Origin of the sequence: Streptomyces sp. DH10 (assembly GCF_029813805.1) — a bacterium.
GTDB lineage: Bacteria > Actinomycetota > Actinomycetes > Streptomycetales > Streptomycetaceae > Streptomyces > Streptomyces coeruleofuscus.
Window position 1 is genome coordinate 113,568 of sequence record NZ_JARVKU010000008.1, and the last position, 56,523, is coordinate 170,090.

The 56,523-nt window shown below is 71.2% G+C and carries 51 protein-coding genes, 3 tRNA genes and 3 pseudogenes (1 of these 57 cut by a window edge); 28 read left to right on the forward strand and 29 right to left on the reverse strand.

The window, feature by feature from the left end; all coding sequences use genetic code 11:
* Positions 1–12: 12 nt before the first annotated feature.
* On the forward strand, positions 13–489 hold the full coding sequence (locus QC385_RS18675) for a MarR family winged helix-turn-helix transcriptional regulator (RefSeq protein WP_279542450.1): 477 nt from the start codon (positions 13–15) through the stop codon (positions 487–489).
* A 192-nt stretch (positions 490–681) separates the two neighbouring features.
* Here QC385_RS18675 and QC385_RS18680 read toward each other — a convergent pair whose 3' ends face one another.
* From QC385_RS18680 to QC385_RS18710, 7 genes and pseudogenes are all read right to left on the reverse strand, one after another.
* Entirely contained in the window at positions 682–1,740 is a 1,059-nt protein-coding gene (locus QC385_RS18680; protein WP_279542451.1) for a hypothetical protein, read from the reverse strand.
* The gene (locus QC385_RS18685) at positions 1,737–2,024 is read right to left on the reverse strand and encodes a PadR family transcriptional regulator (protein ID WP_279542452.1); all 288 of its coding nucleotides are present in this window, start codon (positions 2,022–2,024) and stop codon (positions 1,737–1,739) included. Before QC385_RS18685 ends, QC385_RS18680 begins: the two co-directional genes overlap by 4 nt.
* A gap of 206 nt (positions 2,025–2,230) precedes the next feature.
* On the reverse strand, positions 2,231–2,557 hold the full coding sequence (locus QC385_RS18690) for a GYD domain-containing protein (RefSeq protein WP_279542453.1): 327 nt from the start codon (positions 2,555–2,557) through the stop codon (positions 2,231–2,233).
* 392 nt (positions 2,558–2,949) lie between these two features.
* Positions 2,950–3,528, reverse strand: a pseudogene (locus QC385_RS18695) (IS630 family transposase); the annotation flags it as partial.
* A gap of 265 nt (positions 3,529–3,793) precedes the next feature.
* Complete coding sequence (locus QC385_RS18700; protein WP_279542454.1) at positions 3,794–4,846, reverse strand: HTTM domain-containing protein; 1,053 nt, start codon at positions 4,844–4,846, stop codon at positions 3,794–3,796.
* 61 nt (positions 4,847–4,907) lie between these two features.
* Positions 4,908–5,492 (reverse strand): DUF5819 family protein, encoded by a 585-nt coding sequence (locus QC385_RS18705; RefSeq protein ID WP_336621305.1) that lies wholly within the window; start codon positions 5,490–5,492, stop codon positions 4,908–4,910.
* A 258-nt stretch (positions 5,493–5,750) separates the two neighbouring features.
* A complete protein-coding gene (locus QC385_RS18710; RefSeq protein WP_279542455.1) occupies positions 5,751–6,872 on the reverse strand; it encodes an ice-binding family protein in 1,122 nt (373 codons plus the stop codon).
* 611 nt (positions 6,873–7,483) lie between these two features.
* Here QC385_RS18710 and QC385_RS18715 point away from each other — a divergent pair.
* A complete protein-coding gene (locus QC385_RS18715; protein ID WP_264932373.1) occupies positions 7,484–8,017 on the forward strand; it encodes an NUDIX hydrolase in 534 nt (177 codons plus the stop codon).
* Here the strand turns inward: QC385_RS18715 and QC385_RS18720 are convergent.
* Positions 7,995–9,335 (reverse strand): hypothetical protein, encoded by a 1,341-nt coding sequence (locus QC385_RS18720; RefSeq protein ID WP_279542456.1) that lies wholly within the window; start codon positions 9,333–9,335, stop codon positions 7,995–7,997. The two genes, QC385_RS18715 and QC385_RS18720, sit on opposite strands and share 23 nt — an antisense overlap.
* A 113-nt stretch (positions 9,336–9,448) precedes the next feature.
* Here QC385_RS18720 and QC385_RS18725 point away from each other — a divergent pair, with 113 nt between their 5' ends.
* The 3 genes and pseudogenes from QC385_RS18725 to QC385_RS18735 all read left to right on the forward strand — a co-directional run bounded on the left by QC385_RS18725 (position 9,449) and on the right by QC385_RS18735 (position 11,247).
* A complete protein-coding gene (locus QC385_RS18725; protein ID WP_279542457.1) occupies positions 9,449–9,691 on the forward strand; it encodes a hypothetical protein in 243 nt (80 codons plus the stop codon).
* Between the two features lie 205 nt (positions 9,692–9,896).
* Positions 9,897–10,339, forward strand: a pseudogene (locus QC385_RS18730) (glycine-rich domain-containing protein).
* 71 nt (positions 10,340–10,410) lie between these two features.
* Complete coding sequence (locus QC385_RS18735) at positions 10,411–11,247, forward strand: protein kinase domain-containing protein (protein WP_279542458.1); 837 nt, start codon at positions 10,411–10,413, stop codon at positions 11,245–11,247.
* Positions 11,248–11,298: 51 nt separating this feature from the next.
* Here QC385_RS18735 and QC385_RS18740 read toward each other — a convergent pair whose 3' ends face one another.
* A complete protein-coding gene (locus QC385_RS18740; RefSeq protein ID WP_279542459.1) occupies positions 11,299–11,562 on the reverse strand; it encodes a GntR family transcriptional regulator in 264 nt (87 codons plus the stop codon).
* Between the two features lie 232 nt (positions 11,563–11,794).
* Between QC385_RS18740 and QC385_RS18745 the strand changes: the two genes are divergently transcribed.
* Complete coding sequence (locus QC385_RS18745; protein ID WP_279542460.1) at positions 11,795–12,004, forward strand: hypothetical protein; 210 nt, start codon at positions 11,795–11,797, stop codon at positions 12,002–12,004.
* Positions 12,004–12,282, forward strand: coding sequence for a hypothetical protein (locus tag QC385_RS18750; protein WP_279542461.1), 279 nt, complete (start codon positions 12,004–12,006; stop codon positions 12,280–12,282). The genes QC385_RS18745 and QC385_RS18750 overlap by 1 nt, the downstream gene beginning before the upstream one ends.
* Before the next feature lie 115 nt (positions 12,283–12,397).
* Here QC385_RS18750 and QC385_RS18755 read toward each other — a convergent pair.
* Positions 12,398–12,470: transfer RNA gene (locus tag QC385_RS18755), tRNA-Arg, on the reverse strand.
* A 198-nt stretch (positions 12,471–12,668) separates the two neighbouring features.
* Positions 12,669–12,759 (reverse strand) — tRNA-Ser (locus QC385_RS18760).
* Between the two features lie 379 nt (positions 12,760–13,138).
* Between QC385_RS18760 and QC385_RS18765 the strand changes: the two genes are divergently transcribed.
* Both QC385_RS18765 and QC385_RS18770 read left to right on the forward strand, forming a co-directional pair.
* Positions 13,139–13,618: an SSI family serine proteinase inhibitor gene (locus QC385_RS18765; RefSeq protein WP_443032941.1), complete on the forward strand. Its 480-nt coding sequence runs from the start codon at positions 13,139–13,141 to the stop codon at positions 13,616–13,618.
* A gap of 324 nt (positions 13,619–13,942) precedes the next feature.
* On the forward strand, positions 13,943–18,943 hold the full coding sequence (locus QC385_RS18770; RefSeq protein ID WP_279542463.1) for a PAS domain-containing protein: 5,001 nt from the start codon (positions 13,943–13,945) through the stop codon (positions 18,941–18,943).
* 106 nt (positions 18,944–19,049) lie between these two features.
* Here QC385_RS18770 and QC385_RS18775 read toward each other — a convergent pair whose 3' ends face one another.
* From QC385_RS18775 to QC385_RS18785, 3 genes and pseudogenes are all read right to left on the reverse strand, one after another.
* The gene (locus QC385_RS18775; RefSeq protein WP_279542464.1) at positions 19,050–19,880 is read right to left on the reverse strand and encodes an aminoglycoside 6-adenylyltransferase; all 831 of its coding nucleotides are present in this window, start codon (positions 19,878–19,880) and stop codon (positions 19,050–19,052) included.
* Between the two features lie 131 nt (positions 19,881–20,011).
* A pseudogene (locus QC385_RS18780) lies at positions 20,012–20,319 on the reverse strand (transposase); the annotation flags it as partial.
* Between the two features lie 17 nt (positions 20,320–20,336).
* Positions 20,337–20,915, reverse strand: coding sequence for a TetR family transcriptional regulator (locus QC385_RS18785; protein WP_279542465.1), 579 nt, complete (start codon positions 20,913–20,915; stop codon positions 20,337–20,339).
* Between the two features lie 130 nt (positions 20,916–21,045).
* Between QC385_RS18785 and QC385_RS18790 the strand changes: the two genes are divergently transcribed.
* On the forward strand, positions 21,046–22,257 hold the full coding sequence (locus QC385_RS18790) for an MFS transporter (protein ID WP_279542466.1): 1,212 nt from the start codon (positions 21,046–21,048) through the stop codon (positions 22,255–22,257).
* 28 nt (positions 22,258–22,285) lie between these two features.
* On the opposite strand, the gene QC385_RS18795 is transcribed toward QC385_RS18790, so the two are convergent.
* The 6 genes from QC385_RS18795 to QC385_RS18820 all read right to left on the reverse strand — a co-directional run bounded on the left by QC385_RS18795 (position 22,286) and on the right by QC385_RS18820 (position 27,741).
* Positions 22,286–23,962: a long-chain fatty acid--CoA ligase gene (locus QC385_RS18795; protein ID WP_279542467.1), complete on the reverse strand. Its 1,677-nt coding sequence runs from the start codon at positions 23,960–23,962 to the stop codon at positions 22,286–22,288.
* A 125-nt stretch (positions 23,963–24,087) separates the two neighbouring features.
* Complete coding sequence (locus tag QC385_RS18800; protein ID WP_279542468.1) at positions 24,088–24,648, reverse strand: SigE family RNA polymerase sigma factor; 561 nt, start codon at positions 24,646–24,648, stop codon at positions 24,088–24,090.
* Positions 24,649–24,780: 132 nt separating this feature from the next.
* Complete coding sequence (locus tag QC385_RS18805; protein ID WP_279542469.1) at positions 24,781–25,953, reverse strand: lipid-transfer protein; 1,173 nt, start codon at positions 25,951–25,953, stop codon at positions 24,781–24,783.
* Positions 25,950–26,333: a MaoC family dehydratase gene (locus tag QC385_RS18810; RefSeq protein ID WP_279542471.1), complete on the reverse strand. Its 384-nt coding sequence runs from the start codon at positions 26,331–26,333 to the stop codon at positions 25,950–25,952. The genes QC385_RS18805 and QC385_RS18810 overlap by 4 nt, the downstream gene beginning before the upstream one ends.
* A complete protein-coding gene (locus QC385_RS18815) occupies positions 26,330–27,253 on the reverse strand; it encodes a bifunctional MaoC family dehydratase N-terminal/OB-fold nucleic acid binding domain-containing protein (RefSeq protein ID WP_279542472.1) in 924 nt (307 codons plus the stop codon). Before QC385_RS18815 ends, QC385_RS18810 begins: the two co-directional genes overlap by 4 nt.
* Before the next feature lie 164 nt (positions 27,254–27,417).
* Positions 27,418–27,741, reverse strand: coding sequence for a hypothetical protein (locus QC385_RS18820; protein WP_279542473.1), 324 nt, complete (start codon positions 27,739–27,741; stop codon positions 27,418–27,420).
* Between the two features lie 372 nt (positions 27,742–28,113).
* Between QC385_RS18820 and QC385_RS18825 the strand changes: the two genes are divergently transcribed.
* The 5 genes from QC385_RS18825 (at position 28,114) to QC385_RS18845 (ending at position 30,981) form a co-directional block, all read left to right on the forward strand.
* A complete protein-coding gene (locus QC385_RS18825; RefSeq protein WP_279542475.1) occupies positions 28,114–28,980 on the forward strand; it encodes a bifunctional DNA primase/polymerase in 867 nt (288 codons plus the stop codon).
* A gap of 34 nt (positions 28,981–29,014) precedes the next feature.
* On the forward strand, positions 29,015–29,479 hold the full coding sequence (locus tag QC385_RS18830; RefSeq protein ID WP_279542476.1) for a hypothetical protein: 465 nt from the start codon (positions 29,015–29,017) through the stop codon (positions 29,477–29,479).
* Between the two features lie 9 nt (positions 29,480–29,488).
* Positions 29,489–30,013, forward strand: coding sequence for a DinB family protein (locus QC385_RS18835; protein ID WP_279542477.1), 525 nt, complete (start codon positions 29,489–29,491; stop codon positions 30,011–30,013).
* Between the two features lie 113 nt (positions 30,014–30,126).
* Positions 30,127–30,366, forward strand: coding sequence for a hypothetical protein (locus QC385_RS18840; protein ID WP_279542478.1), 240 nt, complete (start codon positions 30,127–30,129; stop codon positions 30,364–30,366).
* A gap of 27 nt (positions 30,367–30,393) precedes the next feature.
* The gene (locus QC385_RS18845) at positions 30,394–30,981 is read left to right on the forward strand and encodes a GNAT family N-acetyltransferase (protein WP_279542479.1); all 588 of its coding nucleotides are present in this window, start codon (positions 30,394–30,396) and stop codon (positions 30,979–30,981) included.
* 181 nt (positions 30,982–31,162) lie between these two features.
* Here QC385_RS18845 and QC385_RS18850 read toward each other — a convergent pair whose 3' ends face one another.
* The gene (locus QC385_RS18850) at positions 31,163–35,275 is read right to left on the reverse strand and encodes an nSTAND1 domain-containing NTPase (protein ID WP_279542480.1); all 4,113 of its coding nucleotides are present in this window, start codon (positions 35,273–35,275) and stop codon (positions 31,163–31,165) included.
* 379 nt (positions 35,276–35,654) lie between these two features.
* Here QC385_RS18850 and QC385_RS18855 point away from each other — a divergent pair, with 379 nt between their 5' ends.
* The 3 genes from QC385_RS18855 (at position 35,655) to QC385_RS18865 (ending at position 37,235) form a co-directional block, all read left to right on the forward strand.
* Positions 35,655–36,122 (forward strand): hypothetical protein, encoded by a 468-nt coding sequence (locus QC385_RS18855; protein WP_279542481.1) that lies wholly within the window; start codon positions 35,655–35,657, stop codon positions 36,120–36,122.
* Positions 36,123–36,236: 114 nt separating this feature from the next.
* On the forward strand, positions 36,237–36,464 hold the full coding sequence (locus QC385_RS18860; RefSeq protein WP_279542482.1) for a ferredoxin: 228 nt from the start codon (positions 36,237–36,239) through the stop codon (positions 36,462–36,464).
* 9 nt (positions 36,465–36,473) lie between these two features.
* On the forward strand, positions 36,474–37,235 hold the full coding sequence (locus tag QC385_RS18865; protein ID WP_279542483.1) for a PIG-L deacetylase family protein: 762 nt from the start codon (positions 36,474–36,476) through the stop codon (positions 37,233–37,235).
* 41 nt (positions 37,236–37,276) lie between these two features.
* Here QC385_RS18865 and QC385_RS18870 read toward each other — a convergent pair whose 3' ends face one another.
* The gene (locus tag QC385_RS18870) at positions 37,277–38,029 is read right to left on the reverse strand and encodes a glycosyltransferase family 2 protein (protein ID WP_279542484.1); all 753 of its coding nucleotides are present in this window, start codon (positions 38,027–38,029) and stop codon (positions 37,277–37,279) included.
* Positions 38,030–38,126: 97 nt separating this feature from the next.
* The gene (locus QC385_RS18875) at positions 38,127–38,747 is read right to left on the reverse strand and encodes a DsbA family protein (protein WP_279542485.1); all 621 of its coding nucleotides are present in this window, start codon (positions 38,745–38,747) and stop codon (positions 38,127–38,129) included.
* A 221-nt stretch (positions 38,748–38,968) separates the two neighbouring features.
* Here QC385_RS18875 and QC385_RS18880 point away from each other — a divergent pair, with 221 nt between their 5' ends.
* Positions 38,969–39,634, forward strand: a complete 666-nt coding sequence (locus QC385_RS18880; protein WP_443032942.1) for a GAF and ANTAR domain-containing protein — start codon at positions 38,969–38,971, stop codon at positions 39,632–39,634.
* Positions 39,635–39,937: 303 nt separating this feature from the next.
* Positions 39,938–40,528 (forward strand): ATP-binding protein, encoded by a 591-nt coding sequence (locus QC385_RS18885; RefSeq protein WP_279542487.1) that lies wholly within the window; start codon positions 39,938–39,940, stop codon positions 40,526–40,528.
* A gap of 3 nt (positions 40,529–40,531) precedes the next feature.
* On the opposite strand, the gene QC385_RS18890 is transcribed toward QC385_RS18885, so the two are convergent.
* From QC385_RS18890 to QC385_RS18900, 3 genes are all read right to left on the reverse strand, one after another.
* Positions 40,532–41,035, reverse strand: a complete 504-nt coding sequence (locus QC385_RS18890; RefSeq protein ID WP_279542620.1) for a GNAT family N-acetyltransferase — start codon at positions 41,033–41,035, stop codon at positions 40,532–40,534.
* A 170-nt stretch (positions 41,036–41,205) separates the two neighbouring features.
* Positions 41,206–41,292, reverse strand: a tRNA-Ser gene (locus QC385_RS18895).
* Positions 41,293–41,355: 63 nt separating this feature from the next.
* Positions 41,356–42,807, reverse strand: a complete 1,452-nt coding sequence (locus tag QC385_RS18900) for a S1C family serine protease (RefSeq protein WP_279542488.1) — start codon at positions 42,805–42,807, stop codon at positions 41,356–41,358.
* A 286-nt stretch (positions 42,808–43,093) separates the two neighbouring features.
* Here QC385_RS18900 and QC385_RS18905 point away from each other — a divergent pair, with 286 nt between their 5' ends.
* The 3 genes from QC385_RS18905 to QC385_RS18915 all read left to right on the forward strand — a co-directional run bounded on the left by QC385_RS18905 (position 43,094) and on the right by QC385_RS18915 (position 45,878).
* Positions 43,094–43,921 carry a glycerophosphodiester phosphodiesterase gene (locus tag QC385_RS18905; RefSeq protein WP_279542489.1) on the forward strand — a complete coding sequence of 276 codons (828 nt, stop codon included), beginning with the start codon at positions 43,094–43,096 and terminating at the stop codon, positions 43,919–43,921.
* Between the two features lie 191 nt (positions 43,922–44,112).
* Positions 44,113–44,751, forward strand: coding sequence for an ATP-binding protein (locus tag QC385_RS18910; RefSeq protein WP_279542490.1), 639 nt, complete (start codon positions 44,113–44,115; stop codon positions 44,749–44,751).
* Between the two features lie 161 nt (positions 44,752–44,912).
* Positions 44,913–45,878 carry a DUF5926 family protein gene (locus tag QC385_RS18915; RefSeq protein ID WP_279542491.1) on the forward strand — a complete coding sequence of 322 codons (966 nt, stop codon included), beginning with the start codon at positions 44,913–44,915 and terminating at the stop codon, positions 45,876–45,878.
* Between the two features lie 244 nt (positions 45,879–46,122).
* On the opposite strand, the gene QC385_RS18920 is transcribed toward QC385_RS18915, so the two are convergent.
* Together QC385_RS18920 and QC385_RS18925 are read right to left on the reverse strand one after the other, a co-directional pair.
* A complete protein-coding gene (locus QC385_RS18920; RefSeq protein ID WP_279542492.1) occupies positions 46,123–46,758 on the reverse strand; it encodes a hypothetical protein in 636 nt (211 codons plus the stop codon).
* A 55-nt stretch (positions 46,759–46,813) separates the two neighbouring features.
* Positions 46,814–47,479, reverse strand: a complete 666-nt coding sequence (locus QC385_RS18925; protein WP_279542493.1) for a bifunctional DNA primase/polymerase — start codon at positions 47,477–47,479, stop codon at positions 46,814–46,816.
* Between the two features lie 503 nt (positions 47,480–47,982).
* Here QC385_RS18925 and QC385_RS18930 point away from each other — a divergent pair.
* The 3 genes from QC385_RS18930 (at position 47,983) to QC385_RS18940 (ending at position 54,179) form a co-directional block, all read left to right on the forward strand.
* A complete protein-coding gene (locus QC385_RS18930) occupies positions 47,983–49,500 on the forward strand; it encodes a PP2C family protein-serine/threonine phosphatase (protein ID WP_279542494.1) in 1,518 nt (505 codons plus the stop codon).
* A gap of 76 nt (positions 49,501–49,576) precedes the next feature.
* Positions 49,577–51,043 (forward strand): aminopeptidase P family protein, encoded by a 1,467-nt coding sequence (locus QC385_RS18935; RefSeq protein ID WP_279542495.1) that lies wholly within the window; start codon positions 49,577–49,579, stop codon positions 51,041–51,043.
* A gap of 142 nt (positions 51,044–51,185) precedes the next feature.
* The gene (locus tag QC385_RS18940; protein WP_279542621.1) at positions 51,186–54,179 is read left to right on the forward strand and encodes a glycine--tRNA ligase; all 2,994 of its coding nucleotides are present in this window, start codon (positions 51,186–51,188) and stop codon (positions 54,177–54,179) included.
* A 114-nt stretch (positions 54,180–54,293) separates the two neighbouring features.
* Here QC385_RS18940 and QC385_RS18945 read toward each other — a convergent pair whose 3' ends face one another.
* Positions 54,294–54,764, reverse strand: a complete 471-nt coding sequence (locus QC385_RS18945; protein WP_059414681.1) for an ATP-binding protein — start codon at positions 54,762–54,764, stop codon at positions 54,294–54,296.
* Between the two features lie 225 nt (positions 54,765–54,989).
* Here QC385_RS18945 and QC385_RS18950 point away from each other — a divergent pair, with 225 nt between their 5' ends.
* Complete coding sequence (locus QC385_RS18950) at positions 54,990–55,805, forward strand: hypothetical protein (protein ID WP_279542496.1); 816 nt, start codon at positions 54,990–54,992, stop codon at positions 55,803–55,805.
* A gap of 137 nt (positions 55,806–55,942) precedes the next feature.
* Positions 55,943–56,523, forward strand: the 5' portion of a protein-coding gene (locus tag QC385_RS18955; protein ID WP_279542497.1) for a YcnI family copper-binding membrane protein. Its footprint extends 160 nt past the window's final position; the window shows 581 of its 741 coding nt (coding positions 1–581); the start codon lies at positions 55,943–55,945; its stop codon lies off the right edge, out of view.

Here is a 56,523-nt window from a genome sequence, read left to right on the forward strand (position 1 = left end):
AGGGATCTGGGAATGCAAGCCAAGCCGCGTCCGGCCGCCACGCCGGAGCAGGCACTGTCGGCGATGGACCACCTCATCGCGACCCACTTGGTCGGACAGCACGAGATCGCCCAACAGGTGGGCCTGAGTGTGACCGACCTCACCTGCTTCGCCTACGTCATCGAGGCCGGCGAGAACCTGCCCACGGCCGGCGACCTGGCGGCCCGCGTCCACGTCACCACGGGTGCGGTCACCGGCATCCTCAACCGCCTGGAACGCGCCGGCTACATCACCCGCCGCCCCGACCCGACCGACCGCCGCCGCATCCGCGTAGCCGCCCAGCCGGACGCGGTCGCCCGCGTCCGAGAGGTCTACGAGCCGTACTACGCCCGCCTCACGGATCTCTTCGCGGACTACTCCCCCGACGAGATCGCGGTCCTGAACGACTGGTTCACCCGCGCGAGCGCACTGGCGGCGAACTACTTGGAGGAGCACTGCCGCACGGACTGAAAGCCGCACGGCCCGGCGGACCCGGAGGCCGTGGCGGCCGAGCGAGAACGACTGACCGGCGGCTCTTCCGACGCCCGGGCGGCGGCCACCGCACTAAGTGGACCCTGCCCCGCTTGACCGTCGAGCTGGGCCGCTCGGTATGTGGCCCCCAGTGAGGCACGTCGAGCACCTGCGCCTCGAGGCTCGACGGACTCAGGTCCGGTCGGAGGCCGGGGCACGGTCCTTCCGGTCGCCTGCGGAGGACGACCGGCTCCACATCCGTGCCGCGTACCAGACCCAGTAGGCGACCACTGCCGCGTAGAACCAGAACCACAGGGACGACGGATCCGGGTCACGCAGCTTGTCGGCGAAGAGCAGCCCGAGGAGGAGCGCCAGCGCGGTCACGCCGTACAGCTTGCGCCGGGCCAGCCGCTGCTCCCTGCGCGGGCCTTCGGCCAGACGCATCGCGTACACCTCGGCGCGGCCGAAGGCGTTCTCGGCACTGTCGCCCGACGCAGCCAGATGGTGACGCGCCTCCTGCACATGGGCACGTGCCTCGACGGCGGGCATGGCGTGGCGTCCGCGCAACAGGCCCTCCACATGCGACAGCCAGCGCTCGTCACTGCCCTGAAGCCTCGGGGTGAGCCAGCGGTCGACGGTGGTGTCGGGCAGCAGCACGGCCGCGGCGGTCAAGGCGCCGCCTGCCGCTGCCAGCAAGGGGACAGGGAAAGAGAAGAGCGGTTCGCCGGGCAATACGTCGGCAGCGGCGGCGCCGACCACCACCGTGATGACCGCCACCGTGCCGAAGGCCCATGCGCCGACGATCCGCCCCGCGCTCCACGCAGCGAAGACGACGGCTGCCAGGACGGCGGCGAGGACCACAGTCGCGAATCCCGTGATCGACGACCAACTGGCCTGCGCCCAGAGGCCGTCGCGGATCCACTGCAGAACGGCGACGAGGAGCCCCACAGCGCCCAGCGTCGCAAGGGACGAGGTGAGACGCTCGCCCGGCGTCATACCGCGTGTGTCGACCCGCGCGCGGCACTCTTCTCCGATGCGTTCTCCGGCCACGGATCGCGCGTACTCCGCAGGGGGGCCGAAGAGGTCGCGTGCCGTACCGCCAGTCTCGGTCACGGCGTCATGGGCCTCCGCCAGTATCTGGTGGACCAGGTCGACGGGAGCCTGCTGATCGAGTATGAGACGCAGTTCGACGACCGCCGCCCACTTCTCGTCGTCCTCACACGGCCAGTTGAGGTTCTCCGTGGTGGTCATGACTCTCCCCCTGTGCGCTCTCCGAGAAGCGAGGCGATCGTTCTGTTGAGGTCGCGCCAAGCGGCGCTCTCCCGCCTCAGTCGCTCCCGCCCCTCCTCGGTGATGCGGTAGTACTTCCGTCCGGGACCGCCTTCGCCGGCACCCCACTCGACCTCCACCGCGCCCTCTTCCTGAAGTCGCGTCAGGGCGGGATACAGGGTCGCGGGCTTCACGCTCTCCAGGCCCGCGTCACTGAGGCGGCTCAGAAGTGCGTACCCGTAGTTCTTCTCTTCCGCGTCCAGCACCCCCAGCAAGCAGAGTGGCAACACCGCTCGCGTCCACGACGTGTTCCCCGGCACCGGTCGCCCCCTGGCATTTCGCCTTCACCAACTATTCCATTATCCATAATAGTTGCGCGTGCGTAAGTCTCCCTGGAAGCGACCATGGAGCGATCAGGGCGCGACCGCGAACCAGGGGCGTGTGGACGTGCTGCCGCACCTGCTCCGGACCGCTACGCCCCAGGAGCCCGGTACCGGATCTGCTCGGCTGCCCGCAGGGCCTCCATCGTTTCGTCGACGGTGAGGAGAACCGTTGTCTCGAGCGAACTCAGCGCGCCGCCTCCGCTGATCGCCAGGGCGACCGCGGCCATGGACACGTTGTCCGGGGCCTCCCACAGGGTGTAACCGTCGTGCGTGCCGAAGGCGTACCAGAAGCCGTGGAGCTTCCCGCCGACGGACTCGATGTACGACCGAGCGGCCTCGGCCCGGTCCTCCGGGCGGCCGATCAGCCTCGCCCAGGTCTCCGGGGTGTAGCTGAACTTCGACAGGTAGAGCGGCATCGTGTCTCCCTTTCGTCCCAGCAAGGGATGCCCCCACGGGGCGGGAAGGACCCGGCGTCGACCCGCGCGTCCCCCGAACGGCCGGGGACGATGTGCGCCCATCGAGTCGGGAAACGCCAGAGGCCCCGGAGTGATCCGGGGCCTCTGGTCTGTGTGCACTCGGCAGGATTCGAACCTGCAACCTTCTGATCCGTAGGATCGGGCAGGGCGTCCTGCTGGATGACGACAGCCTCTGATGCCGATCGCCCAGGTCAGCGGTCGCGAGCGAGCGTGTGCCGTCGTTGCCGTCAGAGCTGCCGTCAAGTTGATGCTCTACGACACCGCCAAGTGTCCGCCCAGGTCGCAGCAGAGCCGCTCGCACCGACCCCACCTGAGTGATAGCTGACACCCAACTAATGACCTGAGTCGGAGATTCGTCGGCAGTAGGCGGCTACTTTGTCGAGGATCTCGTCGGCGGTCTTCGTCCAGATGAACGGCCTGGGGTGCTCGTTCCAGTCGGCGAGCCAGGAACGGATGTCGCGTTCGAGGGCCTGGACGGAGCGGTGGACACCGCGCTTGCGCTTCTTCTGCGTGAGCTCGGCGAACCACCGCTCCACCAGGTTCAGCCAGGACGAACTCGTCGGCGTGAAGTGCAGATGGAAACGCGGATGCGCCACCAGCCACTGCTTGACGGCGGGCGTCTTGTGGGTGACGTAGTTGTCCACGATCAGGTGCACATCGAGCTCGGCGGGCACCTCCTTGTCCAGCTTGGCCAGGAACTTCTTGAACTCCACGGCCCGATGCCTGCGGTGCAGAGAGCCGATCACTCTGCCGGTGGCGACCTCCAGGGCCGCGAACAGAGTGGTGGTGCCGGCCCTGACGTAGTCGTGACTGCGACGCTCGGGAACCCCGGGCATCATCGCCAACACCGGCTGGGACCGGTCCAGGGCCTGGATCTGAGACTTCTCGTCCACGCATAGGACGAGGGCCTGGGTTGCGGCTTGTCGCCGACCGCGAGGTTCTTTGGATCAGCCCTGTCGCGGCAAGGTCTACGGTGGACCGCGTGCCCTGTCCGCCGTGCTGATGTGCGGACGGAAGCGCCGGTGGTGGCTCGGGGTTGTTCTTCGGCTGCGGCCTGTCAACTTGCTGGCCCGTGGCCTCTACCAGGCTGCCGCAAAGAACCGCCATCGCCTGCCGGGCGGCACAGCCACCTGCTCTCTCCCGGCCCACATGCGTGGGAAACCGGACCGCCAACCCCTACTTCAGCGAGGGCTGCGGCGGTACCACTGCGGGTGTTGTCCCGATCATGGCTTCGGCTCCTATGCCACTTGTGCGCTGGAAGGCACGCCGCCCCAGCCGTCCGAGAGCGCGGTAGAAGCGGTCTGGCAGGAACGCGGCATCTGCAACGATCATCGCGCCGGAGAAAAGTGGCAGCCCCATGAACAACGCGATATTCACGTGCATGCCGAACAGCAGAAGCAGGACCGGGTATTTCATCCTGCTGAACAGGGTGAACGGAAAGGCGACCTGCACCAGCACCGTCAGGTAGGCGACGACGGCGATCAGCACATGATGGCCAGCGATCATCTGGGACAGTTCCGGCCAGGGCCGGAACAGGTCGATGCTCAGGACGTAGTGAAGGGCGGTGCCATCGCCCCACTTCGCACCCTGCACCTTGTACAGGCCCGCGCATCCGTAGAGGAAGCAGACCTGAGCGGCGATGACGAACATGCCGCAGTTGTGCAGCACGGTGGTCAGGATGACGCGGGAGTCGCCGAGATGGTGCCGGAGGTCGCAACTCCGCGGGCCTGCGGTCCTACCCGCCGACGCCTGGCGCCGGGTCCTGCGGGCGTCGAGGGACCAGCGCCGGCCGCACGCGGTGAAGACGAGGTAGACAGCCATGAGGACCATGAGGTTGTCTCCGCCGTCGGCCATGTAGATCGCCCTGGCATGGAACGACACCACCACCACCGCGAACAGCACGGACACCACTCGCGTCCGGCAGCCCAGCAGGAACAGCGCACACGTCACCAGGGCCATGGCGTAGCAGGCCTCGAAGTACATGTGGCTGTCGGACAGGGTGAGGAGGCTGGCCCATCCGCTCTGGTCGAACATCTGCCTGGCCAGCGCGGGCGTCCACGGTGCATCCGGGCCCCACATGTCGTGCCGGTGGGGAAACTCGCGGAGCAGGAAGACGAGGTAGAGCAGCCCGTACCCGATGCGCATCACCGCCGCCGCGTACAGGGACACCGGCCGCTCGGTCAGGAGCGCGACGAGCACCTGGGCCCCGTCGAACACACGCTGCGACATGCGAACGGCTGCTCGTTCGGTTACCCGAGCGGACGCCGTGGGCGCTGCAACCGGTCGCTGTTCAGTCCGTTCCATGAGAGGCCACCTTCCACCAGGGCAGATACCGCGTTTGGGCCCGCGTCGATGCCGTGGTCGCCGGAGGATTTCCACCCACTGCGCCGGGCGCGGCGACGGGCCGTGAGATCACCCGCAACTGGATGGAGTCAAAGGCGCCGCCTTGTTTCGCGGCGACGCGTTCCGCCGCGATGTTGCGCAGATACTTCTCAATCATCAGAGCCCGCTCCGAATGCGGCCGGTTGTCGCTGCCGTGCGTTTTTAGATACACATTCCATGCCTGACGCAGCATGTTCTGTGCCGTATGGCTCGGAAAGACATTGTGCTTGACGGCAGCATCGTCCGCAGCGGTCAGATCGATCCAGCCACTCACCTGTGTGGTGCCGTCCGGCCCCGTCTGGCTGACCCTCGCAGAAATCTGCCGGTTGGCCGACTGAGGGTTCGGGGCGAATAGCCGCCAGTTCTGCTCAAAAAAGGGCCGGACCCACGCATTGACCTGTCGGCTGTACGCCTGCGAGATGACGTTCGGAGGCGCCACGTACAGAAACACCAGGAATACATGGACCAGAGTCACCGCCAGGCACAGGGCCACCGCGATTCCCGTTACGGCGCTCAGTGGGCGGGGCGGCCCCAAATCCCCCCGGGAGTCAGCCGGTCCCCCGTCACCATTCTGTGCTGCCGATTCAGCGCTGGTCTGTCGCGCGTACTTCACGTATTTCGAATCAGCACCTCTCAGCACGGCCCCACCCGGTCTTTCCCTACCTGACTGCTCACACCCGCTGCTCCTGCTTCCGCATGCGGCACGCGACGGAAGCCCATGACGATCCGCCGCGCGCCGCCCGTCTAACATTCAGTGCTGGAAGGGCACCTCAGGCACATTGGGCAGCCCGTACTCGCCCGACTCCTTGTCATGAGCGGGCTTTCCCGGCTTGCCACCGTGACCGGGCTTTCCCGGCTTGCCACCGTGACCGGGCTTTCCCGGCTTGCCACCGTGACCGGGCTTTCCCGGCTTGTGGCAGTCACAGTCGTGTCCGCCCGTCGCAGCATCACCCGTCGCAGCATCGCCCGTCGCAGCATCGCCCGTCGCAGCATCACCGGTGGCAGCGTCACCCGTCGCAGCATCGCCCGTCGCAGCATCACCGGTGGCAGCGTCACCCGTCGCAGCATCGCCCGTCGCAGCATCACCGGTGGCAGCGTCACCCGTCGCAGCATCACCGGTGGTCGTGGTGGTGGTGTCGTCACACTCCGGCCTGGTGATCACGTTGTTGTCCAGCGTCACGGCCCCGTTGCGGGCCAGCACCCGGCCCTCGACGGTCGCCCCACTGTTGACAGTGATCGAGGTGAGCGCCATAAGGGTGCCCACGAAGTTGGAGCCCGATCCGAGCGTGGCCGATTCGTCGGTTACCCAGAACACGTTGCACGCCTGGGCGCCGTTCTGAAGGACGATGTTGCTCCCAGACGCCGTCGTCAGGCCGGCCGGAACCTTGAACACCCAGACGGCGTCGGGGTTGCCCCCGGCATCCAGCGTCCAGGTACCGTTTACCAGCAGACCGGACTCGACGGCGTAGGTGCCCGGAATCAGTGTGGGCGTCACGGGTGCTGCGGAAAGGTTGAATTCCGTGGGCTGGCCGAAGGCGTCGTCGTACGCCGTACCAAGGGCGGCCTGCGCTCCTGCCGCCTCCGCGCCCGCGAAAATCGTCCCGTCGACCACCGTCCCGGGCGGGAATCCGGTGATGGCCGTTCCCGGAGATACACCGACGTCTCCGGTGACCACAGAAGGTCCTGTGTTGGTGACCGTGGAACCGGCCAGTACCGCGTAGCTTTCCGCCTCACCCAGATCCACGAATGTCGCTGCATCTGCTCGCATAGGCGTCACGGCCACAACGGCGGCAGCGACTAGCAGAGTGAGTACCCCCGCGATCCAGGCCATCAATGTGCGCCGTTGTGGCACATCGGGGATGTTGAGTGTCATCGAGTTTCCAACTCCTATGGGGGGCTCCGGCGTTCCGTGTCGAAAGAACCGCCTCTTCTGTCGGCGGAATATTACGCAGGCGCCTGCCACCGGTGACGATTCACTCGGGCGGTGTCGCAGGAATCAATCAATATGCATCAAGCAACGTACGATGAATGTTGAGCCGAATGACTGCCCCTGTCCGTGCAGCAACCCGCCGCGGAGCTGTCAATCGTCCGCATCAGCCACCTCTTTCAGCGTGACGACTGATCGGGAGACGGTCATGGGTTGTGCAACGCACAAGGCTCCCGTGCCTTTGGACGAGCGCTCATCCCAGCAGCACTGAGCGAGAGCTGGCGACACGGGTATCCACCTGACAAGCGGCAGGCGCTGGCAGCTCTCCTGGCCAGGTCAGCCAGGCAACCTCCTGTAGATCACCTCAGCTTCTCAAGCTGAGGTCTCGGTGAAATTCCCTGCAGTCGCTCGTGGTCTCGTCCGCCTGACGCTCAGTCCGAGCCGGAGCGGGGCCCTCAGCGGCGTATCTCGTCAGGGTGACGCGAAAACAGGGGGAACATGTACGCGCCCCCAGATCGGTCTGAGATCCTGGAGGCCGATCGAGAGGGGCCGCAGGTATGGAGTGGAAGACCCACGGTGAGCGACAGGTCTATACCAATAAGTGGGTGAATCTGTGTCTGGTCGACGTCCAGCAACCTGACGGGCGCAGGTGGGAGTACCACGTCGTCCGCCTCCGGCACCTGGCCGTTGCCGCCGTGGTCAACGAGCGTCAAGAGGTCTTGATGATGTGGCGGCACCGCTTCATCACGGACTCATGGGCCTGGGAGCTGCCCATGGGTCTGGTCGAGGACGGCGAGACCCCGGAGGAAGCAGCGGCCCGCGAAGTCCTGGAAGAGACCGGCTGGCGCCCCGGCCCGATCAAGCCTCTGATCTATGCCGAGCCGGCGAACGGGATCACCGACTCGCAACACCACGTCTTCCGCATCGACGGCGCCACGTACGCCGGTCCGCCCACGGAGAAAAACGAGTCCGACCGCATCGAGTGGATCCCCCTCTCAGAGGTGCGCGGGATGATAGACCGCCGCGAGGTCGTGAGCAGCGGATCTCTCGTCGGGCTGCTCTACCTGCTCATGGACGAAGCGATCCGCTGACCGGCGGGAGGAGTTCCCGTAGCCGTGCCTCGAAGGCAAGGGCTACGGGCTCCTGCCTGTGTGGGGCCAACTGGTCGTAGAACTCCCTGAGGTGCCCTGACACACGCTCGGAGGCAACCGCCGACGCGGGCTCAAGAGCTTGCGTGGCGGTGTGGCACGCCTGGTCAAGCTTGCCCTGGTCCAGCTGCTTACGGGCCAGCCAGAACGAGTGGAACGCGCGGCCTCGCTGGTTGGTGTGGTGCTCCCGCCGCAGGGCGTCAGCGATCAAGGGTTCGGCAGTCGCCGCTTCGCCCAGTCGGCCATGGGCGATGCCCGTGTCCACGATGAGCTTCGGCTCATCGAAGTAGGTCACCCATGAGGGGTCCGGATCGCTCGCCCCGATCTGCTCGAATTGGCTGTGTGCTTCCCCGATCGCCCGGTGCGTGTCATTACGGTTGCCGAGAGTGGCGTGGGCGAAGGCTTCCCGCATGGCCAGCATCGACATGACGCGCGGCGTGCTGCCAAGTGCTGATCGAGCCTGGTCTTGGGCGGCGGTCACGAGTGCCAATGAGTCCGCGGGCTTGTCCTGGTAGGTCGCCTGCAAGCTCATGCAGGCAAGGACGTTGGCCATGAACTGCCGGTCGTCGATCTCCTTCGCCAGTTGCAGGGCCTCGGTGAAGTACGCGCGAGCCTGGTTGTACTGGCGGGCGTCGAAGTAGGTCCAGCCTGTCAGGCGTGCCAGCTCGGCCGCGATGCCGTACAGGCCGTTCTGGATCGACGGCGGTCGGCTCTCCTTCAAGAGTCCGACGACATAGCGGAGCTGGCCGACGATGGCGGGCCGCAGTGCTTCGCCACCGTGCTGGTCGTCTCGTCGCCAGTAGTCCTCGATGGATGAGCGGAAGGCTTCAAGCGTTGCCGCGTTCAGGCTCGTTCGAGTGGCGAGTGCCAAGATGCTGTCCACATCGGGACCTGGCAGAGACGCGGGGGCAGGCTGCTCGGCTTCCGGTATCTGGGGTACCTCGCGCTCGTCGACCACCAGGGCCTGGGGCGTCTCCCACGCTCGGCGGGCAAGCCCGAGCATGTCTCCTGGGATGCGCAAACCGTCTGAGATTCGCTCGATGACATCCATGTGCTGCAAGTGGCGGCGGCCTGCGATGACTTCGCCCACTCGGCTCGGTGTCAGGTCACAACGCCGGGCGATCATCGAGGGGTAGATGCCCGCCCTGACCTTCACCAGCCGGAAGACTCTGGCGAAGTCCCGGACTCGACACGCATCGCTCATCTCGGGATCGGTGAGCAGCCTGGCCGGCAGTTCCTGCGGCCGGTCCGGGTCGGGCATCGGCAAGCTCCCACACTGCGAGGGCTACGCAACGTCGCTGGTTCTCTACTTCCCGCGATGTTACCCAAGTTGGGTAATCAGCCTGACCTTTCAGCGGCGGCCCTCCGATCGCGATGCTCCTATGCATGGCGAGCAACCAGCAGACCAGACCAGGCATCGGTGAACTGGCGAAGGACACCGCCAAGGGACGTATCGGCATCGTCATGGGTGAGCTCGGCGGCCGAGTGCAGATACGGCCCATCGGCGGCGGCCGGGAGTGGGACGCCATGCCGGACAAGGTGGTGCAGCCAAGTGCTCGGGAGGAATTGAGCGCCCGCCTGGCCGTCAAGAACGGCAACAGCAGGGACGGCCTGTGATGCGCGCCATCGGCCGATACGCGGGAGTCCTCTTCATCATCATGATCAGCGGGTCGTGCGGCCTGGTGATCGGCCTGGCTCTCGCTGTCGGCCAGTAGACCGGCCGCCCCGGACGGGTGCTCTTTCCCCGGTTCCCCCACCCCCGTTCGGGGCGGCCTCCCAACTCCGTAGGTGCCACGCTCCACTACCCAGAAGGAGTACTCGCATGACGGCAACGGCGAACGATCAGAGGTCCGGCCGCGCGGTGGCTGGCGAGGAGCTGTTCCAGAGCCTCGCCCACTTCGTGGTCGTCCACAACGGGCAGTCACCCGAGCGTGCCGAGCGGATCGCGGACCAGGCGGTCGCCTTCGTGGTCACCGCAGCCACCGCGATCGTCCCCATGGTCCCGTCGGACGACGTGGACTTGGGCCTTCACGCGCTCATCCTGCACACGAAGGAGTACGCCGAGCTGTGCGAGCGGTACGCGGGCCGCTTCCTGCACCACAACCCGAAGCCCGGTGGCGGGGCCCGCGACCCGGAGCAGGTCGCCGCTTCGGCACGCGCCATGAAGACGGCGGGCTTCATGGTCTTCGATGCCTGTGGACCGTGGACGGCACGAACCTTGCCCAGTGCGACTCCGACTGCGGCCGCCCGTACGGCCAGGCGTAGCAACACGACAGCAGCGGCGCGGCCGGCCTCGACTCGTGGTCGGCCGCGTTCGCCCGGAAGGAGAACAGACGTTGTCCGGCTCACCCTCTGAACTGCCGATCGTGGTGCTCGACGCCCTCATGCCCACGTCTCAGCGCCTGGTACTGAACCGCCAGGGCTCCATGGTCTGGGAGGTGCAGAGCCATCGGGGTCACTACGCCGTCAAGGTCGGCTATCCGATCGAGGCTACGGCTGACTGGCCCGCCCAGCCCTGGACCGCCCTCGCGCCCGCACGCGAGGGTGCCGTGCTGCATCGCCTCGGATTCGACGACTTCGCGTACGGAGAGTGGGAGCACGGGACGTGGAACTTTCAGCCGTGGCATGAAGGGCCGGACCTGTACCGCCTGTGGGAGCTCTGCCGTAACGAAGGCTCGTCCGTCGCCCCGCACGCCAGCGTGGCGCTGCGCTGTGTCGAGGCGCTGGCCGAACTGCACGCCAAAGGCTGGGCCCACGGCGACGTACAGCCCGCCCACTTCATCGTCGGGCCGGAGCGGACGCACCTCATCGATCTGGCTCTAGCCCGAGGTGGGCACGTCCCCGAGGGGTACGACTTCCCGTTCCGCGGCTGCCTCGTCCACTACGAAGCACCGGAGATCGCGCGCAGCGTGCTCGCCACGGGGGAAGCCGAGCCCACGCCGGAAGCCGACATCTACGCCCTCGGCGCATCCTTGCTCATCTCGGCCACTGGCTGGCGTGCCGTCGAGTACCCAGACGACGCTCCACGTCCCGTCCAGAGAGAGGCCGTGGCCAACGGCAGACGCCGCCCCGTGAAGGTGCCTGGTGAGATTGGCGAACTGATCGACGCCATGCTCAGCCATGCACCCGACGACAGGCCCACCATTTACGAAGTGGCCAAAGCTCTTGGCTAACCCGCAAGCGCCGGTTCGTCCGCACCGCAGGGATCGGCTCGGTCTCCGTGTCTACGCTTCTCTCTCTACGTCGGCCTCCACAGGCCGCTCTGCGACAAACGAGCCCAGGCCAACCTCGGCTCGGATGAGTCCCTGCGCCTTGAGATGGGCGAGCGCCTTCTGTGCCGTCGAGCTGGCGATGCCGAACTCGGCAGACAACTCGACGACGGAGGGGACACGAGCACCGACCAGGTACTCGCCGTCAGCGATGCGGGTGGCGATGGTTGCGGCGACCTGGCGCCAGACAGGACGGGTGCGGTCAAGCTCGGGGCTCATGCGGTGGACGCTAAAACTCTGCGGTAGACCGCGCGACCGCAGTAGACTGCGGTATACCGCGCTAGCGAAGGACCCCCGCGACGGATGCCGCCGTCCGGGGGCGCGGCCACCAGCCAAACCGATCGGAGCTGATGACGTGACCGACCTTATCCGCCTCCTCACCGCCTGGGCTTCCCTCCTGCTGAAGAGAGGGCGCGGTGCGGACATGCCCTCCAAGCCTCCCACTTCGGTCTTGCCCACCGACGTCCCCCGGGCCTCCGGGCCACCGCTGCCGCGCAGTCCGTATGTGCTGGACGACAGTCCGCTCGACGCCACCACAGTGAGGTCGGTGCGTCCGTACGTGACTGCCCACGAGCGACGCCGACGCGACCTGGCAACCACCGCCCTGGGCCAGGACACGACCGCCGGCCCGTACTGGATCCACGGGCTGGAGGCGGCCTGATGTCGAACGACCTTCGTCTGCTCCCTTGGGTCGGCGGTGAAGGCAAGCGTTGCTACCTGATCACCGACGACCGTGGCGGACCGGTGTCCCGGCTGGCCGATGTCACGGAGTCGATCCAGCTCGGCATGGGGAACGAACTTCTCGCGCACTCGCACAACATGTTGTTGGACACCCCGCCCGGAGAGCTCCGCTTCCTCGCCGAGCGCCTGACCGAAGCGCTGGCAGACGCACTCCGTATCGCTGAGAGCCGGGGGATGCGGCTGAAGGATCTGAACTAGCCGGCGAAGCGAGGGGCACCAGCGAACCAGGGTGCCCCTCGCCGTGCGTGTCCCTGGCTGCTGTACAGCCCAAAACGCCAGGAGCCCCGAATCTCTCCGGGGCTCCTGATCAGTGTGCACTCGGCAGGATTCGAACCTGCAACCTTCTGATCCGTAGTCAGATGCTCTATCCGTTAAGCTACGAGTGCTTGTTCTGTTTTTTCGCCGCTCTCGGGCCTTCCGCCTCGCTCGCGGCGACAGGAAGAACATTACATGACCGCCGCCGCCATGTGAAATCCGTTTGCCGTACCCATTGTGACCTGCGGAAACGGCCTCTGGGGCGTATCGGTGGCCGGGCCGGAGACAGCGAAGCCCCGGTCGGGTGACCGGGGCTTCGTGATCAGGTGCGGAGGCGGAGGGATTTGAACCCTCGATGGGCTTTAAGACCCAAACCGCATTAGCAGTGCGGCGCCATAGACCGGACTAGGCGACGCCTCCAGGCACATCCTCCCGCGCGAGCGCGAGTTGGTGCGTGCCGATGATGACACAGTCGAGCGTGCTGTCACCAATCGACCCCCACGGTACTAGGCGGGAAGGGCGCAGGGCAAAGGCCTTGTCCGGCCGCCGGTGCGGCGGTCCCGGGGGTGTTCCGGAAGCGGCTTTGCGGGGTGCGGGGTGGCGAGGAGCGCGGTGGAGTCGTGCGGCGCATCGGACCGGCGCGCAACGTACTGGGCCGCGCCGCGTTAGTCAGGTCATGTCGATGTCGCATGCCATTCGCCGGGGTGACCCCGGAAACGCGTCCGGGATCTCACCGGCCTCCCAGACCTCACCGGCCTCTTGGACCTCACCGGCCTCCCGGACTATCGCTCGTCCCGGTCTGTGGCGGCTCGTCGTCGGGGCCGCCGCCTCCGTCGCCGCCTTCGGGTCGCTGGCCGCGGTGTCCCCGGCCGCGTACGCCCAGGCCGGTCCGCCCCTGGCCGGGCTCGATGCCGGGCTCGATGGCCGCCCGGGCACGGGCCGGGACCATCTCACCGTCACCGTGCGGAACGCGGGCGGTGAGGTCGACGGGACGTATGAGCTGTACTGCGGGCCCGACGGCGGCAGCCATCCCGACCCGCGCGGAGCCTGTGCCGCCCTGGAACGGGACACGCGGTGGGGCAAGGACGTCTTCGCACCCGCCCCGGAAGGCGGCTTCTGCACCATGCAGTACGGCGGGCCGGCCACCGCGCACGTCACCGGGACGTGGTCCGGACGGCCCGTCGACGCCAGGTACGACCGGCGTGACGGATGCGGGATCGCCCGCTGGGACCGGCTCGTGCCGCTGCTGCCGGACATGGGGGCCGAGCAGCGTCCCTGAGGGATCCGGGAGGGGGAGCGCGTGGCGGCATTCGGCGTCCCTATCCGGCCACGCACGCCTCCATCCGGTCACCCGGGCGAAAAGGTACAGAAACGCTGTCCTCGTAAAGGTCCCGCGAAGGTCCCGCGACGTCGTCGCAGGAGGGCGGGCGTTTGACGGTTACTCGGTCGTCAGTTCGGGGTCACTTCCTCGTGCGACCTCGCTCTCATCCGGCGTCGCGAGCGCAACCACAGCCCTTAGACTCCCTCGCGTGACACGCCGCGGGACGGTTGGCAAGATGGCCCGAGCGGTCGGCAAGGTGCGGTAACAGGGAGGAAGCGTCTCGTGAGCAGCAGGCCATCCCGAGGCGCTGCTCGCCTCGCAGCCATACTGGACGCTCTTCCCGACGCGTTGGTGCTGGTCAACGCCAATGGGACGGTCGTCAACGCCAACACCATCGCCCTGGAGGCCTTCGAGACGCCGGGGACCGCTCTGGTGGGGCGCGGGCTGCTCGATCTGCTGCCGCAGTTCGACTCCAAGCTCATCCCGGGGTCCATGCGGCGGCCGGAGCACCTCGATCCGCAGGCCCGGACCAAGCCGACCCGGATGATCGCGCGCAGGACGGACGGGACCGAGTTCCCCGTCGAGGTCACCAGTGCGAATCTGGAGAACGGGCAGCAGGCCTACGACGGGTACGGGTACAGCGGTGACGAGCTGCTCATGCTCGTCGTGAGGGACCTGACCGGGACCGTCGACACCGAGGCCGAGCTCGCGCGGTCGCAGCGGCAGACCGAGATGATCCTGCGGGCCGCGTCCGAGGGCGTCGTCGGGACCGACACCGACGGGCGGGTCGTACTGGTCAATCCGGCCGCCGCTCAGATACTGGGTTTCCGGGCCAGCGATCTCGGCGGGCGCGCACTGCACGATCTCGTGCTGCACTCGCGCGCCGACGGGTCGCCCTTCCCGTACGAGGAGTCGCCGCTCGCCGACACCCTGCGCTCCGGGCGCAAGCACCGGGTGCGCGGGCAGGTGCTGTACGCCAAGGACGGCGGCAAGGTGCCGGTCGATCTGACGACCGCGCCCGTGCGCGACGGCGACCAGCTCGTCGGCGCCGTGATGACCTTCACCGACCGGCGGCCGTACGACGCCGTCGTCGAGGAGAAGGAGGCGGCTCAGAAGCGCCACGAGGAAGAGCTGGAGCGGATCGCCGAGGACCACGCCTCCGAGCTGACCGCGCTGCGCCAGCAGCACGTCACCGAGCTGGAGGAGCTGCGCGAGCGGCACGCCGAAGAACTCGGCGCGAACGAGGACCGGTACGCCGCCCTCGGGGAGCGGGAGAAGGACCGGTACGAGGCGCTCGCCGCGCGGCACGAGCAGTTGCTGACCCTGCTCGGGCAGTCGCTGCGCGGGCCGTTGGAGGAGCTGCGGCGTGAGCTGGCCGCGCTGGCAGCGGACGACGCCGGGCAGCTGTGGCCCGAGGCCAACCAGGTGCTGCACCACCTGTCCGCCGGGTATTCGCGCATCACGACGCTCATCGACAACGTCCTCGGCTACCAGCGGCTCGACGCGGGCAGTGAGGGCATCTCCCGTACGAAGGTGATGCTGGACGCCGTCGTCGCCGCCGGTGTCGACGGGGCCGTCGAGCTCATCGGGCCCGGGCGGGTGCAGTTCGCCGTGCACGCGCCGCCCATCGAGGCCGAGGTCGATCCCCGGCTGCTCGCGACCGCTCTCGCGCATCTGGTCGCGGACGTGGCGGGAGTCGACGCGACCGGCAACACGCCCGTGTCGGCGGGCGGTTACATGGACAACACCGTCGTGGTCGCCGCGGCGCAGCGCGGCGAGGTCGTACGGATCGAGGTGCGCGGGCCGTACGCCGGCGGCGACACCGTGCACGAGCCCATCGTCCGCGGGATCGTCCGGGCCCACGGCGGCGTGCTCCAGACGCATGAAGTGCCGGGGATGAGCGGTAACGCCTACGTTCTCGAAGTGCCGATCGGGGGCGGGGCCGGGGCGGTTGCCGCGGATGCCGCAGCCCAGGCCGCCGCCCAAGCGGTCGGCGAGGGGATGCCCGCTGCCGCCGGTGAGCAGACCTTCGGTGGGCAGACCTCCGGTGGGCCCACCTCAGGTGGTGGGCGGCGCCGGGCGCGGCGGGCCAATACCGACGCCTTCCTGGACGTTGATGTGCCGGCTGAGGGCGATGGCGCCGACGGGGCCGGTGCCGAGGGGGCCGCGCCCACCGGGCGGCGCAGGAGGCGGGCCGCCGGGGAACCGGCTGCCCTACCCGCCGCGCAGGCCTCCGGTGAGGATGCGGCCGTGTCGGGCGGTACCGGGCGGCGGCGGCGTGCGGCCGAGCAGGCCGGCGCGGCTCCGGCCCTGCCCGTCGGAGGTGCCGTCCAGGGTGTCGCCGAGGGGGCCGTCGTCACGGCCGCCGAGCATGCGGCGGGAACCGCCGCCTCGGGGACGGGGCTGGGCGGGACCGTGCCTCCGCAGGGCGTGCCCGCCCCCGCCGGACGCCGGGCCCGGAATGAGCCCGGCGAGCAGCACGCGCTGCCGCCGGCACTCCCCGCGCCGTCCGGCGAGGCCGCCGCGAGTTCCGCCGACGCGGCCCAGGGGCAGGCTCAGGCTTCGCAGCCGACCGGGCGTCGGCGGCGGGCCCTGGCTGCCGCCGCCGAGCGGGCGGCCGCGCAGGAGGCGGCGGCGGCCGGGCCGCGTCCGGTGTTCGCACTGCCGCCGGCCGAGGCGGATCAGGCCCCGGCCGGATCGACTGGACCGGCCGGCCCTGCCGACCAGGGGCAGCAGGTCGCGCCAGGTGGTGTGCCCGGTCAGGGACAGGTACCGGAGCAGGTGCCGGGGCAGGGACAGGGTGCCGTGGCGGTTCCCGGTTCGGCTGCCGTCGGTGACGTGGCTGCCGAGGAGGGGCGGCACGACGCCGTTCCGCACGACCAGTCCGCCGATCACACCCCGCCCCAGCCGCATCCCACCAGTGCGCCGACCGGGCGTCGGCGGCGGGCCGTGGCGGCCCAGCCGGCGGACGGGGCCGGAGTTCAGGCGCCGGGCACGGCGCCTGGGCGGGGGGTCCCCGCGCAGCAGGACGTCACCGGTCAGGTTCCGGCGAGCCAGGCGGTTCCGGGCCAGGCGGTTCCGGGCCAGGCGGTTCCGGGCCAGGCCGTTCCGGGACAGGCCGTTCCGGGACAGGCCGTTCCGGGACAGGGTGCCCCGGGTCAGGGTGTGTCCGTCCAGGCCGGGGTGGCCGCCGGGCAGGGCGCGCCCGGTACGGCCGTGCCGCCGCAGGGCGTGGCGGTTCCGGCGCAGGGAAACGCCGCTCACCCGCAGGGCAACGCCGTTCAGCCCCAGGGGAACAACTCGCAGGGCACTGCCCCCCAGCCGCAGGGCATCGCAGTCCCGCCCCAGGGAGCCGCAGCACCGCAGGGCGTCGCCGTACCCCCGCAAGGTGTCGCCGTACCTCCGCAGGGCGTGTCCGTCCCCGCCCCGGGTGGTCTCGGGCACAGCGTGCAGGCGGCCCTGCCGGGTCAGGCGCTCCAGCCTGCCTCCCCGAACCAGCCACACGGCGCACAGCCCCTGCCACAGCAGGGCGTCGCCGCGCCGGAGCAGCAGCCCTCCGCCGGTCAGCCGCTCCCCGCCGAGGCCGCCCCCGGGCAAGGAACCCCGGCCCAGGGGACCCCTGCTCCGGGCACCCCGGCCCAGGGCGCCGCCACCCCCGGAGCCCCGTCCCCGGCCCAAGGCACCCCCGTGCCCCAGCCGCAGCCCTGGCCCGCCGCCGACGACAGCACGGGGACCGGTGTCCCCATGCCCCCGAACGGCGCGGCACAGCCGGTGCCCCCGAACGGCGCGGCACAGCCCGCACCGCCCAACGGCACCGGCCACCACCCCGCACCCCCGAACGGCGCTCCCGCGCCCCAGGCTCCGGCCCAGACCCCGGCCCCGCAGCCCCACACCCCGTCCTCGGGCACCCCGTTGCCCCCGGAGGGCGCGGCGCAGGCGCAGCGGGCGGCTCAGCCCCTGCCCGCGGAGGCGGCCGCGCCCGTCGACCCGAACTCGACGCAGGGGCGGGCGATCAGCGTGCGGACGCTGGGTCAGGGCGTGCCGTTCAACCGGCAGGCGGCCCACGTGCAGCAGCCGTCGGGCGTGCCCGGCGCGCGTCCCTCGGCCGCTTCCGTGCCGCAGATGCCGGGTGCGCCCGCGTCCCAGCAGTCGGCGACGCCGCCCCCGCACCAGTCGGGCGGATCCGGTCGGCGCCGCAAGCTCGGCACGCCGCCCGACCCGGCCGCGCGGACGGAGCAGGCCGGGCGGGGTGAACAGACCTCCCGCCAGGAGACGGCGCCGCGCCCGGAGCAGGCCGCGCGCCCGCATCCGGCGGCCGAGCCGACGCCCGCGCAGGGCACCGCCCCGGCTCCCGCGCCCGCCCCGGCTCCCGCGCCCGTCCCGGCGCAGCCGTCCCTCGCCGGTCAGTCGCGGCTCGCGCAGATGACCGAGGGCGGTGGACGGTCGTACGCCATAGGCGCGCCGGACGAGAACGCCGCCGAGGGGCCGGAGCCGCTGGACGGGCCCGGCGGTGCCGTCGAGGTGGCCGATCCGCCGCTGCCGCAGCCGATGGACGACGAGTTGCCGCCGGAGCCGCTGGACAATCCGCGGCGGCTGCTGGTGTGGCCCGCGCCGGACGTCAGCACCTCGCAGGCGCTGAGCGACCGCGGCTACCGGCCCGTGATCGTGAACTCGCGCGAGGAGGTCGACGCGCAGATCGCGGCCTTCCCCGCCGCGCTGTTCGTCGACCCGCTGACCGGGCCGATCACGCGTACGGCGTTGCAGTCGCTGCGGCAGGCCGCCGTCGCCGCCGAGGTGCCGGTCCTGGTCACGGCCGGACTCGGGCAGGCCTCGCGGGACGCGGCGTACGGTGCCGATCCCGCCGTCCTGCTGAAGGCGCTGGCGCCGCGCGACAGTGAGCAGCACCCGCCGCGTGTGCTGCTGATCGAGGAGCACGCGGAGATCGCGCTGGCGCTGACGGCGACGCTGGAGCGGCGCGGGATGCAGGTCGCGCGGGCGGCGAGTGACGCCGACGCGGTGACGCTGGCGGGGCAGTTCCGGCCGAACCTGGTCGTGATGGACCTGATGCAGGTGCACCGGCGGCAGGCCGGGATCGTGGACTGGCTGCGTGCGAACGGGCAGCTCAACCGCACGCCGCTCGTCGTCTACACGGCCGCCGTCGACCAGGCCGACCTGCCGCGGCTGGCCTCCGGCGAAACGGTGCTCTTCCTCGCCGAGCGGTCCACCAGCGGCGAGGTGCAGACCCGGATCGTCGACCTGCTGTCCCGGATCGGGACCAACTAGGGGTGGCGCACTCCCTTTAAGGGTTGATCTCAGTTGGCGTTGTGCGGCAGCCGTGGCCGCCGGTCTGGGGCCACTGGATGAGTCCGGTGGCCCCAGCCGGATGTGGTCAGCGAGGGTCGTTCAGGCGGCTGCTGATCTGTTCGTGGAGTTCGTGCGGCAGGTGGATGGTCCAGCGGTCGGCGGCCTCGGCGGCCAGGTCGCGGCTCCAGCGCCAGCTGTTGCGTGCCGCTGTGCGCACGTCCTGGTCGCGGGCGGTAGCCGTGGTGGATGCGTAGCGATGGCGGTCAGTGTCGGGCAGGTCCTGTTCGAGCGCGCGGCTGGGGGTGAGCCAGTGGGCCGTGCTGTTGCGCAACAGGCGGCAGAGCTGGAGTTGCTGGGGTGCGATGACGGTGTGCAGCAGGGCGTGGGCCCGGGCGATCTCACCGCGGGCCAAGACGTGGGCGAGCATGAGCGTCCAGTTGGTCAGCTCGTCGGTGAGCTGCTGGGCGGTGGTCACCGGCTCGGGCGGCTGGAAGGTGGCCAGCTGTCGGGCGGCCTGGGTGAGCCAGCCGGTGCGGTCGAGCAGGACGGCGTCGTCGGGGCGGGGTAGGTGCACCATCCCTTGCCAGGTGGGGACTTCGTCGATGCCGGGACCGGCCGGGGTGAGGTGGAACTCGCCGCGCATCAGGTCGTCGAAGACGACGGCGAGGATGCCGTACATGTTGGTGTAGGAGAGCTTGAGCGGGGCGAGCTGCGCCAGGAAGGCGGGGCCGTCGAAGTCGGCGAGGTGGTCGTCCTGGATGTAGAGGTACGCCTCGATGTCGGAATGGGCGTCGGCCTCGCCCACGGTCCACGAGCCGTAGAGCAGTACGCCCTCCAGCCGGGTGTCGGCGTGGGCGAGCTGTCGCAGGCGTGCGATGCGCTCGTCCAGGGCGGAACGGGCAGAGTGAACGGACATGGTGTGGTCGTGTCTCCTGAGGTGAGCGTGCGGGCACGCTGACGGGGCCCGGCACCTGCCGGGCGGATGTCTGTGGACCGTCGCGGCCCGCTCAGGAGAAGTTGCCCATGATCGAGATCATAGGGGACGGCTCAGCCGCCGAGTCGGCGGCAGCAGATCAGGGTGGCCGCGATACCGGCGAAGGCCAGGAAATGCCCGGCCTTGCGCTCGTAGCGGCGGTGCAGGCGGCGGCACCCGGACAGCCACGCCACCGTCCGCTCCACGGTCCACCGGTGGCGGCCCAGCTTCTGGGAGGACTCGATGTCTCTGCGGGCGAGGCGCGGGGTGATGTTTCGCGAGCGGAGCCATTTCCGCAGTGGTCGTAGTCGTAGCCCTTGTCTCCATGGAGCTTGGCGGGCCGCCGTCGGCGGGGCCCCTGCCGGGAACGGATGGGAGGTATGCCCCGCACCGAGCGCGCTATCGGGCCGTGAGGCGGCGGGCCGCCTCCTTGACCGAGGTGCGCAGGCGGTCCCGGTCGGGATCCTCGCCGCCGACCAGGATGCGCCGCATCTGCGGCACGACCGCGGTCCAGTTGGCCAGGGCCGTCAGCAGGAACAGCAGGTCGGCCGCCGGGATGGCGTCGGTGACGACGCCCCGGTCCTGGCCGTCCCGGAGGGCGGCGACCTTGCGGGCGTAGTGCTCCTGGCGGTCGGACTCGTGGGGCAGTTCGGCACTGCCGTACTCCAGGCCCTCCCAGAAGAGCAGGCGCAGCAGCTCCGGGTGGGCGGCGTGGTAGTCCATCAGGCGGTCGATCCAGCCCTCGATGTCGTCCGGGTCGATGGGGACGGCCTCGGCGAGGTGGAGCATCTTCCTCTCGAGGACGATCGCGAACAGCTCCGCCTTGTTGCCGAAGTAGGCGTAGATCAACTGCTTGTTGGCCTTGGCCTCGGCGGCGATGCGGTCGATGCGGGCGCCGGCGATGCCGTGCCGGGCGAACTCGGCGACCGCCGCCTCGAAGATCCGGGCCTTGGTGGCCTCGGGGTCCCTTGCTCCCATGGTGGAGAGGGTAGCGCGCGAGGTAACCAACTGTTTGGTTGACAGGGAATCGGAGGACGGCCGACACTGTTGTCCCGTTAGCCAACCAACCAGTTAGTTGTTAGAGCCGACTCCAAGGAGTCCCCCTTCCATGCCGTCAGCGACCACAGCCACGAGCCCGTCCCGCCAGGCCGGCACCGCCCCCGTGCAGGAGGCGGGTACGCCCGCCCCCGGTCTCTTCCTCACCCTGATCGCCGTGTGCAGCGCGGTCACCGCCGCCAACATCTACCTCGCCGCGCCGCTGCTCTCGCTCATGGCGCGCGACTTCGGCTCGGCGCCCTCGGCCGTCGCCTGGATCGCCTCGGTCGCGCAGCTCGGCTACGCGGTCGGCCTGCTGTTCTTCGCCCCGCTGGGCGACAGCGCGAACCGGCGCCGGCTGGTCGGCGGGCTCACGCTCGTCACGACCGTCGCGCTGGCCGCCAGTGCGGCCGCCCCGGGTGTCACCGCCCTCGCGGTCGCCGTGTTCGTCGCCTCGGCCGCGACCGTCATCCCGCAGCTGCTCGTCCCGCTGGTCGCCGAACGCGCCCCGGCCGAGCGGCGTGCCCGTCATGTCGCGGCCGTCATCGCGGGCCTGTTCACCGGCATCGTCGCGGCCCGGGTGCTGGGCGGACTGGCCGGGCAGGCCTTCGGCTGGCGGTGGGTGTTCGCGGGCGCTGCCGTACTCACCCTCGTCCTGGGGCTCGCGACCGCCCTCGTCCTGCCGTCGCAGCGGCGGCGGGAAGGCCCTCTGTTCGCCGGGCTCGCCGCGCTGCCCTCGGTGCTGCGCCACTCGCCCGACCTGTGGCGCGCCTGCCTGCGGCAGGCCGGGATGTTCGGGGCGTGGAGCGCGCTGTGGACCTCGCTCGCCCTGCTGCTGACCGGGCCGGCGTACGGGCTGTCCACCGCGGCGGCCGGGCTCTTCGGGCTCTTCGGCCTGACGGCGACCGCGGTGGCACCGCTGGCCGGCGGGCTCGTGGACCGGTTCGGCGCGGCGCGTGTGGTGCGGTCCGCGTATCTGCTCGCCGCCTTGTCCGTACCGCTGTTCTGGCTGGGCGGGCACACTCTGGGCGCGCTGTTCGCCGCCGCGGTCCTGATCCACGCGGCACTGGTGGCGTCCCACGTCGCCAACCAGACCCTCGCCCTGACCGCCACGTCCACCCCGGCCACCGCCAACACCGCCTACGTGGTCGCCGGTTTCGCGGGCGGTGCCGGCGCCTCCGCCCTCGCCGGGTTCGCCTTCAGCCACTTCGGCTGGGGCGGGGTGTGCGTGGTGGCGGGCGTGTGGCTGGTGCTGGGGTGGGGGCTGACCGCCGTACGGCGGTGACGGCGGTCAGACCGAGCGTGCCGAGGGTTCAGAGCCGGGTGACGTCCAGCTCTCCCTCCGCGTACTGCCTGCGCAGCACCTTCTTGTCGAACTTGCCGACGCTCGTCTTCGGCACCGCCTCGATGACCGTCCAGCGCTCCGGGAGCTGCCACTTGGCGATCTTGCCCTCGTCGGCGAGGAAGGCGCGCAGGGTCTCGAAGGTGGCGGTGGAGCCCTCCTTGAGGACGACCGTGGCCAGGGGGCGCTCGCCCCACTTCTCGTCGGGGACGGCGACGACGGCCGCCTCGGCGACCTCGGGGTGGGACATGAGGGCGTTCTCCAGCTCCACCGACGAGATCCACTCGCCGCCGGACTTGATGACGTCCTTGGCCCGGTCGGTGAGGGTGAGGTAGCCGTCGGCGGAGATCGTCCCCACGTCGCCGGTCTTGAGCCAGCCGTCCTCGCTGAACTTGTCGGCGGGGCGGAGCGGTTCGGCGCCCGGGCCGTTGTAGTAGGCGCCGGCGATCCACGGGCCGCGCACCTCCAGCTCACCGGCCGACTCGCCGTCCCAGGGGAGGCGTTCGCCGCCCGGGCCGGTCAGCCGGGCCTCGACACCGGCCGGGAAACGGCCCTGGGTGAGGCGGTAGGCGAACTCCTCCTCCGGGCCGGCCACACCGGCCGGGGGGCGGGCGATCGTGCCGAGCGGGGACGTCTCCGTCATGCCCCAGGCGTGGCAGACCCGCATGCCCAGCTTGTCGAAGGCCTCCATGAGCGAGGGCGGACAGGCCGAGCCGCCGATGGTGACCTGGGTGAGGGAGGAGACGTCGCGGGGGTGCGCGGTCAGCTCGCCGAGCAGGCCCTGCCAGATGGTCGGGACGGCGGCGGCGTGGGTCGGCCTCTCGCCCTCGATCATCGCGGCGAGCGGGGCCGGCTGGAGGAAGCGGTCCGGCATCAGCATGTTCACGCCGGTCATGAAGGTCGCGTGCGGCAGACCCCAGGCGTTCACATGGAACTGCGGCACCACGACCAGCGAGGTGTCCTCGTCGGTCAGGCCCATCGACTGGGCCATGTTGACCTGCATGGAGTGCAGATAGATGGAGCGGTGGCTGTAGACCACGCCCTTGGGGTCGCCGGTGGTGCCGGAGGTGTAGCACATGGAGGCGGCCTGGCGTTCGTCCAGCTCGGGCCAGTCGTACGAGGTGGGCTTCCCGGCGATCAGGTCCTCGTACTCGTGGACCCGCGCGGTCGCGTCCGCGAGCAGGGAGCGGTCCCCGGGGCCGGAGACGACCACGTGCTCGACCGTCTTCAGGTGCGGGAGCAGCGGGGCGAGCAGGGGGAGCAGCGAGCCGTTGGCGATGATCACGCGGTCGGCCGCGTGGTTGACGATCCAGGCCAGCTGCTCGGGCGGGAGCCGGAGGTTCAGGGTGTGGAGGACCGCGCCCATGGAGGGGATCGCGAAGTAGGCCTCCACGTGCTCCGCGTTGTTCCACATCAGGGTGGCGACCCGGTCGTCACCGGCGACGCCGAGGTCCTCGCGCAGGGCGTGTGCCAGCTGGGCCGCGCGGGCGCCGATCTCGGCGAAGGAGCGGCGGTGCGGCTCGTCCTCCCCGGTCCAGGTGGTCACCTGCGATGTCCCGTGGATCGTCGACCCGTGGGTCAGGATTCTCGAGATCAGCAGCGGTACGTCCTGCATGGTGCTCAGCACGGCGTCCTCCCGGGGCGACATTGCCTGCGCGGTGGTAAAGGTTGCGCTGATTCTGCGCACATACCGCGCGGTATGTCACTAGGACCGGGCGATCGATCAGGTCACGGCTGCCGACGGAACCGCTCAGCGGCGGCCGACACATCCGCTCAACTACGGACAAGCCCCAGCTCAGCGTCCTCGCGGAGCTTGCCGAGCGCACGGGAGACGGCCGACTTCACCGTGCCCACCGAGACGCCGAGCACCTCGGCCGTCTGGACCTCGCTGAGGTCCTCGTAGTACCTGAGGACTACCATCGCCCGCTGCCGGGCCGGCAGCCGCATGATCGCCCGCCACATCGCGTCGCGCAGCGCCTGCTGCTCGGCCGGGTCGTCACCGCCGCGCACGGGCTCCGGCTCGGGCAGCTCGTCGCAGGCGAACTCGTCGACCTTGCGCTTGCGCCACTGCGAGGTGCGCGTGTTCAGCAGCGCCCGGCGCACGTAGCCGTCGAGGGCGCGGTGGTCCTCGATGCGCTCCCAGGCGACGTACGTCTTGGTGAGCGCGGTCTGCAACAGGTCCTCCGCGTCGCTCGGGTTGCCGGTGAGCGAGCGGGCGGTACGCAGCAGCACCGGCTGGCGGGCCCTGACGTACGACGAGAACGACGGGTACGGAAGTGTCCGCGCCGCTGGTGCAGCGGCCTTCGACGCGCTGGTGCAGACGAGTGTGGTCATGGCTCAACGCTATGAGCGGAGCCACCTCGGGCGGATCGGCCGCAGGTCCCGAAGCGGGGTCCCCCTCAGGTTGTAGGGGTGGGGTCCGCCGCACCTCCTGTAGGTGGAGTGCAGGACCCGGGGTACTGCGGGTCAACCCTGAGAGTCGGCGGTCAGTACGAGCCCCGACGTAGGCACGCCCGTCCCGGCCGTCACCAGGACCCGCTCCGCACCCGGTATCCGGTTCACCGCCGTCCCCCTGATCTGCCGGACGGCCTCCGCCACCCCGTTCATGCCGTGCAGGTACGCCTCCCCCAGCTGCCCGCCGTGCGTGTTGAGCGGCAGGCGCTCCTCGGCCACGAAGTCCGGTGCCTCGCCGGGGGCGCAGAAGCCGAACTCCTCCAGCTGCATCAGCACGAACGGCGTGAAGTGGTCGTAGAGGATGCCCACGTCGATGTCGGCGGGCGCGAGCCCCGAGGTCCGCCACAGCTGCCGGGCCACCACGGCGGTCTCGGGCAGGCCGGTGAGGTCGTCGCGGTAGAAGCTGGTCATCTGCTCCTGCGCGCGTCCCGCGCCCTGGGCGGCCGCCGCGATCACGGCGGGCGGGCGGGGCAGGTCGCGGGCCCGTTCCACGGAGGTGACGACGAGCGCCTGTCCGCCGTCCGTCTCCTGGCAGCAGTCGAGCAGCCGGAGCGGCTCGGCGATCCAGCGGGACGCGGCGTGGTCGGCCAGGGTGATGGGCCGGCCGTGGAAGTACGCCGCCGGGTTGGTCGCCGCGTGCTTGCGGTCGACGACGGCCACGTGCCCGAAGGCCTCCGGGGTCAGCCCGTAGGTGTGGAGGTAGCGCTGGGCCGCCATCGCCACCCATGAGGCCGGGGTGAGCAGGCCGAACGGCAGCGCCCAGCCGAGTGCCGCGCCCTCCGCCGACGGCTCCCGGTGCCGCACCCCGGAGCCGAAGCGACGGCCCGAGCGCTCGTTGAACGCCCGGTAGCAGACGACCACGTCCGCCACGCCCGCGGCGATCGCCAGGGCCGCCTGCTGGACGGTGGCGCAGGCCGCGCCGCCGCCGTAGTGGATCCGGGAGAAGAAGGAGAGCTCGCCGATGCCCGCCGCCTGGGCGACGGTGATCTCGGGACTGGTGTCCATGGTGAACGTGACCATCCCGTCGACGTCGGCGGGTGTCAGCCCCGCGTCCGCGAGGGCGGCGTGCACCGCCTCGACGGCCAGGCGCAGTTCGCTGCGGCCCGAGTCCTTGGAGAACTCGGTGGCCCCGATGCCGGCGATGGCGGCGCGCCCGCCGAGACCGTCCCGCCCTCTGAGGCTCATGCCGGAATCCTCACCGTCACCGTGCCCGTGACGTGCTTGCCGATGCCGTTCGCGCCGACGACCCGGACCGTCACCAGGTCCCCGTCGACCTCCTCGACCGTGCCCGTCAGCACCATCGTGTCGCCGGGGTGGTTGGGCGCGCCCAGCCGGATCGCCACCCGGCGCAGCACGGCCCGGGGCCCGAAGTGGTCGGTGATGTACCGCCCGACCAGGCCGTTGGTCGTCAGGATGTTCATGAAGATGTCGGGGGAGCCCTCCCGCCGGGCGAGCTCCGGGTCGTGGTGGACGTCCTGGTAGTCCCGGGAGGCGATCGCCCCGGCGACGATCAGGGTGCGGGTGATCGGGATCTCCAGGGGCGGGAGACGGTCGCCGGCGTTCACCGCGTCACCTCCCGGAAGACGGGCAGCACCAGCTCGTCGTCGTACTGCCGGAAGCAGAGCCGTACGGGCATCCCGACGCGCACCTTGTCGTACGGCACCCCCACCACGTTGCTGATGATCCGCACGCCCTCCGCGAGCTCGATCAGCCCGACTGCGTAAGGAGGCTCGAACGCCGGGAAGGGCGGGTGGTGCATGACGACGTACGAGTAGACCGTGCCCTCGCCGCTCGCCTCGACGGTGTCCCACTCCAGGGAGCCGCAGCTGTTGCAGCCCGGCAACCAGGGGAAACGCAGGGTGCCGCAGCCGGTGCAGCGCTGGATCAGCAGCTCGTGGCGCGCCACGCCCTCCCAGAAGCCGGCGTTGTCCCGGTTGACGACCGGGCGGGGGCGGCGTTCCTTCGGGGCGTTCGAGGCTTTCGGCCGGCGTGCGGGGGCGTATTTGAGGATGCGGAAGCGGTGGGTGCCGGCGAGTTCGCCGCCCGCCCTGATGTCCGTGCGGGTGGTGACGAAGTAGCCCGTGCCGAGCTTCGTGGTCTTGCGGCCGGACACCGACTCGATCACCGAGTCGAAGGTGATCTCGTCCCCGGGGCGCAGCGGGCGGAGGTACTCCTGCTCGCAGTCGGTGGCGACGACCGCGTCGTGGCCCGACTCGTCGAGCAGGCCGAGGAGTTCGTCGTAGGCCGCCGTGCGTTCGGGGCGGCGGGAGAGGCCGGCCATGGTCCACGCCTGGAGCATGGTGGGGGGAGCGATGGCGTCCGGGCCCGTGTACGCGGGATTGGTGTCGCCCATGGCCTCGCACCAGTGCCTGATCATCGGCTCGTTGACGGGGTCCCGGCCGACCCCGGTGGCCGCGGCCGGGCGGCCCTCGTAGGCCTTCAGGCGCGCCTCGAACTCCTCGTGGACCTCCGGCTCACCGTTCACGATTTCTGACTGTCCGTCAGATACGCGGTTCCGTCAAGGCCCCGCGGTCACCGAAAGCGCCTGGGCGGCGGTACCGAAGTACCGCCGCCCAGGCGCTTGTCACCCCACGAAGCACACCCCCACAGGACGCGGGCCGGTGCCGGTCGACCGGCCCGCTCAGCTCCTCACCACAGCGGGGCGAAGCTGATGGCGGTGCTGGCGTTGCCCTGGTTGACGGCCGTGAACGCCGAGCCGTTGACCTGGGCGGTGTTGCTCTGGTTGGAGGCACCCTCGCCGACGGCCTGCTGCTGCGTGGTGGCCGCGTTGCCGAAGTTGTCGCCGCCGACGCCGCTGCCGAGGATGCCCTGCTCGGCCTCCGTGGCGGACGCGATCGATCCGTTGTCCGCGAAGGCGCCGCTGTCCGCCGTCGCGACCCCGGCGAAGAGGGCGGCCGCGAGCGGAAGGGCGGAGACGGCGGCGATGACGCGGGCGGTACGGATACGTGCCATGTTGTTGTCCCTCCAGGACTTCGGAACCAGGGGCGCACCGCCGGCTCATGGCCGACTGTGCGTGAAGCACTGCTGCCACCAGGGAAGTTGGCCGACCACCCCGGTGCGGTACGCGACGTCGCGAATCCAGAGTTGCCCACCGAATCCCCGGCGAACCAGACCGGAAGCCCCTATCCGCACGCAAGCGTGATGACATGTCGATAAAACCCCTTTGCGTCACTTCTGTCCCGAACGGGAGCGGAAAGGGGCATTCGAACCCCAGGTGCCGCAAGGGACGGAGCGTTCCAGCGCTTTCCCTGGCCGGCCCTCCGCCCCGGCGCGTCGCACCCGCCCCCTCTTTCCTTTTTCGAACATACGTACGAAACTAGAAGCATGGCCACCACCGACCGGCAGGCCACGACGCTGGCCCTCGCGCATGCCCTGTCAGCCGCCGAGCGCGGACTGGCCGTCATCCCCCTGTCCCGCACCAAGCTCCCGGCACTGCGCTCCCCGCACCGCGACGACCCCGCCCCGTCCCGCTGCCACGGCGAGTGCGGACGGCTCGGCCACGGGATCTACGACGCCTCCAGCGACCCGGCCCGTATCCGCGAACTGTTCGCCGCGGCGCCCTGGGCGACCGGATACGGCATCGCCTGCGGCCTGCCCCCGCACCATCTGATCGGCGTCGACCTGGACGTGAAGACCGGCACGGACTCCTCGGCCGCCCTGCGCGAGCTGGCGCTGCGGCACCTGTTCACCATCCCGCCGACGGTGGTCGTCGTGACCCCGTCCGGTGGCCGTCACCTCTGGCTGAGCGGCCCGCCCGACGTGGTCGTCCCCAACTCGGCGGGCCGCCTCGCGCCCGGCATCGACATCCGGGGCGCTGGCGGCTACCTCGTCGGCCCCGGCTCCCGCACGGGCCAGGGCGTGTACGCCGCGGCCCCGGGAACCGCCCATCTCGCCCCCGCCCCCTGCCCGCGCTCCCTCCTGCGCCTGCTCCTCCCGCCGCCCCGCGCCCACCACCCCACACCCCCGGCGACCGGCGGACACGGCCAGGGCCTGGTGCAGTTCGTCCTCGCCGCGCACGAGGGCCAGCGCAACACCCGGCTGTTCTGGGCGGCCTGCCGGGCCTACGAGGACGGCATCGGCTCCGCGCTCGTGGACGCCCTGGTCGAGGCCGCGCGGGGTGCCGGCCTGTCCGAGCGCGAGGCCCGGGCGACGATCGCGTCGGCTGCGCGGCTGACGGGACACCGGCCATGAGCGACACCCCGTACACGAGCACCGAAAGACCTCCATGCAACAGCACGACACATCGCCGGCCCTGGCGCTCGCCCGCCTCGTCCTGGCCTCCGGCCGCCCGGTGGACCTCGCCGAGCTGCGGTTCACGTCGACGTACGGCGACCTGCTGGAGGGCTATCCCTGCAAGCCGGTGAACGACCTGCGGATCCGGGGGCTGCTGCGCGCCGCCGCGCGGGCCCGCCCCGGCACGCCGGTGCACCTGGTCCCGCCGCCGCGCGCCTACCCCGACCAGTACGCGGGCGGCCTCGGGCCCGTCGAGGTCCTGCCCCCGGTGGCCTGCGTCGGCACGTTCCACTCCGCGGCTCTCGATCCGGCCCGCGACCCGGTCGCGTACCGCTCCCGTCTCACCGTTCTCTGGTTCCAGGCCACGCCTCGCCTGCCGTCGGGCTGCGACGCGGAGCCCGGGCTGCGGGACCTCGACTGGGCGGGACTCGCCCGGGACGCCCGGGCGCTTGCGTAGGGTCGTCCGATGAGCGTTTCCCGTACGGAACTGGCGCGCTGGCAGTTCGAGTTGACATGGTCGTTGTTCGAGTACCACCTGGAGCGGCTGGAGCCGGAGGACTTCCTCTGGGAGCCGGTGCCGCTCTGCTGGACGATGCGCAGGGGCCCCGACGGCACCTGGGTACCGGACTGGGCGGACACCGAGCCCGACCCCGTGCCCGTCCCCACCATCGCCTGGGTGAGCTGGCACATCGGCTGGTGGTGGAGCGTGACCCTCGACCACGTCCAGGGCCGCCCGCCCCGTGACCGCACGGACATCGCATGGCCGGGCGAGGGCACACCGGCCATCGAGTGGCTGCGCGGCCTGCGCACACAGTGGCTGGCCGTCCTGGACGACCTCACCGACGCCGACCTGGACGCCAAGGCATCGTTCCCCTCGCCGGACGACCCCGGATACACCGTCGCCCACATGGTGGCGTGGGTGAACGCGGAACTGATGAAGAACGTGACCGAGATCGGCCAACTGCGACTGCTGCGCGCGGCGTCGGCCTGAGCAGGCCCGCGATGCGCTGCCCGCGCTCCGCCGTCCGGGCAGCGGTCGGTCTTACGTCTTAAACACTAATGACAGGCCTGTGACCAGGGGCGAAGCGGTTAGTTGAAGCGGGCATGCGATCTCGTCCACTCTCCCGTGCCGCTGTTGTGCTCCTCGCGCTCGTCGTCCTCCAGGGCGGTTCCTCCGCCCTGGCCGCCGAACCCGGCGGCGGCGGTGGCGGCGGTGGCGGAAGCCGGTCGGGGGCGATCGATCCGATCACGCCGTTCGCGCAGGGCGCCTCGGCTCTCGCCGGGATGGCGCAGCCGTTCTACGACGCGTTCAGCCAGGCCGTGTCACCGGCTCCCAGGGCATAGCCGGGCGGCCCGTGACATCGTGGGGGCATGAGCATCGACGTGCGGCCTGCCACGGCCTTCGAGGACGTCCGTGCCGTACTGGGGCCCAAGTCGCCCGGGGCGAACGTCTGCTGGTGCCTGAGCTACCGGATCCCGTCCAAGCTCAACAACGAACTGCGCGGACCGGCACGCGGCGAGTACGTCGCCGAACTGTGCGGCGCCGATCCGCCCCCCGGTGTGCTCGCCTACGACGGTGACGAACCGGTCGGCTGGGCCGCCGTCGCCCCGCGCGCGGACACCTCCTTCGCCCGCAACCGCAAGATCCCGCACGTCGACGACCTGCCCGTCTGGTCGCTGTGGTGCGTCCGGGTCCGCCCCGGTCACCGCAAGCAGGGCATCTCGCACGCCCTGATCGCCGGCGCGGTGGAGTTCGCCCGGACCCACGGCGCACCGGCGGTCGAGGCGTATCCCCTCGACAACGGCGACGCCAGGGTCGACCTGACGATGGCGTACGCCGGTCTGCGGAAGAACTTCGAACGCGCCGGCTTCACGTACGAGGCGGACACCACCTCGGTGCTGGCCGGCCACCCCCGGGTCCTGATGCGGCTCGACCTGCGCGGCCACACGCCCGCGTAGACGCCACCCGCACACGCGAACGCCCGACCGCTGGCGACGGGGGATGCACCAGCGGTCGGGCTATGGCCAAGGGTAACAAGCGCTTGCCCATCGGAACCGACTGTCCGTCAGCAAAGCCGGAGTTGTGACTGGTATCACTCAACTGCCCTGATTGCGCGGCCTGTTGTGCGAACGGTCCCCGTCAGGGCTCGCACGGCGGGTCGTAGGACAGCCGGGGCAGGTACTCGCGCCAGGTCTCCGGCGTCAGCACGCCCCGGGTCATCGTGCACACGCGGCGGGCGGCAGCGTCGACGTCCAGGTTCCAGAGCCGGATGGTGTCGGTGCCGCTCGACACCCCGAGCATGTGGCTGTTCGGGCTGAACGCCAGGAAGGTGCCGCTCTTGGCGTTGGGGCTCATCGACTGGCCGATCGCGCCGGCCTTCGAGGGGTCGGAGACGCTCCAGAGCCGTACGGTGCTGTCGTTGCCGCCGCTGGCCAGGGTGCGGCCGGTCCGGCTGAAGGTCAGTGACACGACCGACTCCGTGTGGCCCTTGAGGCTCCTCACCGCCGAGGCCTCGGAGGGGTCCTCGATGTCCCAGAGCCTGACCGAGTTGTCGTCCCCGCCGCTGGCCAGCGTGTGCCCGTCGGGGCTGTAGGCGAGGACGTTGACCGCTCCGAGATGGCCCCTGAGCGGTGCGCCGCGCAGGACGGCGCGTCCGGGTTCCGTCACGTTCCACAGCCGGATGGTGCCGTCGGCGCTGCCGCTGGCGAGGGTCCGGCCGTCCGGGCTGAAGACCAGGGAGTTGACGTACCCCTTGTGACCGGTGACGGGCTCGCCGAGCCTCCGGGGGCGGGACGGGTCGGCGATGTCCCACAGCTGGATGGTGCGGTCGTCGTAGGCGGTCGCCAGGAGGCGGCCGTCCGGGCTGAAGGCCAGCGGGTCGGCGAACCGGACGAGCAGGGGGGTGGGCGGCCCGTGGGGGACGGGACGGTCCGGATCCCCGACGTTCCACAGCTGCACGGCCCGGTCTCCCGTCACCACCGCGAGGGTGCGGCCGTCGGTGGAGAACTCCAGGGAGCGGACGCCACCCTTCGGCAGAAACGGTTCGCCCATCGGCACGGGCCTGCCGGGCTTCCGCACGTCCCACAGCCGGATCCGTCCGTCGAGCGCCGCGGTCGCGAGCACCCGCCCGTCCGGCCGGAACGCTCCCGTCCGGCCGATCATGTCCGCCGTCGGCAGCGACCACAGGCGGACCTTGTTGTCGCCCGTCCCGGTGGCGAGGGTGCGCCCGTCGGGGCTGAAGCCGAGCGCGTACATCTCGCCGCTGCTGCCCGCCAGGGGCCCGCCGACCTGCGACGGGTACGCCGGATCACTGACCTTCCACAGGCTCGCCGTGCTGTCCGCGCTGGCGGCGGCGAGCATGTTCCCGTCGGGGCTGAAGGCCACCGACCACACCGCACCCGTGTGGCCGGTGAGCGGCGCTCCGATCGCCGCCGGGCGACGCCGGTCGGCCATGTTCCAAAGCCGCACGGTGTCGTCCGCGCTGCCGCTGGCGAGCGTCCGGCCGTCGGGGCTGAAGGCCACGGAGTGCACCGTGTCGGTGTGGCCGGTCAGCGGTTCTCCGGCCGGCTCCGGGCGCCGGGGTTCGGTCACGTCCCACAGCCGGATCGTGCCGTCGTCACCCCCGGCCGCCAGTGTCCGGCCGTCCGGGCTGAACGCCACCGAGCGCACGGCGGCCTCGTGCCCGGTGAGAGGCTTGCCGAGCGCCTTCGGACGCTTCGGGTCGGCCACGTCCCACAGCCGTACGGTGTGATCGTCGCCGACGGAGGCCAGCGTGCGCCCGTCCGGGCTGAAGGCGATCAGGTAGATCGTGCCGTCATGGCCGGTCAGCGGCCGGGCGAGGGGCTGCGGGCGGCCGGGGTCCGTGACGTCCCACAGCCGGATCGTGCCGTCGTCGGCTGCGCTGGCCAGGGTGCGGCCGTCCGGGCTGAAGACCGCGCTGCTCACCCAGCTGGTGTGGCCGGTGAGCGGCTTGCCCAAAGGCTTGGGACGCCTGGGGTCGGCCACGTTCCACAGCCGTACGGTCCGGTCGTAGCTGGCGGTGGCCAGGGTCCGTCCGTCCGGGCTGAACGTCGTGAGGTAGACGGCGCCGCTGTGGCCGACCAGCGGTGTGGCCAGCGGGGCGTTCACGATGGAGATCAGGCGGCTGTTCGGGCCCTTGTCGTCCGGCCGCAGCCGGTGTGCCACCAGGTCGAGCTGCGCGGACAGCGAGGGGTCCGTGTCCCGGACGCGATCGGCCTGGGCGAGGACCTGCTGGAACACGGCCTCGTCCCGCTGCTTCCAGGCGACGACGGCCGCTCCACCGGCCAGCACCGCCAGCACGACCAGGGCCGCCACCGCGCCCCGGCTGATCCAGATGATGCGCCTGCGCAGCCGGACCGAGGCGGCCAGGAACTCCACCGCGCTCCGGGTCAGGAACGTGTCCCCGGCGGATTTCGCCCACCCGTGGGCCTGTTCCAGACGGGACCCCCGGTAGAGCAGTGCGGTGTCGCGGTCCGACTCCTCCCAGGCCCGGCCGTCCTCCTCCAGGCGCTGGCGCAGCAGGTTGCCCTGCCGGTCGTCGTCGATCCACTCGCGCAGCCGCGGCCAGGCGTGCAGCAGCGCCTCGTGGGTGATCTCCACGGTCTCCGCGTCGAGCGTCACCAGCCGGGCGCGGACCAGCGCCTCCAGCGACTCCTCGGTCTTGCCGGGGTCGGTCGACTCGTCCGCCAGCTGGCGCCGGGTGCCCCGCCTGCGCGTGGCCTGGGTGTCCTCGCCCAGCCGGACCAGCCGGAGCAGGAGCAGCCGGGCCGCCGTGCGCGCCGCCGGGTCGAGACCGGACCAGGCCCGCTCGGCGGTCGCCGCGACCGCGCCCTGGATGCCGCCGGCGGCACGGTACCCGGCGAGCGTCAGCCGGCCCGCCTTCCTGCGCTGCCAGGTGGCGAGCAGGGCGTGCGAGAGGAGCGGCAGCGCTCCCGCGTCGTGTTCCCCCACAGCCCGTAAGGCGTGGGAGGGGCCCCCACCGCGCGGGCCGTCGGCGCTCACCTCCCGGACGATCAGTTCCGCCAGGCCCGGCTCCAGCTCCAGGCCGACGGCCTTGGCCGGGCCCGTCACCGCCTCGCGCAGCTCCGCGGTGGTCAGGGGGCCGAGCACCATGTGCCGGTGCTGGAGCGCGTCGGCCAGTTCGGGGTACCTGAGGCACCGCTCGTAGAAGTCGGCCCGGATGCCCAGCACCACGACCGCCGGGGCCCGCTCGCCGTCGCCGCCCGGCGAACAGGCGGCATGCAGGATCTCGACGAAAGCGCGCCGCTCCGCCTCGTCGGGGCAGAGGGTGAACGTCTCCTCGAACTGGTCCACGATGACGACCGGCCGCGCACCGGCCGGCGCCTCGCGCCGCGCCCAGGCGGCGACGGCGGCGCGGACGTCGGGGCCCCTCGGGACGCGCGGCCCCACCGTGGTGGGGACGACGGGGTCCTCCGCGGCGGGTCCGCCGGCCCCGCCCCTGGCAGCCGAGACGACCGGCCCCAGGTCGGGGATGCACCGGGCAAGCTCCGCCAGCGGATCACCGCCGGGGACGAGCTGCACGACCTCCGTGCCCCGGCCACCGTCACCGCTGCTGTCGCCGTCGCCACGGTCGCCGCCCTTGAGGTCCTCACCCAGCGCGCCGTCCCGCAGCGCGGGCACCAGCCCGGCGTTCAGCAGTGAGGACTTCCCCGCCCCCGACGCACCCACGAGCATGACCAGGCCGCCCGTCTCCGCCACCGCCCGGAGCTGGGCGACGAGCGCGTCCGTACTCCGCTCCCGGCCGAAGAACCACCGGGCGTCCTCCCTGCGGTAGGAGGCCAGCCCCCGGTACGGGCACACCCCGCCGGGCGCGGGCGGGGCCTCGGCGGCAGACCGCTCCTGCTCCGTCGCCGCCGCGCCGCGCTCGCCGACCGGGCCGGCCACCGCGGTTTCCCACAGCCGCTGCCACTGGCCGAGGTCGTACAGGCCCGGCGACACCGGCGTGGGCCGCGCGCGGCGCGCCTCGGGGATCAGCACGTGCAGCACCGCCGCGAGGGCGGTGAACTGAGCGGGTACGTTACGGGCCCGGCGCCAGTCGCTGATGCGCTGCGCGGACACCCGGACGGGACGTCCGCGTTCGTCGACCCGCTGGAGCCGGACGACCGCTTCGGACACACGTTTGAGTGGGGGGTTCCCGGCTTCCTTGTACAGCAGTGCGAGGCGCTCCGCGAAGGCGGTGCGTGCCCCGGAGTCGGAACCCAAGGTCTCCACTCCTTAACTCTCCGCGCTTGGACGTCCGGACCGGAAAACTCACTCTATACGTCTGACCTGCGGTAATACCGCCCCTTCGGAACCGGAGACTCCTCGTCGGCTGCCGAAACTGGCAGGATCCGGACGCAGCACCACACTCATCCGGTCAACCTCCAGTGGAGGCGGACGACCGTGACCCCACCGTTCGGTACCGGTCCCCACGAGGGGAGGGACCGGTGCCGGACGACGTGGTGATCCTCCCCAGCGGACCGCGCTCCACAACTCCGGCCGACCCTGGATAACTGACGGCCTGTCAGCTATGGTCGGCCTGCCGTTCGCCTGCCGCTGCCAGGGCCGGCCTGCCGTACCGCTTCCGGAGCGACGTACAGGGGTGAGCACAGTGGAGACACGTCCCGAGAGCCCACGACCGCAGGGCGCCCCGCGCTGGGTGGCGATGTACTACCAGCCGGCCGCGCAGGCCTGGCGGACAGCGGCGCAGTCGCCCCACCGCTCGCCCGTGCTGCACGCCCTCGGCGAGATGACACAGACGCTGCGGGCGCGTGGGGACGAGGGGACCTTCGCCCTGTGGGGGCCGAGGGACGGCGACTGGCACCGCTTCGACACGCCCCTGAAGCCGGGACCGGCAGCGTCCCGGCTGGCCCCGGAAGCCTCCGCCTCCGAACCGGCCCCGCTGGCGGAACGCATGACCGGCCGCCGCCACCAGGTCCTCATGTCCGGCCTGAGCAAGGCGGGCCTCTACGACCTCTCCCCGGAGGACGACGCGACCGTCCAGGCACTCGTCGAACGGCTCGACGAGGCCGCCGTACGCCGGGTCGCCCACTGGCTCGCGACGGCTGGAACACGCTAGACGGCCGGAGCGCGCCAGACGGCCGGTTCAGCCGGTCTGCCGCTGGGCAGTCAACACCTCGGGTCCCACCGGCTTCCGGCATCGGCCGGTGGGGGACAAGGGGGATGCAAGGGGATGAAGGTGGTCTCTGTCGACCGCGAGCTCTGCTACGGCTCCGCCGAGTGCGTCCACAGGGCCCCGGCGGTCTTCGAGTTCGTCGACGGGTTCGGTGCCGTCCGCCCGGGCCGCGAACGGACCGGCGGCGACGCCCCGGAGATCTTGGAGGCGGCGGAGAAGTGCCCCAGCCAGGCCATCAGCATCACGGACGCGGCGGACGCGGCGTCGGCACCGGACCGCCCGTAGCGAGGGCCGGTGCCGGTACCGAGCCTGCTCGCGGTCTTCGCCCACCCCGACGACGAGTCCCTGACGGCGGGCGGCACCCTCGCCCGGCACGCGGCGGCGGGCGCCCGCACGGCGGTCGTCACGGCCACCTGGGCGGCGGACACCGAGCGCGCCGCGGAACTGGCCGAAGCACTGCGCATCCTCGGCGCCGGCAAGCCACGTCTGCTCGGCTACGCCGACTCCCGCGTCCCGCGGTCGGCCCCGGGCAGACCACGCCTGTGCGACGCCCCGCTCGACGAGGCGGTGGGCGGCCTGGTCGCGCGGATCCGGGAGTTCCGCCCGGAGATCGTCGTCACCCACGACGCTTACGGCGGCCTGACCGGTCACGAGGACCATGTGCACACCCACCGCGTGACGCTGTCGGCGGTTTACGCCGCCGGCCTCGAACGCCTCTACCCGGACGCCGGTGAGCCCTGGCAGCCGAGCGCCCTGTACCTGGCCACGCACCCGCACTCCGCCGTCCGGGCGTGGGGCGGCCACCTGGCCCCCACGGGCAAGACGATGCGCACGGTCCCGGACGACCGGGTCACCACGACCGTCGACGTGACCACCTGGCTGGACCGGAAGATCGCCGCCGTGCTGGCGCACCGCACGGAGGTGGAACGGGGAGCCGCCCCGGGCCTGATCGCCGCACTGCCGGGGCCCGAGCGGGAGCGGTTGCTCGGTACCGAGTGGTACATCCGCCACGAGCTCGTCGCTACGGCCGGGGCTGGGACGGAACTCCTGCCGTAGCCGGTGACCGGCTCAAGCCGGAGGGAGCTGACCGGCCGAGGTCAGTGCCCCACCGGAAACGGCCACCGAAGGCCCGCCAGCGCCCGGGCCCTGGCCTCCACGACCGCCATCCGGGCAGCGCGCTCGGCCCGGTCCACGTGGGCCTTCTGCCCGGTCACCTGCCCCTCCCACTTCCGGTACAGCAGCCCCACCTCCCCCGAGAACCACCCTCGGCTCACGGCGTTCAGTGCGAGCAGCAGCCCCGTGTCCTCCGACGCGGGCAGCGCCATCCAGCCGCCGAGGGCGAGCAGCAGCTCCCGCCGTACGAACAGCGACGCCGGATGGACCGGTGCGAGGAAGCCGTTGGCCTTCCAGTGCTCGAGCACGGCCCCGCGCTCGATCGGCCCCTGGTCGGGATCACCCGGGAACCCGACCGTCGACCCGTCGGGCATGAGGTCCAGCACCCGCGACGTCGCCCACCCGAGACCGCGGTCGGCCTCCAGCGCCGCCAGGTCCCGCGCGAGCGTGCCCGGCGGCAACTGGTCGTCGGCGTCCAGGACCTTCACGTACGCGCCCTCGGCGTGCGCCAGCGCGACGGTCCGGGCCACTCCGGGCCCCCCGGCCCGGCCCTGCCGGAACGTCACCCGCTCGTCGTCGGGCACGTACGGCCGTACGTCCGCGCCCTCCCCGTCCTCCTGGATCACCCAGTGCCACTCCCAGCCCTCCGGCAGGCCCTGCTCGCACAGCGACGCGTAGGCCTCTGGCAGAAACCGGGCCGACGGGCCGTGCACAGCGGTGACGACGACGATGCGCACTCAAAACCCCCCGCGACCTGCACAGATGTCCGTACTGCGGAGCGATCCTAGCCCCGTGGCCCTCCTCCGCCCCACGGCGCCCACTCGACCTGCCGCGTCAGCCGCCCATGTCGAACCGGGGTTCCTCGGTCCGGGTGCGCTTGACCTCGAAGAAGCCCGGAACCGCGGCCAGCATCAGCAAACCGTCCCACAACTGCCCGGCGGCCTCCCCGGTGGGAGCGGGGGAGACGACAGGGCCGAAGAAGCCGACGCGTTCGCCGCCGGGCCCGGCGACAGACACCACCGGGGTACCGATGTCGCCACCCGCCAGGGCGACGGCCCGAGCGTGCGAGGACCGGATCGCCTCGTCGTAGGCGGTGGACCCGGCGACCTCCGCGATCGCCTCAGGCAACCCGGCATCCGCCAGGGCCGCCGCGAGGTTTCCCCAGTCACCGTGCAGGTGGAAGCGGGTGCCCATCGCCGTGAAGAGATCACCGAGCGCCTGCTGACCGAACCGCTCCTCCACCGCCGCGCACACGCGCACCGGCGCCCACATGTACTCCTCCCACTCGCCCTCGGGATCGTCGTCCCGGTGTTCGTTGAGCACCGACAGGCTCATCACCCGCCAGCGGACGGTCACCGGCCGCACTTTGGTGACCTCGACCATCCATCGCGAGCTGATCCACGTGTACGGGCAGACAGGGTCGAACCAGAAGTCGGCAGTGCGCTGTTCGGTCATCTCATCGCTCCAGAGTCTCGATCGACCACGACAGCAACGTAGAACGGCCCCACCGTGACCGCGGGTTCCGGTTGGCGATGCGCCTGCACCGTGTGGCATTTCCGGATCCTCTGCCCTCCTTGACGGCGACCGACCCGGACGTCGCGAGGCTGCGGTAGCGTGACCGAACGGAAGATCGAGGCGGGCGGTGGCGGGTGGAGTGGCGCGAGTACGCCGAGCAGATGGCCCTGCTCGCGCGGGATCTGCTGGCCCAGGACTCGGTGCAGGCGACCCTGGACGAGATCGCCGCGTCGGCGGTGAAGCTGGTCGAGGGCTGTGACGCAGCCGGGATCCTGGCGGTGCGCAAGGGCCGGGCGGTGACGCTGGCCGCCTGCGGGGACCTGGCCCAGGAGTCCGACCGCCTCCAGGGTGAGCTGGGCGAGGGACCCTGTTTTGATCTCGCACGCCGCAGGGACGGCGAACGCCTGTACCGCATCGCGGACCTGACCCAGCCCCAGCCGGCCTGGGAACGCTTCGCAGCGCGGGCGCGCGAGCTGGGCGTGGGCAGCATGACCGGCGTACTGCTCTACACCGACCGCGAGGACTTCGGCGCGCTGAACCTCTACGCCCGCCGCCCCGGGACCTTCGGCAAGGACATCGAGACCGCGGGCTGGCTGCTGGCCTCGCACGCCGCCGTCGCCCTGGCCGACGCCCGCACCATCGACCAGCTCGAGCACGCCATGGAAACCCGGCACGCCATCGGCGAGGCCATGGGCATCCTCATGGAACGCCACAAGCTGAGCGAGGACGACGCCTTCAACGTGCTGCGCCGCATCTCCCAGCACCACAACATCAAGCTGCGCGACGTCGCCCAACGGGTCCGGGCCGACCACACCGACCCGGCCTGATCACCACCGCGCGTGCCGTGGTCGTGCCGCTGCCGTGAGACGGGGCGGGCAGGCGACGGGGGATGCGCCTGCCCGCCCCGAGACGCAATGACCCGCACGGGGGGAACGGGCCTTGCGGGACCGTAGTCACGGCCCAACGGTTACAGCGCACCGGGGACCGCACCTGTCACACCCGCGGTCCCGGCCTGTGAACCCACCTCCGGATCCCGGCCGTGGATGCGGGCCGCACACCGCGAACGGAGCCTGCCCGGTGTACCCGGTCGGCGCCCGGGTACGCGCAGCACGTAAAGCCGCTCAAGAGTGGTGAGCACAACGAAAGAGCCCTACATGGTCATCCCGCTTATGAAGCAGGCGGCAGATGAGCAGGGCATGGGTGAGCACGCCACGCTGCGTTCCGACGTGGCGTGGGACAGCGGCGTCGCCAGCGCCGCGGACGCACGCCGCGTTCTCCGCGCCTTCCTCGCCCGCGTCCCGCTGACCGGCCGCACGCCCGTACCAGATCTGCTGGCCGTGGACGCCGAGCTGGTCGTCAGCGAGCTCGTCACTAACACCATCCGGCATGCGCCCGGCCCGTGCGGGCTGGTCGTGCAGCTGTCAGCCAGCACACTGGCGATCACCGTGTGGGACACCTCTCCTGAAGAACCGGTGGTGCAGAAAGGCGACCGGCACCGCGTCGGCGGGCACGGACTCCACCTGGTGCACGCGGTCAGCGACACCGTCGTCGTCGGATTTCGCACCGTGGGAAAGCAGATCACCGCCCATATGCGCCTGGCACCGAACCAAAGCTCTGGCCCACGTCTGGCCACACACACTGATCAGCGAAGTGACGCCGGACCAAGGGAAGACACCCTGCACGCGGAAGGGGTGGGATTTGAAGTGGAGCGGAGCGGGTAGCGCCTACCGGCCCCCGGCGCCACACGGGGTATGTGGTCCACCCGGGGTCCACGGCGCTGCGTAACAGCGGATGGCCACCGTCTGGTGCGGACTCCACTGCTGCTCGACTGTGGCCATCAGCTCCCAGCCCAGCCGCTCATACAGGGCCGCCGCCGCGGTATCGGAAGCGACGACGTCGAGCACCGGATGCAGGCCGCGACGCTGCGCTTCCTCCACTGCTTGGCCGATCAGCAGTGCACCGATCCGGTGTCCCCTCGCTTGCGGGGCAACGAACAGCCTGCTGATCACGGCGGTCATACCCCGCGTCGCCCCGCTCCGCTCGCTCCACAACATCGGGGCCAGATCGCCGTCGCCGCCTTGCGACAAACTGACATGCCCCACCAGGCGGCCTTCGAGTTCGGCGACCCAGGAGCCCAGCAGGGGACCGCGTGTCAGCCACTCGCCGGGCTGATCCGGCCAGTTCACCGGATAGCCGTCGCGCGCGTGGACCTCCGCGAGGACCCGCACGCACTCCTCGATATCGCCCTCAGCCCTCTGCCGGACCCAGCGGCTCAGCCGCTCATCCGGCACCCCGGAACTCTCGATGCTCACTCCGGCATAGAAACACAGGCCCCAGGTCAGAAGGGGTGCCCCGAAGCCGGGGCACCCCTTCTGACCTGCAACATCTATGACTGACGCGGAGGCGGTGGGATTTGAACCCACGGTGACATCGCTGCCACGACGGTTTTCAAGACCGTTCCCTTCGGCCGCTCGGGCACGCCTCCCCGCGCCGGCCGTGATCGGCGGCGCGGGGACAAGGGTAACGGGTCCGTGCGAGCAGGCGGGGGTCAGTTGTCGCCGACGCGGGAGCCCAGGGTGAGGTCGACGGTGTGCTCCTTGCCGCCGCGCTCGTAGGTGATCGTGACCTTGTCGCCAGGCTTGTGGGTCCAGATCTCGCCGATCAGGGTGGGGCCGGAGTCGATCACCCGGTCGTCGAGCTTGGTGATGACGTCGCCGGGCTTGAGGCCGGCCTTGGCCGCCGGGCCGCCCGGCTCGACCGGTGTCGCGCCCTGGTCGGTGATCTGCGCGCCGTCCGAGCTGTCGTCCAGCGAGACGGACGCGCCGATCTTCGCGTACACCGGCTTGCCGGTCTTGATCAGCTCCTGGGCGACGTACTCGGCCTGGTTGATCGGGATGGCGAAGCCCAGGCCGATGGAGCCCGACTGGCCGGTGCCGAAGCCGCCGTTGCCGGTGGACTGGATCGCGGAGTTGATGCCGATGACGTTGCCCTGCGCGTCCAGCAGCGGTCCGCCGGAGTTGCCCGGGTTGATCGAGGCGTCGGTCTGGAGGGCGCTCATGTACGACGCCTGGCTGCCGGTGCCGTCGCTGGAGGCGACCGGGCGGTTCTTGGCGCTGATGATCCCCGTCGTCACCGTGTCGGACAGGCCGAAGGGGGCGCCGATCGCGATGGTCGCGTCACCGACGGCCACCTTGTCCGAGTCGCCGAGGGTGAGCGGCTTCAGGTCACCGGGGGCGTTCTTGAGCTTGATGACCGCCACGTCGTAGCCCTGCGCGTGCCCGACCACCTCGGCGTCGTACTTCTTGCCGCTCGGGAACGTCGCGGTGAGCTTGCCGCCATCCACCGCGCCGGCCACGACGTGGTTGTTGGTGACGATGTGGCCCTGCTTGTCGAAGACGAAGCCGGTGCCGGTGCCGCCCTCGCCGCTGTTGCTCTCGGCCTCGATCGTGACCGTGCTCGGCAGCGCCTTGGCGGCCGTGCCCGCGACCGTGCCCGGGTCGCGCTTGACGTCGCCGCCGCTGGTGGAGGCGGAGACCGTCGTCGAGCCGGTGTTCTCGTCGTTGTTCTTCGCCAGCGTGTAGCCGAGACCGCCTCCCAGGCCGCCCGCGGCCAGCGCGGCCACCAGGATCGCGGCGACCAGGCCACCGCGGCCACGCCCGGACTTCGGCGCCGGCTGCTGGTACGAGGAACCCCAGCCGCCGGAACCGGAACCGCCGTCGCCGTACGGCGGGGAGGCCGGCGACGGGGGCGGCGGCCAGGAGGGGTCGGGGGCGGAGGAGGAGACGCCGTGATGCGCGGCGTCGCCGGAAACGCCCTGGCCGTGGGCGGACTGCCCCTGGGCGTCCTGTCCGTACGGTCCCGGTCCCTGAGGTGCGTGCCCCTGGGGCGCCTGTCCCTGCGGCGGCTGTCCCTGGGGGGCCGGAGCAGCGGGAGCGTCCACCGGCACGGGGGGTGCGGACGGGGCGGGGGGTACCGCGGTGCCCTCGTTCTCGGTGCTCACAGCTATTCTCCTCGATCCACGGCTGTCTTCTGGGTCGCACTCGGTCACGCTTTTTCACGCCGGCGACGGTCCTGCGCGATACAGCTGTGCTTGTCCCTTTGTATGCCGTCAGCTTTTCCCACTGGCCGTCAGAGCACCATAAGCGGTGGCTGTGGGTCCGGGGCCATTCTTTATATAGGTCATTACTGACGAAAAGGATGCAATTCCAGTGCCTCCGTCCGGACCTGCGTATCCGTCGAGTCCGTCCGACCAGACGCGTACCCGCGCACGGTGGCACCATGACGCGGTGACCCACGCACGGCAGCATGTGATTCAAGTCGTCGCCCACCGCGGCGCCTCCGAGGACGCCCCGGAACACACCCTGGCCGCGTACACCAAGGCGATCGAGGACGGCGCGGACGCCCTCGAGTGCGATGTGCGCCTCACCGCCGACGGCCACCTGGTGTGTGTGCACGACCGCCGGATCAACCGTACGTCCAACGGCCGCGGCGCCGTCTCCGCGCTGGAGCTCGCCGACCTCGCCGCCCTGGACTTCGGCTCCTGGAAGACGGGCGAGGCCTACAGGGGGCGTGACGAGGACCCCGACTGGGAGCACCGCCCGGAGGACCGCGAGGCGACGTCCGTCCTCACCCTGGAGCGGCTGCTCGGACTCGTCTCCGACGCCGGACGCCGGGTGGAACTGGCCATCGAGACCAAACACCCCACGCGCTGGGCCGGGCAGGTCGAGGAGCGGCTGCTGGCCCTGCTGAAGCGGTTCGGCCTCGACGCCCCGGCCACCTCCGAGGAGTCCCGGGTACGGGTCATGAGCTTCTCGGCCCGCTCGCTGCACCGCGTGCGTGCCGCCTCGCCGACACTGCCGACGGTCCACCTGACGCAGTTCGTCTCGCCCCGGCTGCGCGACGGACGCCTGCCCCCGGGGGTGCGGATCGCGGGCCCGTCCATCCGGATCGTGCGCAACCACCCCCTCTACGTGGAGCGCCTGAAGCGGGCCGGCCACCAGGTGCACGTGTGGACCGTGAACGAGCCCGAGGACGTGGACCTCTGCGTCGGCCTCGGCGTCGACGCCATCATCACCAACCGCCCGCGCGCGGTGCTCGACCAGCTCGGCCGCTGAAGCACCGGCCCGACGCCGACCGCACGAGCCCCGTCTGCACCCGGCCACACGAATCCCACCAGACCCATGCACACCTCTTGACCCCGCCCATTGGCGGGCGGGATCCTCGCGTCTCGGCCACACCGACGAATTCCAGCCACATGATTACAGGGAGTGCTCCGGCGCGTTCGGTCGGTATTCGATCGTGGTGAATGCGTCACAGGACGTGGATTGGCCGGTTTCCGGTACAGGCCAATGGGGCATCCACACCGTGGCGTGGGGCGAAGGAGGTCTCGGGGGTGGCGTTGGTGGTGGCACAGGACGTGCCCACGTCGTCAAGCATGGCCGTACCCCATGGCCCTGCGGGCGTGGGGGAAGCGAGACACCGGATGCGCGCGCAGTTGCGCAGAGGTGGCGTAGCGGAATCGGTCATCGACGACGCCGTACTGATCCTTTCCGAACTCTTGAGCAACGCGTGCAAACACGGCAGGCCCTTGGGTGACGCGTTCTCCGGCGACGGTGACGTCCGTGCCGCGTGGCGCGTGGACCCCTCAGGCCGGCTCATCGTCGAGGTCACGGACGGCGGCGGCCCGACCCGCCCCGCCCCGGCGACCCCGTCGGTCACGGCGCACGGCGGCCGCGGGCTGAACATCATCACCGCGCTGGCCGACGACTGGGGTGTCCGGGACGACATCTGCGGCGAGGTCACCGTGTGGGTCGTCGTCCACGCGGACGTGTACGACCCGGACGCCGGCCACCGCCGCGACGACTTCGCGACACGCGTCACGGCTCCGGCGGTGTCCCAGATACCCGGGCTGGACTTCGCGGACGCCTTCGACGACATGGACTGACCCGGCGCCCACGGGGACCCTTGTCGTCCGTGGGCAATTCCGTTGTCCACGGGAACGTTGTTGTCCACAGGACCCGTGTTGTCCCCAGGACCCCGTCGCCCGAGGCGCGAACGGCTAGGCTCGCGACCGTACGAGACGAGCCGTAACCGGGAGACCCATCGATGGCCAAGAAGCGACCCCAGACGAAGGCCAAGCGCCCGCAGATCACGGACGGAGAGATCCCGGTCGTCGGCGCTCGTGAGCCCTGCCCCTGTGGCAGCGGCCGACGCTACAAGGCCTGTCACGGCCGGGCCGCGGCCCACGCCGCGACCGAGCTGGTGCACCGCCCCTTCGAGGGCCTGCCCGGCGAGTGCGACTGGGTGGCCCTGCGCGAGCTGGTCCCGGCAGCCACGGTCGGGCTGACGCTCAAGGACGGCCTCCCCGAAGGCGTCCCGGCGGTCACGCTGGCCACGGTCCTGCCGATGGCCTGGCCCGCCCTGCGCCGCGACGACGGCTCGGTCATGCTGGGCCTCCAGAACGACACCTCGTCGGGCGACATCAGCCGCGACCTCGCCGACATCCTCCAGCGCGCCCTGGAAGCCGAGCCCGGCACACCGGTCCAGGCCCGCCGCGCCCCGGCCGACGGTCCGCGGCTCCAGGATCTGCTGGACCCGGAGGGTGCCTTCGAGCCAGAGGTGCACAGCGGCTTCGAGTTCTGGGTGCCGGACCCCGAGAACGCCACGCCGGAGGTCACCGCCTCCCTGGAGCGGGCCAACGCCGCGGCCATCCCGACCGTCAAGCTCCAGGGCGTGGACGCCGCCTACTGGTGCGAGACACCCGAGAAGAACCATTTGCGGTGGGTCATGCCCCACCCCGAGGAGCAGCTTCTGGACGCTCTCGCGCGGCTGCACGCCGCGGGCCGGTCGAGCCTGGGCGAGGGCACGCGTCTGGTGGGCTCCTTCCGCGCTCACGGGCTCACCGTGCCGGTCTGGGACCTGCCGAGCGGTGTCACGGCCGAGGACGTGGAGAAGCCGGCGGCGGAGTTCGCCGAGCGCCTCGCCGCCGCCTTGACCACGGACGCGCCGCTCACGGCGGATGAGCGCCGCGCACGGGGCGGCCTCACCAACCGGCAGGTCACGCTCAGCTGACAGCGCGTCACAGAGCCCGGCCGACCGCTCGACCGGGCGGCCGGGCTCTCGCACTCCGGACGGGAGAAATCCCTTCACAACTCCCGTCCGGGACAAGCCAGTCGGTGACTGGAAAGGGCGAGATCGAATTTGCGAACCGCCGATCTCTTGTTACCGTTCCTGTAGCCCGGTTGCTGGTGCATCCCCCGTCGCCAGCAACCGGGTCTTTCTCTGCGCGCGACCGTTCACGGAACGCAGCGGCTCGTCAACTGCCCGCTTGCGTAGGCGAGTTGCTCCCCGAGCGCAGCAGCAGCGGCCCCTGGCCCGCCCGCCGGGCGAACTCCGCGACCGCCGTGTACGCCCCCAGGTCCCCGCGCGCGGGTTCGCGGGGCGTCTGACACGTCCCCGGCTCGTCCTCGGCCCCCACCGCACAGGTGATGCGCACGGTCCGGTCGCCGGGCCCCATCAGGCTCAGTACGGCGTCCAGCGACTCGCCGGTCGCATTCCGGTAGTAGGTCCGCGCCCAGATGTCCGCGGCCTGTGTCACGACACAGGTCTGTGCCTCGACGCCGTCGGGGGAGGAGAGTTCGGGACCGCAGCGCGCGGCGTTCGACAGGCCCGGGCCGGGCGCGGGGAGACCGGCCGCGGCGGACGGCGCCTTGCCGTCCGCGGACGGCCGGGAGGGACGTGCGCCGCCCTGTCCGGAACCGGCCACGGAACCGCCGCGTACGCCGGCATGGTCCGCCGACCCCCCGGACCGTGTCGCGTCCCCCGCATCCGGGGACCCCGCGGACGGCACCGCCAGCGGCAGGGCGACCGCGCACGCCGCCACGGCGCCCGCGAGGGCGAGCAACCGCAGCTTTCGGGGGTCCCGGGTCAGGCCCCGGGAATGACGAGGCATGGCCCCGGAACATAACGCGCCGGGGCGGAACCCGGGCTCGGCGCGCCCTACGGCCCTACAACTCGGGCGCGCTCACACCCGTACGAGTGAGGGCCTCGACCACGGCGTCCACCACGGCCTCCACATCGGGCACCCACGGCGACGCCGAGCCGGGCAGCGGCGCCCGCTCCCAGCGGATCTCGCCCTGGCCCGTCTCGGACGGCGGCAGCGCCAGGTAGCCGCCCTCGCCGTGGAAGCGGAGGGAGCCGGGCACGAAGTCCTTGGCGTAGAGCAGTTCGCCGAGCTGCTCCATGGAGTACGGCTTCACGAGGATCGCCCAGCGGGCGGGGGACGCGACGACCGGGCCGAGCCGTATGCCCATGCCGTCGAGTGCCTTGAGGGCGCGGGCCGCCGGCAGGGCGGGCAGGGAGACCGCGCAGGGCGCCTTGCCGCCGGTGGCCAGGACGATCGGCGCCGTGGGCCGGTTGCCCCACCACCAGCGCACCATGCGCCCGTCCGTGGTGGCCGCGAGCAGGCCGGGGTCGAAGGGGTGCGCGCCGGGAACCGTGCATTCGGGATCCGGGCAGCCGCAGCGGTTGCGCCCCTCGGGGTCCGCCGCCACGCCCGGGAGTACGGGCCACTGCCATTCCGTCGCGTAGGTCAGGGCCGCGCCGATCAGCTCAGGCCTCCCGTCACCGCGCTTGGACAGGAGCCTGCGTCGCCTTCCGAGGATCTCGCGCATGAGCGCTCGTTCCTTTCCGTTGCACGCCGGCAACACCGTGGTCCACATCACATCATGTGTCGATCACTTCACTGTGCGTACCTGTTGGCGCATCACACCCCTGCCGTGCGCAAGGGGAACCCCTATGGGTCGAGCATTTGGCTGCCTCCGCGCCGTCCCGCCCATACTGCGTCTATCAAAAGCACGGGCGTGGCGTAGGGGTGGCGAAGTATGGCGTTTGCCGTCGCGCGTATTTCTCTCCGCCTCCGCCACGGGAGGATGGGGCACGGTCGTCGGTGGCTAAGACGCCCGGGTCCGTCACCAGGTTCCCGGGTAGTTCGCAACCACCCCTGGCCTTCACCGAGTACGTACCCATCGCGACCGTCGTGACGCTCCGTCGAGCAAGCCCAGTCGACCGCAATAAGCCGTCCCTTGCGGCAGTTTTAAGCCAACTTTGCATTTACGCAAGAGGAAGGAGACTTGTTCCCTCAGACCTCACGGACACCAGGAATCCCGGCAGGACAATGCTGGACATCTCCTCACGAGTGCGTGTACATGTGGAGACACTGCTAGCGGCGCAGAATGACATGGGGGTTTGCGATGCTTTTGAGCAGTACGCGCTGGTCGGAAAGCCGGACGCCATGAACGCCCCGCACCCTCCGAAAGTGGCTGGAATCGATTCAACGGTTCCGGCGCCCGCACACACTGTCGCGCCCGTCGCGGCGAGTGATACCTCCTCGTCCGCCCCGGCGAACCCCCCGGCCCCACCGGGCGCGGTACTCCAGGACCGTCTCGCCGGCTGGGTCTCCGACCTCACCACCCTCCACGAGCTGACCGAACGCCTGATCCGCACCTCCGCGCTCGACGACGCGCTCCAGGAACTGCTGCGGGCCGGCGCCGCCCTGGTGGGCGCCCGCCGCGGCCTCGTCGTCCTGGAACCCGGCGACGGCCTGGGCCCGGACACCACCGTCGGCCTGGGCCTGGCCCGCGCCGACCTCGGCCACATCGAGACCGTGCCCCGCAGCGCCCTGTCCTACGGCCGTTTCCTCGACGGACCGCCCGGCGGCGAGGACGGCATCGCCGAGCCCGACCTGTTCGCCGAGAAAGGGCTCGACCCCCGCCACCGCGAGGTCGCGGCCCGCCTCGGCTACGCCGCCAGCTACGCCCTCCCCCTGACCACCGAGTCCGCCGGCCGCCTCGGAGCCGTGGTGTGGCTCTACGACGAACCCGCCGAACCGAACGAGCGGCAGCGCCACCTCGTCGGCCTGTACGCCCGGTACGCCGCCGAACACCTCGCCCGGCTCCGCGAACTGGAGCGCACGCGCGCGTCCATGGCGACCATGTCGGACGAACTGCTGCCCGCGCGGCTGCCGCGGGTGGCCGGTGTCCAGCTCGCCGCCCGGCACCGCACCGGCCCGCGCGGCGGCGGCGACTGGTACGACGCGCTGCCGCTGCCCGACGCCGCCCTCGGCCTCGCGGTCGGGTCCGTCACCGGGGCGGGGCCCAGCGCGGTCGCCGCGATGGGCCGGCTGCGGGCGTCCCTGCGCGCGTACGCCGTGATGGAGGGGGAGGACCCGGTCGCCGTCCTGTCCGACCTGGAGCTGCTGCTGCGGCTGACCGAACCGGCCCGCTCGGCCACCGCCCTGTTCGGCTACTGCGAACCGGCCGCCCGCAAGATCACGCTGGCCGGTGCCGGGCACAGCCCGCCGCTGCTGCTCGGGCAGCGCCGCACCGAGTTCGTGGAGACGTCGGTCTCCGCCCCGCTGGGCATGCTCGCCTGCTGGGAGGCGCCGAGCGTGGAGATCCTCGCCGAGCCCGGGGAGACGGTTCTGCTGTACACGGACGGGCTGCTGCACCGCACCGGTGAGACCACCGACCGCGCCTTCGCCCGGCTGCACGCGGCGGCGGCCGGGGCACCCCGGGCACTGCGGCGCGACCCCGGCGCCATCGCCGACCACGTCCTGCGGAGCGTGCTGCCGGACGGGCTGGACGCGGCCGACGGTGCGGAGGACGTCGTCCTGCTGGCGGCGCGGTTCGAGTAACGCTCCTCGTCATCGCCCTGAGACCGCTTCCGCGCCGCCGTAGAGTGGAGGGCGGTCCAGCGCCGTATCGAGGAGGATGACCGCCGTGGCAGAAGAGCCTTCGGACACCCCGGAGACTGCCGAAGAAGAGCCGATCAAGCAGCGGAAGAACGGACTGTACCCGGGCGTGTCCGACGAGCTTGCCGAGAACATGAAGAGCGGCTGGGCGGACACCGAGCTGCGTGACCTCCGGCCCGTCCCCCAGGCCGCCGAGACCGCCGCCCGCCGGGCCGCGCTGTCCGCGCGCTTCCCGGGCGAGAGGCTGGTGATCCCCGCGGGCAACCTGAAGACCCGCTCGAACGACACCGAGTACGCCTTCCGCGCCTCCGTCGAGTACGCCTACCTCACGGGCAACCAGACCGAGGACGGCGTCCTGGTCCTGGAGCCCAAGGGTGACGGCCACGAGGCGACGATCTACCTCCTGCCGCGTTCGAACCGCGAGAACGGCGAGTTCTGGCTGGACGGCCAGGGCGAGCTGTGGGTCGGCCGCCGCCACTCCCTCACCGAGGCGGAGAAGCTGTACGGCATCCCCGCCTCCGACGTGCGCGAGCTGGCCGGGGCGCTGCGCGAGGCCACAGGACCGGTGCGGGTCGTGCGCGGGTACGACGCCGGCATCGAGGCCGCGCTGACCGACAAGGTCACCGCCGAGCGCGACGAGGAGCTGCGGGTCTTCCTCTCCGAGGCGCGGCTGGTCAAGGACGAGTTCGAGATCGGCGAGCTCCAGAAGGCCGTCGACTCGACGGTGCGCGGCTTCGAGGACGTGGTGAAGGTCCTCGACAAGGCCGAGGCGACCTCGGAGCGGTACATCGAGGGCACGTTCTTCCTCCGCGCGCGGGTGGAGGGCAACGACGTCGGCTACGGCACGATCGCCGCGGCCGGGCCGCACGCCTGCACGCTGCACTGGGTGCGGAACGACGGGCCCGTGCGGTCGGGCGATCTGCTGCTGCTCGACGCGGGTGTGGAGACGCACACGTACTACACCGCCGACGTCACGCGGACGCTGCCGGTCAACGGCCGGTTCAGCGAGATCCAGCGGAAGATCTACGACGCCGTGTACGAGGCCCAGGAGGCCGGGATCGCCGCGGTGCAGCCCGGGGCGAAGTACCGGGACTTCCACGACGCCGCGCAGCGGGTGCTGGCCGAGAAGCTGGTCGAGTGGGGGCTGGTCGAGGGGCCGGTGGAGCGGGTGCTGGAGCTGGGGCTTCAGCGGCGGTGGACGTTGCACGGGACCGGGCACATGCTCGGGATGGACGTGCACGACTGCGCTGCCGCGCGGACCGAGACGTATGTCGACGGTGTGCTGGAGCCGGGCATGTGCCTGACCGTCGAGCCGGGGCTGTACTTCCAGGCCGATGACCTGACGGTGCCGGAGGAGTACCGGGGTATCGGGGTGCGGATCGAGGACGACATCCTCGTGACGGAGGACGGCAACAGGAATCTGAGTGCGGCGTTGCCCCGTCGTTCGGACGAGGTCGAAGCGTGGATGGCCTCGGTCAAGGGCTGAGGTTGCTCGCGGGTGCGCGGGGGCTGGTCGCGCAGTTCCCCGCGCCCCGGTAGGGCGCGAAAAAACCGCAGGTCAACGGTAGTTGGCGTGTGAGATCATGGCCGACCTTGCCGGTCCGACCCGGGGAACAGGCGTGATCACCATGAAGAACGTCCAGACGGCGCTGACCATGCAGGACGCCATCCTCACCCTGCAGAAGTACTGGAGCGACAACGGCTGCATGATCACGCAGCCGTTGAACACCGAGGTCGGAGCGGGGACGGCCAACCCCGCCACGGCGCTGCGGGTGCTCGGCCCCGAGCCGTGGAGCGTCGCCTACGTGGAGCCGAGCGTGCGGCCGGACGACTCCCGTTACGGCGAGAACCCCAACCGGCTCCAGACCCACACCCAGTTCCAGGTCATCCTCAAGCCCGACCCGGGCAACCCGCAGGAGCTGTACCTGGGCAGCCTGAAGGCGCTCGGTGTCGACCTGGGCGCGCACGACGTGCGGTTCGTCGAGGACAACTGGGCCTCGCCCGCGCTCGGCGCCTGGGGGCTGGGCTGGGAGGTCTGGCTGGACGGCATGGAGATCACCCAGTTCACCTACTTCCAGCAGGTCGGCGGCGTCGCCCTGGACCCGGTGTCGGTGGAGATCACGTACGGCCTGGAACGCATCCTGATGAACCTCCAGGGCGTGGATCACTTCAAGGACATCGTCTACGCGCCGGGTATCACGTACGGCGAGGTGTTCGGGCAGAACGAGTACGAGATGAGCCGCTACTACCTCGACGACGCCGACCTCGACACCAACCACCGGCTCTTCGAGGCGTACGCGGCCGAGGCCCGGCGCCTGCTCGACCTGGAGCTGCCGGTCCCGGCGTACACGTACGTGCTCAAGTGCAGCCACACCTTCAACGTGCTCGACGCGCGCGGCGCGATCAGCACCACCGAGCGGGCCAAGGCGTTCGCGCTGATGCGCGGCCTGACGCACGAGTCGGCCAAGCTGTGGGAGCGGCGGCGGGCGGCGCTGGAGCATCCGCTCGGAGTGGCGGCCGCCCCGGCCCCGGCCCAGCGGGCCGCGCTGCCCAAGGTGCCCGGTGTCGAGACGCTGCTGTTCGAGATCGGCGTGGAGGAACTGCCGTACGCCGACGTCCCCGCCACCACCGAGGCGGTGCGCGAGTCGGTCACCGCCAGGCTGGCCGCGACCCGGCTCGGGCACGGCGCGATCACCGTGATGGCCACGCCCCGCCGGATCGTGATCACTGTCGACGGCGTGCAGCCGCGCGAGCGGGACACCATGCGGACCGTGCGCGGCCCCAAGGTCGCCGCCGCCTTCAAGGACGGCGCTCCGACGCCCGCCCTGCTGGGCTTCGCCCGGAGTCAGGGGGCCGAGCCGACCGACGTGCGGATCGTCAACGTCAAGGGTGTCGAGTACGTGGCCGTCACCCGGCACGAGGAGGGCCGTCCGGCCGTCGAGGTGCTCAGCGATCTGCTGGCCGAGGTCGTGTCGGGGCTGCGCGCCGGCCGCAACATGCGGTGGAGCGACCCTGGCCTGTCGTTCTCACGGCCCGTGCGCTGGCTGCTCGCGCTGCTGGGCCGTACTCCCCTGCCCGTGGTGGTCTCCTCGCTCACCGCGAGCGACACGACGCGCGTGCAGCGCCAAGCCCCTTACCCGGAGGTCCGGGTGACCTCCGCCGAGGGCTACCCGCACTTCCTGCACATGCACGGCATCCTGCTCGACCGGGACGCCCGGCGCGGTGCGGTGGTCCGCGGTGCCCTGGAGGCGGCGGCCGAGGTGGGCGGGCGGATCGACGTGGAGGGGCAGGGCGATCTGATCGACGAGATCACCGACATCCTGGAGTTCCCGTACGCCGTGCGGGGGTCGTTCGACGAGCGCTATCTGGAACTGCCCGCGAGCGTCCTGACCACCGTGATGCGCAAGCACCAGCGCTATCTGCCGGTGCTGGACGGCGAGCGGCTGATGCCGCACTTCGTCACCTTCGCCAACGCGCTGTGCGACGACGACGTGGTGCGGGCGGGCAACGAGGCGGTGCTGCGGGCCCGTTACGAGGACGCCGCGTTCTTCTGGCGGGCGGATCTGAAGGTGGCGCCGGAGGAGTTCCGGCGCCGGCTGGACAAGCTGACCTTCGAGGACCGGCTCGGTACGGTCGCCGACCGCGCCGACCGCATCGCCTCCCTCGCCCTCGACCTGGCCGGACGCGCCGGGCTCCCCGAGGAGGCCGTGGCCGTCGTCCGGCGCGCGGGTGCGCTGGCGAAGTTCGACCTGGCGTCGCAGATGGTGATCGAGTTCTCCGGACTGGCCGGGGTGATGGCCGAGGAGTACGCCCGCCGGGCCGGCGAGTCCGCCGAGGTCGCCCGGGCGCTGGCGGAGATGGAGCTGCCGCGCTCCGCCGGCGGTGCCCTGCCGGCCGGGGACGCGGGTGTCGCGCTGTCGCTCGCCGACCGGTTCGACCTGGTGACGGGCATGTTCGTGATCGGGGCCGCGCCGACCGGGAGTTCGGATCCGTACGGGGTGCGCCGGGCCGCGATCGGGCTGCTCAACGTGCTGCGGAGCCTGCCCGCCGTGGCCGGGGTGCGGGTGAGCGAAGGGTTGCGCGCGGCGGCCGTGCGGTACGCCGCGCAAGGTGTCGAGGTGCCCGCCGAGCGGGTCGCCGAGGCCGCCGAGCTGATCACCCGGCGCTACGAGCAGCAGCTCACGGACGCCGGGCACGAGTACCGGCTCGTCCAGGCCGTCCTGGTGTGGGCCGACCGGCCCTCCCACGGCGACCGCACCCTGGCCACGCTGGAGCGGCACATCGGCACGGAGGCGTTCGAGGCGCTCGCTGCCGCCTTCCAGCGGGTGATGCGCATCCTTCCCGAGGGCGGCGTCGAGGCGGCGGATCCGTCCCTGCTGACCGCGCCCGCCGAGCTCCGTCTCGCCGAGAGCGCCGACGCCGTACGCCAGGCCCTGCACGGTCGCGAGGACGATCTCGGCGCGCTGATCGAGGTCTCCGCCCCGCTGGTCGAAGCGATCAGCGCCTTCTTCGACGAGGTGCTGGTGATGGACCCCGACCCGGCGGTCCGCGCGGCCCGGCTGGCGCTGCTCAGTCAGGTGGCGGGGCTGGCGCGTACGACGCTGGACTGGGGCGCGCTGTAGGGGCGGACGCCGGAGGGACGGACCTTCAGGGGCGGGCGTTCAGGGGGCGGACGTTCAGGGGGCGGACGTTTCACGTGAAACGCCGCCTCCGAGCCGACCGGGCGTCGGCAGAGGTCAGACCGCCATCAGCGGAGCGGCGTCCTCGCGCCACTTGAGGACCTTGTCGAAGCTCACCACTGCCCCGCCCCGGCCCGGCTTGTTGCCGATGTGGACATGGTCGGCGAGCTGCTCGATGAGGCACAGCCCTCTGCCGTTCTCCGCGTCGGAGTGTGCGGGCCTGATCGGCGGGCGGGACCGGCCGGCGGAGGCCGCGGGGAACCCCGGGCCCGCGTCGGCGACCTCGATCCGGCATTTCTCACCGTCGAGGTACGCCGTGACCCGGTACGCCTCCGAACCTGGACCGCCGCACGCGGTGTCCCCGCCATGTTCCACGGCGTTCGCGCATGCCTCGCTGAGGGCGACGGAAAGGTCGTAGGAGATATCGGGATCGACGCCCGCGGTCTCCATCGTGCCGATCAGAAGGCGCCTGGCGAGCGGCACGCTCGCAGCTTCGCGCCGCAGATGGAGTGACCACCAGATGCTCATACTCCAGCCTCCTGGCCGCGGCTCGACATACCGTTACGTATTGCCCTGACTCTCCGCATGTAAGCGTGAAGTTGACGTGATGCCGCCCATACGGCGGATGCGCCCTAGCCCTGATCGGTGTATGTGAGGGGGCAGGCGGGGCCAGAGAGTGACGTTTCCGGTCGTACGGCATCTTGCGGACCTGCCGCACGAGGCCTGGGTGGCCAGTGCGATGATGACCCCGCCATGACTGCCCCCCACGCGTGCGCGACGCGCTCCGGACTCACGCTCCGGATCCTGCGGGCCGCGGTGTTCGCCGCGGTCTGTGTCGTGCTGGCCGGGGCAGGTCACGCGCTCGCCTCCTGTGACGGCATTCCGCTGTGGACGCTGGGCGCCGGGTTCCTCGGGGTGGCCGCGGTGGCGGCACCTTTGGCCGGGCGCGTGCGCTCGCTGCCGGGGATCACGGCACTGCTCGCGGCCGGTCAGACGGTGCTGCACACGCTGTTCGGACTCGGTCAGCACGGTACGGCCGCCGCCACGTCGTCGGTGTCGGCGGGCGTGAGCGACGCCGCGCTGGTCCAGCAGGCCGCGCGGCTCGTGTGCGGCACGACGGCGGCGGCGATCAGCCCGGCGCAGGCCTACAAGATCCTCACCGATGCCGGGATCCGGCCGCCCACGGGGGCGCACACGCACCTCCCGGCCGACGCCGGGGCGTCGGCCTCGCTGTGGCCCTCCCTGCCGATGCTGCTCGGTCACGTCCTCGCGGCCATCGCCGCCGGCTGGCTGCTGCGCCACGGCGACCTGGCTCTGCTGCGGCTGACCGAACTGTCGGCGCAGGGGGTCACGGAGGGGGCGCTCGTGCGTGCCCTGCGGGCCGCGCTCGCGCTGGTTCGCGCCCTGCGCGCCGGGCTGCCGGGAGCGCCGGAGGCATGTCCGCGCCCCGTGCGCGCCGTGCGGCCGGCGCCTGCGATGCCGCGCATGACCGTGCTTCAGCACACGGTGATCCGGCGCGGCCCGCCGGCCGCCACGACTCGAGCATCCGCACTCGCCCTCGCCGCCTGACGCGACGCGACCACCACTCCGCCTTTTCGTACGATCCGAATGATTCGGACGACTCGGAGGAGGGCCGCCGTCGCGCGGCACGCGCGCGTGCGCGTATCCCTCTTCCACGAACCGACTCACAGCGGAGTTCTCCTTCCATGAAGGCTTCCCGTATCGCCGCGGCCGGTGCCGCCGCCGGCGTCACCGTTCTCGCCCTGTCCGCCCCCGCCTTCGCGCACGTCAGCGTGCAGCCCGAGGGCGCCGCCGCCAAGGGCGGTTACGCGGTCGTCGACTTCAAGGTCCCCAACGAGCGGGACAACGCCTCGACCACCAAGCTCGAGGTCACCTTCCCCACCGACCACCCGCTGGCCTCGGTGATGCCGGAGCCGATGCCCGGCTGGAAGATCGACGTCACCAAGTCCAAGCTGGACAAGCCGCTGGAGCTGCACGGCGAGAAGATCTCCGAGGCCGTCACCAAGGTGACCTGGACCGCCGACGGCAAGGGCATCGAGCCCGGCTACTTCGAGAAGTTCCCGCTCTCGATCGGCCAACTGCCCGAGGACACCGACCAACTGGTCTTCAAGGCCCTCCAGACGTACTCCAACAAGGAGGTTGTCCGCTGGATCGAGGTGCCGAAGAAGGGCCAGGAAGAGCCCGACAACCCGGCCCCCGTGCTGGAGCTGTCCGCCGCCGAGGACGGGCACCACGCCTCCTCGGGTGACACCGGCTCCGACGCCGA

Bases quoted from the DNA above. Each gene is read 5' to 3' on its own strand.
- QC385_RS18675 (WP_279542450.1), top strand. From the start codon at position 13: ATGCAAGCCAAGCCGCGTCCGGCCGCCACGCCGGAGCAGGCACTGTCG.
- QC385_RS18680 (WP_279542451.1), bottom strand. From the start codon at position 1,740: ATGACCACCACGGAGAACCTCAACTGGCCGTGTGAGGACGACGAGAAG.
- QC385_RS18690 (WP_279542453.1), bottom strand. From the start codon at position 2,557: ATGCCGCTCTACCTGTCGAAGTTCAGCTACACCCCGGAGACCTGGGCG.
- QC385_RS18700 (WP_279542454.1), bottom strand. From the start codon at position 4,846: ATGTCGCAGCGTGTGTTCGACGGGGCCCAGGTGCTCGTCGCGCTCCTG.
- QC385_RS18710 (WP_279542455.1), bottom strand. From the start codon at position 6,872: ATGACACTCAACATCCCCGATGTGCCACAACGGCGCACATTGATGGCC.
- QC385_RS18715 (WP_264932373.1), top strand. From the start codon at position 7,484: ATGGAGTGGAAGACCCACGGTGAGCGACAGGTCTATACCAATAAGTGG.
- QC385_RS18720 (WP_279542456.1), bottom strand. From the start codon at position 9,335: ATGCCCGACCCGGACCGGCCGCAGGAACTGCCGGCCAGGCTGCTCACC.
- QC385_RS18725 (WP_279542457.1), top strand. From the start codon at position 9,449: ATGCTCCTATGCATGGCGAGCAACCAGCAGACCAGACCAGGCATCGGT.
- QC385_RS18740 (WP_279542459.1), bottom strand. From the start codon at position 11,562: ATGAGCCCCGAGCTTGACCGCACCCGTCCTGTCTGGCGCCAGGTCGCC.
- QC385_RS18750 (WP_279542461.1), top strand. From the start codon at position 12,004: ATGTCGAACGACCTTCGTCTGCTCCCTTGGGTCGGCGGTGAAGGCAAG.
- QC385_RS18775 (WP_279542464.1), bottom strand. From the start codon at position 19,880: ATGTCCGTTCACTCTGCCCGTTCCGCCCTGGACGAGCGCATCGCACGC.
- QC385_RS18785 (WP_279542465.1), bottom strand. From the start codon at position 20,915: ATGGGAGCAAGGGACCCCGAGGCCACCAAGGCCCGGATCTTCGAGGCG.
- QC385_RS18790 (WP_279542466.1), top strand. From the start codon at position 21,046: ATGCCGTCAGCGACCACAGCCACGAGCCCGTCCCGCCAGGCCGGCACC.
- QC385_RS18795 (WP_279542467.1), bottom strand. From the start codon at position 23,962: ATGTCGCCCCGGGAGGACGCCGTGCTGAGCACCATGCAGGACGTACCG.
- QC385_RS18800 (WP_279542468.1), bottom strand. From the start codon at position 24,648: ATGACCACACTCGTCTGCACCAGCGCGTCGAAGGCCGCTGCACCAGCG.
- QC385_RS18805 (WP_279542469.1), bottom strand. From the start codon at position 25,953: ATGAGCCTCAGAGGGCGGGACGGTCTCGGCGGGCGCGCCGCCATCGCC.
- QC385_RS18820 (WP_279542473.1), bottom strand. From the start codon at position 27,741: ATGGCACGTATCCGTACCGCCCGCGTCATCGCCGCCGTCTCCGCCCTT.
- QC385_RS18825 (WP_279542475.1), top strand. From the start codon at position 28,114: ATGGCCACCACCGACCGGCAGGCCACGACGCTGGCCCTCGCGCATGCC.
- QC385_RS18830 (WP_279542476.1), top strand. From the start codon at position 29,015: ATGCAACAGCACGACACATCGCCGGCCCTGGCGCTCGCCCGCCTCGTC.
- QC385_RS18835 (WP_279542477.1), top strand. From the start codon at position 29,489: ATGAGCGTTTCCCGTACGGAACTGGCGCGCTGGCAGTTCGAGTTGACA.
- QC385_RS18840 (WP_279542478.1), top strand. From the start codon at position 30,127: ATGCGATCTCGTCCACTCTCCCGTGCCGCTGTTGTGCTCCTCGCGCTC.
- QC385_RS18845 (WP_279542479.1), top strand. From the start codon at position 30,394: ATGAGCATCGACGTGCGGCCTGCCACGGCCTTCGAGGACGTCCGTGCC.
- QC385_RS18860 (WP_279542482.1), top strand. From the start codon at position 36,237: ATGAAGGTGGTCTCTGTCGACCGCGAGCTCTGCTACGGCTCCGCCGAG.
- QC385_RS18875 (WP_279542485.1), bottom strand. From the start codon at position 38,747: ATGACCGAACAGCGCACTGCCGACTTCTGGTTCGACCCTGTCTGCCCG.
- QC385_RS18880 (WP_443032942.1), top strand. From the start codon at position 38,969: ATGGCCCTGCTCGCGCGGGATCTGCTGGCCCAGGACTCGGTGCAGGCG.
- QC385_RS18910 (WP_279542490.1), top strand. From the start codon at position 44,113: ATGCGTCACAGGACGTGGATTGGCCGGTTTCCGGTACAGGCCAATGGG.
- QC385_RS18915 (WP_279542491.1), top strand. From the start codon at position 44,913: ATGGCCAAGAAGCGACCCCAGACGAAGGCCAAGCGCCCGCAGATCACG.
- QC385_RS18920 (WP_279542492.1), bottom strand. From the start codon at position 46,758: ATGCCTCGTCATTCCCGGGGCCTGACCCGGGACCCCCGAAAGCTGCGG.
- QC385_RS18925 (WP_279542493.1), bottom strand. From the start codon at position 47,479: ATGCGCGAGATCCTCGGAAGGCGACGCAGGCTCCTGTCCAAGCGCGGT.
- QC385_RS18930 (WP_279542494.1), top strand. From the start codon at position 47,983: ATGCTGGACATCTCCTCACGAGTGCGTGTACATGTGGAGACACTGCTA.
- QC385_RS18935 (WP_279542495.1), top strand. From the start codon at position 49,577: ATGACCGCCGTGGCAGAAGAGCCTTCGGACACCCCGGAGACTGCCGAA.
- QC385_RS18940 (WP_279542621.1), top strand. From the start codon at position 51,186: ATGAAGAACGTCCAGACGGCGCTGACCATGCAGGACGCCATCCTCACC.
- QC385_RS18945 (WP_059414681.1), bottom strand. From the start codon at position 54,764: ATGAGCATCTGGTGGTCACTCCATCTGCGGCGCGAAGCTGCGAGCGTG.
- QC385_RS18950 (WP_279542496.1), top strand. From the start codon at position 54,990: ATGACTGCCCCCCACGCGTGCGCGACGCGCTCCGGACTCACGCTCCGG.